The 55,684-nt window shown below is 66.8% G+C and carries 56 protein-coding genes and 1 tRNA gene (1 of these 57 cut by a window edge); 35 read left to right on the top strand and 22 right to left on the bottom strand.

Going from position 1 to position 55,684, the window contains the following annotated elements:
* Positions 1 to 182, bottom strand: partial view of a hypothetical protein gene (locus AC4FS2_RS17045; RefSeq protein WP_491154826.1) — the 5' end (the start) only. The gene continues 589 nt to the left of window position 1, outside the view; 182 of the gene's 771 nt are visible here — the first part of the coding sequence; it begins with the start codon at positions 180 to 182; its stop codon lies beyond the left edge, outside the window.
* Between the two features lie 5 nt (positions 183 to 187).
* The gene (locus AC4FS2_RS17040) at positions 188 to 1,141 is read right to left on the bottom strand and encodes an L-lactate dehydrogenase (protein WP_491154825.1); all 954 of its coding nucleotides are present in this window, start codon (positions 1,139 to 1,141) and stop codon (positions 188 to 190) included.
* A gap of 138 nt (positions 1,142 to 1,279) precedes the next feature.
* On the opposite strand from AC4FS2_RS17040, the gene AC4FS2_RS17035 reads away from it, so the two are divergent.
* From AC4FS2_RS17035 to AC4FS2_RS17020, 4 genes are all read left to right on the top strand, one after another.
* The gene (locus tag AC4FS2_RS17035; protein ID WP_491154823.1) at positions 1,280 to 2,119 is read left to right on the top strand and encodes a class II glutamine amidotransferase; all 840 of its coding nucleotides are present in this window, start codon (positions 1,280 to 1,282) and stop codon (positions 2,117 to 2,119) included.
* A 73-nt stretch (positions 2,120 to 2,192) separates the two neighbouring features.
* Positions 2,193 to 2,283 (top strand) — tRNA-Ser (locus AC4FS2_RS17030).
* Between the two features lie 263 nt (positions 2,284 to 2,546).
* A complete protein-coding gene (locus tag AC4FS2_RS17025; protein WP_491154713.1) occupies positions 2,547 to 4,010 on the top strand; it encodes a protein adenylyltransferase SelO in 1,464 nt (487 codons plus the stop codon).
* Between the two features lie 19 nt (positions 4,011 to 4,029).
* On the top strand, positions 4,030 to 4,347 hold the full coding sequence (locus AC4FS2_RS17020; protein ID WP_491154711.1) for a hypothetical protein: 318 nt from the start codon (positions 4,030 to 4,032) through the stop codon (positions 4,345 to 4,347).
* 222 nt (positions 4,348 to 4,569) lie between these two features.
* Here AC4FS2_RS17020 and AC4FS2_RS17015 read toward each other — a convergent pair whose 3' ends face one another.
* Positions 4,570 to 4,998, bottom strand: a complete 429-nt coding sequence (locus tag AC4FS2_RS17015; protein WP_491154709.1) for an ATP-binding protein — start codon at positions 4,996 to 4,998, stop codon at positions 4,570 to 4,572.
* A gap of 137 nt (positions 4,999 to 5,135) precedes the next feature.
* Here AC4FS2_RS17015 and AC4FS2_RS17010 point away from each other — a divergent pair, with 137 nt between their 5' ends.
* The 3 genes from AC4FS2_RS17010 to AC4FS2_RS17000 all read left to right on the top strand — a co-directional run bounded on the left by AC4FS2_RS17010 (position 5,136) and on the right by AC4FS2_RS17000 (position 8,225).
* Positions 5,136 to 6,278 (top strand): Gfo/Idh/MocA family protein, encoded by a 1,143-nt coding sequence (locus AC4FS2_RS17010; RefSeq protein WP_491154708.1) that lies wholly within the window; start codon positions 5,136 to 5,138, stop codon positions 6,276 to 6,278.
* Between the two features lie 67 nt (positions 6,279 to 6,345).
* Positions 6,346 to 7,545: an MFS transporter gene (locus AC4FS2_RS17005; RefSeq protein WP_491177886.1), complete on the top strand. Its 1,200-nt coding sequence runs from the start codon at positions 6,346 to 6,348 to the stop codon at positions 7,543 to 7,545.
* Positions 7,542 to 8,225, top strand: a complete 684-nt coding sequence (locus AC4FS2_RS17000) for a DsbA family oxidoreductase (RefSeq protein ID WP_491154705.1) — start codon at positions 7,542 to 7,544, stop codon at positions 8,223 to 8,225. The genes AC4FS2_RS17005 and AC4FS2_RS17000 overlap by 4 nt, the downstream gene beginning before the upstream one ends.
* Here AC4FS2_RS17000 and AC4FS2_RS16995 read toward each other — a convergent pair.
* Positions 8,209 to 8,814, bottom strand: a complete 606-nt coding sequence (locus AC4FS2_RS16995) for a TetR/AcrR family transcriptional regulator (protein ID WP_491154703.1) — start codon at positions 8,812 to 8,814, stop codon at positions 8,209 to 8,211. The two genes, AC4FS2_RS17000 and AC4FS2_RS16995, sit on opposite strands and share 17 nt — an antisense overlap.
* A gap of 456 nt (positions 8,815 to 9,270) precedes the next feature.
* Here AC4FS2_RS16995 and AC4FS2_RS16990 point away from each other — a divergent pair, with 456 nt between their 5' ends.
* The gene (locus AC4FS2_RS16990) at positions 9,271 to 10,044 is read left to right on the top strand and encodes an SDR family NAD(P)-dependent oxidoreductase (protein ID WP_491154701.1); all 774 of its coding nucleotides are present in this window, start codon (positions 9,271 to 9,273) and stop codon (positions 10,042 to 10,044) included.
* A 249-nt stretch (positions 10,045 to 10,293) separates the two neighbouring features.
* Here AC4FS2_RS16990 and AC4FS2_RS16985 read toward each other — a convergent pair whose 3' ends face one another.
* Positions 10,294 to 10,842: an aldolase/citrate lyase family protein gene (locus tag AC4FS2_RS16985; protein ID WP_491155699.1), complete on the bottom strand. Its 549-nt coding sequence runs from the start codon at positions 10,840 to 10,842 to the stop codon at positions 10,294 to 10,296.
* On the opposite strand from AC4FS2_RS16985, the gene AC4FS2_RS16980 reads away from it, so the two are divergent.
* Together AC4FS2_RS16980 and AC4FS2_RS16975 are read left to right on the top strand one after the other, a co-directional pair.
* A complete protein-coding gene (locus AC4FS2_RS16980; RefSeq protein WP_491155738.1) occupies positions 10,768 to 10,938 on the top strand; it encodes a hypothetical protein in 171 nt (56 codons plus the stop codon). The genes AC4FS2_RS16985 and AC4FS2_RS16980 overlap by 75 nt on opposite strands.
* Before the next feature lie 379 nt (positions 10,939 to 11,317).
* The gene (locus tag AC4FS2_RS16975) at positions 11,318 to 12,160 is read left to right on the top strand and encodes an alpha/beta fold hydrolase (RefSeq protein ID WP_491154700.1); all 843 of its coding nucleotides are present in this window, start codon (positions 11,318 to 11,320) and stop codon (positions 12,158 to 12,160) included.
* Between the two features lie 65 nt (positions 12,161 to 12,225).
* Here the strand turns inward: AC4FS2_RS16975 and AC4FS2_RS16970 are convergent, their stop codons facing one another.
* From AC4FS2_RS16970 to AC4FS2_RS16960, 3 genes are all read right to left on the bottom strand, one after another.
* On the bottom strand, positions 12,226 to 12,687 hold the full coding sequence (locus tag AC4FS2_RS16970) for a carboxymuconolactone decarboxylase family protein (protein WP_491177883.1): 462 nt from the start codon (positions 12,685 to 12,687) through the stop codon (positions 12,226 to 12,228).
* Between the two features lie 155 nt (positions 12,688 to 12,842).
* The gene (locus AC4FS2_RS16965; RefSeq protein ID WP_491154696.1) at positions 12,843 to 15,590 is read right to left on the bottom strand and encodes an ATP-binding protein; all 2,748 of its coding nucleotides are present in this window, start codon (positions 15,588 to 15,590) and stop codon (positions 12,843 to 12,845) included.
* A gap of 129 nt (positions 15,591 to 15,719) precedes the next feature.
* Complete coding sequence (locus AC4FS2_RS16960) at positions 15,720 to 16,547, bottom strand: MerR family transcriptional regulator (protein WP_491154695.1); 828 nt, start codon at positions 16,545 to 16,547, stop codon at positions 15,720 to 15,722.
* 436 nt (positions 16,548 to 16,983) lie between these two features.
* Between AC4FS2_RS16960 and AC4FS2_RS16955 the strand changes: the two genes are divergently transcribed.
* Entirely contained in the window at positions 16,984 to 17,757 is a 774-nt protein-coding gene (locus AC4FS2_RS16955; protein ID WP_491154693.1) for an SDR family NAD(P)-dependent oxidoreductase, read from the top strand.
* A gap of 24 nt (positions 17,758 to 17,781) precedes the next feature.
* Here the strand turns inward: AC4FS2_RS16955 and AC4FS2_RS16950 are convergent, their stop codons facing one another.
* A complete protein-coding gene (locus tag AC4FS2_RS16950) occupies positions 17,782 to 18,396 on the bottom strand; it encodes a hypothetical protein (protein ID WP_491154691.1) in 615 nt (204 codons plus the stop codon).
* Between the two features lie 235 nt (positions 18,397 to 18,631).
* On the opposite strand from AC4FS2_RS16950, the gene AC4FS2_RS16945 reads away from it, so the two are divergent.
* Positions 18,632 to 19,039: a RidA family protein gene (locus AC4FS2_RS16945; protein ID WP_491154689.1), complete on the top strand. Its 408-nt coding sequence runs from the start codon at positions 18,632 to 18,634 to the stop codon at positions 19,037 to 19,039.
* A gap of 348 nt (positions 19,040 to 19,387) precedes the next feature.
* On the opposite strand, the gene AC4FS2_RS16940 is transcribed toward AC4FS2_RS16945, so the two are convergent.
* The 3 genes from AC4FS2_RS16940 to AC4FS2_RS16930 form a co-directional block, all read right to left on the bottom strand.
* The gene (locus AC4FS2_RS16940; protein WP_491154688.1) at positions 19,388 to 20,938 is read right to left on the bottom strand and encodes an alpha/beta hydrolase; all 1,551 of its coding nucleotides are present in this window, start codon (positions 20,936 to 20,938) and stop codon (positions 19,388 to 19,390) included.
* Between the two features lie 184 nt (positions 20,939 to 21,122).
* A complete protein-coding gene (locus tag AC4FS2_RS16935; RefSeq protein WP_491154686.1) occupies positions 21,123 to 21,395 on the bottom strand; it encodes a hypothetical protein in 273 nt (90 codons plus the stop codon).
* A gap of 65 nt (positions 21,396 to 21,460) precedes the next feature.
* Positions 21,461 to 22,189 carry a CPBP family intramembrane glutamic endopeptidase gene (locus AC4FS2_RS16930; protein ID WP_491154684.1) on the bottom strand — a complete coding sequence of 243 codons (729 nt, stop codon included), beginning with the start codon at positions 22,187 to 22,189 and terminating at the stop codon, positions 21,461 to 21,463.
* Between the two features lie 405 nt (positions 22,190 to 22,594).
* Here AC4FS2_RS16930 and AC4FS2_RS16925 point away from each other — a divergent pair, with 405 nt between their 5' ends.
* Positions 22,595 to 23,173 (top strand): small multidrug efflux protein, encoded by a 579-nt coding sequence (locus tag AC4FS2_RS16925; protein WP_491154682.1) that lies wholly within the window; start codon positions 22,595 to 22,597, stop codon positions 23,171 to 23,173.
* A gap of 478 nt (positions 23,174 to 23,651) precedes the next feature.
* On the opposite strand, the gene AC4FS2_RS16920 is transcribed toward AC4FS2_RS16925, so the two are convergent.
* Positions 23,652 to 24,221: a TetR/AcrR family transcriptional regulator gene (locus tag AC4FS2_RS16920; protein WP_491154680.1), complete on the bottom strand. Its 570-nt coding sequence runs from the start codon at positions 24,219 to 24,221 to the stop codon at positions 23,652 to 23,654.
* A gap of 95 nt (positions 24,222 to 24,316) precedes the next feature.
* Here AC4FS2_RS16920 and AC4FS2_RS16915 point away from each other — a divergent pair, with 95 nt between their 5' ends.
* The 4 genes from AC4FS2_RS16915 (at position 24,317) to AC4FS2_RS16900 (ending at position 28,404) form a co-directional block, all read left to right on the top strand.
* Positions 24,317 to 25,159: an alpha/beta fold hydrolase gene (locus tag AC4FS2_RS16915; protein WP_491154678.1), complete on the top strand. Its 843-nt coding sequence runs from the start codon at positions 24,317 to 24,319 to the stop codon at positions 25,157 to 25,159.
* A 359-nt stretch (positions 25,160 to 25,518) separates the two neighbouring features.
* Positions 25,519 to 27,015 (top strand): M81 family metallopeptidase, encoded by a 1,497-nt coding sequence (locus tag AC4FS2_RS16910; protein ID WP_491154676.1) that lies wholly within the window; start codon positions 25,519 to 25,521, stop codon positions 27,013 to 27,015.
* Between the two features lie 10 nt (positions 27,016 to 27,025).
* Positions 27,026 to 27,235, top strand: a complete 210-nt coding sequence (locus tag AC4FS2_RS16905) for a hypothetical protein (protein ID WP_491154674.1) — start codon at positions 27,026 to 27,028, stop codon at positions 27,233 to 27,235.
* A complete protein-coding gene (locus tag AC4FS2_RS16900) occupies positions 27,232 to 28,404 on the top strand; it encodes an MFS transporter (protein ID WP_491154672.1) in 1,173 nt (390 codons plus the stop codon). Before AC4FS2_RS16905 ends, AC4FS2_RS16900 begins: the two co-directional genes overlap by 4 nt.
* Before the next feature lie 41 nt (positions 28,405 to 28,445).
* Here the strand turns inward: AC4FS2_RS16900 and AC4FS2_RS16895 are convergent, their stop codons facing one another.
* On the bottom strand, positions 28,446 to 28,598 hold the full coding sequence (locus tag AC4FS2_RS16895; protein WP_491154671.1) for a hypothetical protein: 153 nt from the start codon (positions 28,596 to 28,598) through the stop codon (positions 28,446 to 28,448).
* A gap of 283 nt (positions 28,599 to 28,881) precedes the next feature.
* Here AC4FS2_RS16895 and AC4FS2_RS16890 point away from each other — a divergent pair, with 283 nt between their 5' ends.
* The 4 genes from AC4FS2_RS16890 (at position 28,882) to AC4FS2_RS16875 (ending at position 32,307) form a co-directional block, all read left to right on the top strand.
* Positions 28,882 to 29,901 carry an alcohol dehydrogenase catalytic domain-containing protein gene (locus AC4FS2_RS16890; RefSeq protein WP_491154669.1) on the top strand — a complete coding sequence of 340 codons (1,020 nt, stop codon included), beginning with the start codon at positions 28,882 to 28,884 and terminating at the stop codon, positions 29,899 to 29,901.
* A 16-nt stretch (positions 29,902 to 29,917) separates the two neighbouring features.
* On the top strand, positions 29,918 to 30,115 hold the full coding sequence (locus AC4FS2_RS16885; protein ID WP_491154668.1) for a hypothetical protein: 198 nt from the start codon (positions 29,918 to 29,920) through the stop codon (positions 30,113 to 30,115).
* A 121-nt stretch (positions 30,116 to 30,236) separates the two neighbouring features.
* On the top strand, positions 30,237 to 31,073 hold the full coding sequence (locus AC4FS2_RS16880) for an alpha/beta fold hydrolase (RefSeq protein ID WP_491154666.1): 837 nt from the start codon (positions 30,237 to 30,239) through the stop codon (positions 31,071 to 31,073).
* 349 nt (positions 31,074 to 31,422) lie between these two features.
* The gene (locus tag AC4FS2_RS16875) at positions 31,423 to 32,307 is read left to right on the top strand and encodes a helix-turn-helix transcriptional regulator (RefSeq protein WP_491154664.1); all 885 of its coding nucleotides are present in this window, start codon (positions 31,423 to 31,425) and stop codon (positions 32,305 to 32,307) included.
* A 110-nt stretch (positions 32,308 to 32,417) separates the two neighbouring features.
* On the opposite strand, the gene AC4FS2_RS16870 is transcribed toward AC4FS2_RS16875, so the two are convergent.
* Positions 32,418 to 33,293: a helix-turn-helix transcriptional regulator gene (locus tag AC4FS2_RS16870; RefSeq protein ID WP_491154662.1), complete on the bottom strand. Its 876-nt coding sequence runs from the start codon at positions 33,291 to 33,293 to the stop codon at positions 32,418 to 32,420.
* 178 nt (positions 33,294 to 33,471) lie between these two features.
* Here AC4FS2_RS16870 and AC4FS2_RS16865 point away from each other — a divergent pair, with 178 nt between their 5' ends.
* A complete protein-coding gene (locus tag AC4FS2_RS16865) occupies positions 33,472 to 34,329 on the top strand; it encodes an SDR family NAD(P)-dependent oxidoreductase (protein ID WP_491154661.1) in 858 nt (285 codons plus the stop codon).
* Here AC4FS2_RS16865 and AC4FS2_RS16860 read toward each other — a convergent pair whose 3' ends face one another.
* Positions 34,330 to 34,983, bottom strand: coding sequence for a FadR/GntR family transcriptional regulator (locus AC4FS2_RS16860; RefSeq protein ID WP_491154659.1), 654 nt, complete (start codon positions 34,981 to 34,983; stop codon positions 34,330 to 34,332).
* A 189-nt stretch (positions 34,984 to 35,172) separates the two neighbouring features.
* On the opposite strand from AC4FS2_RS16860, the gene treS reads away from it, so the two are divergent.
* Positions 35,173 to 37,467: a maltose alpha-D-glucosyltransferase gene (gene treS / locus AC4FS2_RS16855; protein WP_491154657.1), complete on the top strand. Its 2,295-nt coding sequence runs from the start codon at positions 35,173 to 35,175 to the stop codon at positions 37,465 to 37,467.
* A gap of 1 nt (position 37,468) precedes the next feature.
* Here treS and AC4FS2_RS16850 read toward each other — a convergent pair whose 3' ends face one another.
* Both AC4FS2_RS16850 and AC4FS2_RS16845 read right to left on the bottom strand, forming a co-directional pair.
* Positions 37,469 to 38,725 (bottom strand): phosphotransferase, encoded by a 1,257-nt coding sequence (locus AC4FS2_RS16850; protein ID WP_491154655.1) that lies wholly within the window; start codon positions 38,723 to 38,725, stop codon positions 37,469 to 37,471.
* Positions 38,726 to 38,796: 71 nt separating this feature from the next.
* Positions 38,797 to 39,501 (bottom strand): spermidine synthase, encoded by a 705-nt coding sequence (locus tag AC4FS2_RS16845; RefSeq protein WP_491154653.1) that lies wholly within the window; start codon positions 39,499 to 39,501, stop codon positions 38,797 to 38,799.
* 154 nt (positions 39,502 to 39,655) lie between these two features.
* Between AC4FS2_RS16845 and AC4FS2_RS16840 the strand changes: the two genes are divergently transcribed.
* A complete protein-coding gene (locus AC4FS2_RS16840; RefSeq protein WP_491154651.1) occupies positions 39,656 to 40,276 on the top strand; it encodes a histidine phosphatase family protein in 621 nt (206 codons plus the stop codon).
* Positions 40,277 to 40,402: 126 nt separating this feature from the next.
* Positions 40,403 to 40,702, top strand: a complete 300-nt coding sequence (locus tag AC4FS2_RS16835; protein WP_491154649.1) for a Dabb family protein — start codon at positions 40,403 to 40,405, stop codon at positions 40,700 to 40,702.
* Positions 40,703 to 40,735: 33 nt separating this feature from the next.
* Here the strand turns inward: AC4FS2_RS16835 and AC4FS2_RS16830 are convergent, their stop codons facing one another.
* The gene (locus tag AC4FS2_RS16830) at positions 40,736 to 41,770 is read right to left on the bottom strand and encodes a DNA topoisomerase IB (RefSeq protein ID WP_491154647.1); all 1,035 of its coding nucleotides are present in this window, start codon (positions 41,768 to 41,770) and stop codon (positions 40,736 to 40,738) included.
* 176 nt (positions 41,771 to 41,946) lie between these two features.
* Here AC4FS2_RS16830 and AC4FS2_RS16825 point away from each other — a divergent pair, with 176 nt between their 5' ends.
* Positions 41,947 to 43,221, top strand: a complete 1,275-nt coding sequence (locus AC4FS2_RS16825) for a glycosyltransferase (RefSeq protein ID WP_491154645.1) — start codon at positions 41,947 to 41,949, stop codon at positions 43,219 to 43,221.
* A gap of 82 nt (positions 43,222 to 43,303) precedes the next feature.
* Here AC4FS2_RS16825 and AC4FS2_RS16820 read toward each other — a convergent pair whose 3' ends face one another.
* Both AC4FS2_RS16820 and AC4FS2_RS16815 read right to left on the bottom strand, forming a co-directional pair.
* Positions 43,304 to 43,837: a cupin domain-containing protein gene (locus tag AC4FS2_RS16820; RefSeq protein WP_491154644.1), complete on the bottom strand. Its 534-nt coding sequence runs from the start codon at positions 43,835 to 43,837 to the stop codon at positions 43,304 to 43,306.
* 11 nt (positions 43,838 to 43,848) lie between these two features.
* Positions 43,849 to 44,574 carry an alpha/beta fold hydrolase gene (locus AC4FS2_RS16815; protein ID WP_491154642.1) on the bottom strand — a complete coding sequence of 242 codons (726 nt, stop codon included), beginning with the start codon at positions 44,572 to 44,574 and terminating at the stop codon, positions 43,849 to 43,851.
* A 280-nt stretch (positions 44,575 to 44,854) separates the two neighbouring features.
* Between AC4FS2_RS16815 and AC4FS2_RS16810 the strand changes: the two genes are divergently transcribed.
* On the top strand, positions 44,855 to 45,163 hold the full coding sequence (locus AC4FS2_RS16810; RefSeq protein ID WP_491154640.1) for a LysR substrate-binding domain-containing protein: 309 nt from the start codon (positions 44,855 to 44,857) through the stop codon (positions 45,161 to 45,163).
* Between the two features lie 142 nt (positions 45,164 to 45,305).
* Positions 45,306 to 46,055 (top strand): SDR family oxidoreductase, encoded by a 750-nt coding sequence (locus AC4FS2_RS16805; protein WP_491154638.1) that lies wholly within the window; start codon positions 45,306 to 45,308, stop codon positions 46,053 to 46,055.
* A gap of 25 nt (positions 46,056 to 46,080) precedes the next feature.
* Here the strand turns inward: AC4FS2_RS16805 and AC4FS2_RS16800 are convergent, their stop codons facing one another.
* Entirely contained in the window at positions 46,081 to 46,992 is a 912-nt protein-coding gene (locus AC4FS2_RS16800; protein WP_491154636.1) for a helix-turn-helix domain-containing protein, read from the bottom strand.
* A 163-nt stretch (positions 46,993 to 47,155) separates the two neighbouring features.
* On the opposite strand from AC4FS2_RS16800, the gene AC4FS2_RS16795 reads away from it, so the two are divergent.
* The 7 genes from AC4FS2_RS16795 (at position 47,156) to AC4FS2_RS16765 (ending at position 55,419) form a co-directional block, all read left to right on the top strand.
* Positions 47,156 to 47,845 (top strand): TetR/AcrR family transcriptional regulator, encoded by a 690-nt coding sequence (locus AC4FS2_RS16795; protein WP_491154634.1) that lies wholly within the window; start codon positions 47,156 to 47,158, stop codon positions 47,843 to 47,845.
* A 405-nt stretch (positions 47,846 to 48,250) separates the two neighbouring features.
* Positions 48,251 to 48,958, top strand: coding sequence for a GntR family transcriptional regulator (locus AC4FS2_RS16790; RefSeq protein ID WP_491154632.1), 708 nt, complete (start codon positions 48,251 to 48,253; stop codon positions 48,956 to 48,958).
* A gap of 76 nt (positions 48,959 to 49,034) precedes the next feature.
* A complete protein-coding gene (locus tag AC4FS2_RS16785; protein ID WP_491177880.1) occupies positions 49,035 to 50,714 on the top strand; it encodes an amidohydrolase in 1,680 nt (559 codons plus the stop codon).
* 309 nt (positions 50,715 to 51,023) lie between these two features.
* Entirely contained in the window at positions 51,024 to 51,908 is an 885-nt protein-coding gene (locus AC4FS2_RS16780) for an ABC transporter substrate-binding protein (protein ID WP_491177878.1), read from the top strand.
* Positions 51,909 to 52,010: 102 nt separating this feature from the next.
* A complete protein-coding gene (locus AC4FS2_RS16775) occupies positions 52,011 to 52,763 on the top strand; it encodes an ABC transporter permease (RefSeq protein WP_491177876.1) in 753 nt (250 codons plus the stop codon).
* Positions 52,764 to 52,765: 2 nt separating this feature from the next.
* On the top strand, positions 52,766 to 53,500 hold the full coding sequence (locus AC4FS2_RS16770; RefSeq protein ID WP_491177894.1) for an ABC transporter ATP-binding protein: 735 nt from the start codon (positions 52,766 to 52,768) through the stop codon (positions 53,498 to 53,500).
* Positions 53,501 to 53,643: 143 nt separating this feature from the next.
* Entirely contained in the window at positions 53,644 to 55,419 is a 1,776-nt protein-coding gene (locus tag AC4FS2_RS16765; protein WP_491177873.1) for a gamma-glutamyltransferase family protein, read from the top strand.
* The last annotated feature ends 265 nt before the right edge of the window (positions 55,420 to 55,684 follow it).

Raw genomic sequence — 55,684 nt, 5'->3', positions numbered from 1 at the left:
AATCCGTTGCACTCGATCTCCCCGGCATAACTCGTCAGGGGAGCGAATCGCGTGATGCCCGACGAGCGCCAGTTCACGTACTCCAGGCCCAACCACTCGGGCGGGTCGGCGGCCTGGTCGTACGCATCGAGAACCGCGTAGCCGGTGTGTTCGAGGATCGGCAGGGTGACGTACGCGGACATCCGCGTTATCCCCTGAGCGACCGCGCCACGGTGGCCAGCGCATCCCCCGAACGACGGAGCAGGGTCAGTTCGTCTTCGGAGAACGACGTCTCCCGGATCGGGACAGCACCGGATGCGCTGACGATCGACGGCACCGACAGTGCGACACCGTCGAGTCCGTGGAAGTCATTCAGAACGGTGCTCACGGGCAGAACCGCGTGCTCGTCGCGCAGGATCGCCTCGATGATCCGGGCGCTCGAGAGGCCGATCGCGTAGTTCGTGGCGCCCTTGCCCTGGATGACCTTGTACGCCGCATCCCGCACGTCGACGGCGATGCTGTCGAGCTCCTCCACGCTCATCCTCGGGTGGCCAGGCGCCTCCCAGTCGAGGATCGGGACAGTGCCGATCGTCGCGCGCGACCACAGGGGGAACTCCGTGTCCCCGTGCTCACCCACGATGTAGGCGTGCACGTTCGACGTGGACACGCCGGCGCGTTGCGCGAGCTTCCAACGAAGCCGCGACGTGTCGAGCACGGTTCCCGAGGAGAAGATGCGCTCAGGCGGCAGGTTGGTGGCCTCCCGTGCGAGCACGGTGAGCACATCGCACGGGTTGGTCACGATGACGTAGATCGCGTCGGGAGCGACCTCGAGCAGCTGCGGCAGCATCGTCTGGATGATCCGGGCGTTCACCTCGGCGAGCTCGATACGGGTCTGCCCGGGGTTCTGCTTCGCGCCGGCGGTGATCACGACGACATGCGAGCCGGCGGCAACCGAGATGTCGCTTCCGCCGACGATGTCGCTCGATCCGGTGAACTGTGTGCCGTGGGCGAGGTCGAGCACCTCGGCCTCCACCTTCGCGGTCGCGATGTCGTAGAGGGCGACGTGGCGGGCTGATCCGCGGATGAGCGCGGCGTACGCCACGCTCGACCCGACGCTGCCCGCACCCACGACGGTCACCTTGGAGTTCTCAATCACGCTCATGGTGTTCAGTCTCGCAGGGGCGTCGTCGCCCGGCTATGGGGTCCCGGGCGGGCGGCATGGCGGTGGGCGGATGCCCGCCGTACGATGCACGCGAGTGCGCCACCATCGGCGCGCGCGAGACGCCGACGTACGGGAGCGATGATGTGTCGCTGGCTGGCCTACTCGGGGGAGCCGCTGGAGCCGTCGGCCCTCGTCCTGGATCCGCAGCATTCGGTGGTCGCGATGTCGCTGAACTCATCGATGGGCACCGAGACCGTCAACGGCGACGGCTTCGGGCTGGGGTGGTATCCCGCGGATGCTGCGCGCCCGCCGCATCCGTCGCTCTTCCGGGGTATCGAGCCGGCGTGGCACGACGAGAACCTCCGCGAGATCTGCCGCTCGGTCCGCAGCCCGCTGTTCTTCGCGCATGTGCGAGCGGCCGCCGGTCCGCCCATCCAACGGACCAATTGCCACCCCTTCCGGCACGACAACCTGCTGTTCATGCACAACGGCTCGATCGCCGGCTTCCCGCTGTTCAAACGCGAACTCGTCCTCGCCATCGATCCCGTGCTCTACCCGCTGATCCTCGGAACCACCGACACGGAGGTACTGTTCCACCTCGCCCTGACCTATGGATTGGCCCACGACCCGATCGGTGCGATGGCCGAGGCGATCCGCACGGTGGAAGAGGCGGGACGTGCCGCCGGGGTGCCGTTTCCCCTGCGCGGCACCGTCGCGATCGCCGATGGCGAGAAGGTGTGGGCGTTCCGGTATTCCTCGAAGGGGCGGTCACCCACCCTGTTCCACTCTGCGGACATGCCGACGCTCCGCCGCATGTTCCCGGATCTCGAACGCCTTTCCCGGTTCGGCGACGAAGCCCGGATCATCGTCTCGGAGCCGCTCAACGATCTCCCCGGCGCCTTCTTGGAGGTGCCGGAGTCGACCGTCATCGTCGTCGACCGTTCCGGATATCACCGCGAGGAGTTCCTCCCCGCGTGAGCAGGATCGGTCGCCGAACAGCGCGGCAGATGCCGATTGGCGGGGCGGCGGCGCGTGACATAAACTCGTCGGCGGTGACGTGTCCGAGCGGCCGAAGGTGCAACTCTCGAAAAGTTGTGTAGGGTAACCCCCTACCGTGGGTTCAAATCCCACCGTCACCGCCATTTTTCCCAGATCAGCGCCCGTTTTCTCGGGCGCTGATCTGCGTTTGAGCCGCAGCTCGAGCCGTCGCGCGGGTTAGGCGTGAACGCGTCGACCTGAATGTCGCCGCGACCGGGACCGGTGCTCCTAGTGCCCCAGCTCGGAGCGCCGTAACGGTCGCGGGACGCTCTCGCATCGAGGTCATTACCCGAAGCATTCCGCGGCCGCGCCCTTACTGTGGGCGGCGCACGGCCCCCGGGGCAGATAGCGGCAGTAGTCTCGGTGCATGGGCTTCGCGCTTCAGTCGACTATCCCTCTGGAGAGCCGATTCGCCCGCGACATGGCCGAGATGGCGCTCCCTTGGCAGGCTGAGGAGTTTCCCGACCCGCAACTACTGGTACTGAACGAGCCGCTGGCAACCGAACTCGGCCTGGACCCAGCTGCGCTGCTGGGGCTGGACGGCGTGAAGATGTTGAGCGGCAATCTTGTTCCCCGTGGAGCCGTTCCGGTGGCGCAGGTTTACGCCGGGCACCAGTTCGGCGCGTACTCCCCTCGTCTGGGCGACGGTCGCGCGCTTCTGCTTGGTGAGGTACTCGACGTCGACGGGCGCCTTCGCGACATCCATCTGAAAGGCTCAGGGCGAACACCGTTCGCCCGAGGCGGCGATGGCCTGGCGGCGGTGGGCCCGATGCTGCGCGAGTACATCATCAGTGAGGCGATGAATGCCCTAGGGGTCCCCACGACACGTTCGCTCGCGGTGATAGCGACGGGGCGCTGGGTGCGCCGCGAAACGCTGCTGCCGGGAGCCGTACTCACTCGAGTCGCAACTAGCCATCTGCGCGTGGGCAGTTTCCAGTACGCACAAGCGACGGGCGACGTACTCCTTCTGCGCCGCCTCGCTGATCACGCGATCAGCCGCCACTACCCCGCTCTGGCGGACGCCGACAATCCCTACCTCTCCCTATTGCAGAGAGTGATCGCGGCACAGGCGTCGCTCATCGCGCAGTGGATGCTCGTCGGTTTCGTGCACGGGGTGATGAACACCGACAACATGACGATCTCCGGGGAGACGATCGACTATGGTCCATGCGCGTTCATGGACGCCTTCGATCCCCGCGCCGTTTACAGCTCCATCGACGTGGGCGGACGCTACGCCTACAGCAGCCAGCCAGCCATCGCCGAATGGAATCTGGCACGGCTAGCAGAATCTCTTCTTCCCATCCTCCACGAGGACCCCGCGAAATCGGTCGCACTAGCGCAGGAGTCGCTCGGGGCGTTCCGCCAGCACTACAGCACCACATGGTCGGCTGGCCTTCTAGCCAAGCTGGGCTTGCGGGACGATTTGGAGGAGAAGGTCACCACCCCCCTGGTGAGCGACCTGCTTGCCCTGCTGCAAGCGACCCGCGTCGACTACACATCGTTTTTCCGAAACCTCACCGACGCCGCCCGAGGCGACTCCGATTCCGTGCGCGCACTGTTCCTCGACCAGTCGGCCTTCGACGCCTGGGCACAACGCTGGGTCGCTCTCCGACCGGACGCCGCGGCGATGGCCCAGGTGAATCCCGTCTACATTCCCCGCAACCACCTCGTTGAAGAAGCGCTTGCCGCCGCGACCGCAGGCGACCTGGCACCCTTTGAGCGGCTCCTGAGCGCGGTAACCACGCCATACACCAACGCCCCCGGCTTCGAACGCTACGCCGCCCCCGCACCAGATACTTTCGGCACTTACCGGACCTTCTGCGGCACCTGACCCTCGCGCCGGAAAAGACGTGGCGCGATTCGCCAACGGCGATGTCGACGTCGACGCGATCCTGGTCATCGGCTACCGGGAGGCGCTCGGCGACAGCAATGAGACCGACAGCCTCACACCGGTCGCCGACTCCCTTCTAAGCGTCACAAAGATCCAGGAAGTGCTCGATGCGCGCATCATCCCGCCTGTCGCCGGCCTGGTCGTCGAGACCTCCCGACCATGCCTGGTCAAAGCGTGCTCGCTATCAATATTGCCTCGTCAGCCTGCGGAGATGCAGCCCTACCTCGTCTACGGTGCGAGCAACATCGTGGGCAAGATCGCAGACAGTACGCGGTAGTCGCAGCCCGCTGCTGAAAAGTTGAGATCCGCTGGCGGGCAGGGAAGTACCAGCGAAGTGCACCCTCGAAACCAGATCCGATAAGAGTTTAAATCCCACCGTCACCGCCATTTATCCCAGATCAGCGCCCCTTTTTTCGGGCGCTTTTCTGCGTTGCGGGAAAGAATTGGGAAAGAACATGAGAGCACTTGGGGCGCTCGAGCCGCGTGATTTTGCGGTTTCTCAGGCGTTGGTGACTCGGGAGCGGCACCTACCCTCATAACGTCCCACGGTAAGTGCGGGCTGGCGAAGGCGACGGGCAGAACCACTATGCCGACGGGAGACTTCAATGCCACTCCAGGTTCTTTCCGCCGCAGCGCTCGCGGAGCACGAGTTACCGGCGAGGGAGGAACTCTGCGTGGTGGACGAGCCCGTCGAGCATGGCTGCGGCGATGATGTCGTCGCCGACGCACCCCAGCGCCCGAACGGCATGTTCGAGGTAAAGAGGATCGAGCCTTCCTCGTAGCGTGACGCCGTGAGCTGGAAGAACGGGCGTCGGCGTCCGCGTCGAGTTAGGTGGACGACCTCGTCCACGATGAGGAGCCGGTTGCGGCGGAGACCTTTCAGTTCGCGCTCAAGACGGGTACCCGGCGTGGGTGACCTTTCTGCCATGGCGATCCAACTAATTTTGGATCGATCGGAATAAAACTATCCCGGTGTGCAGTTCCCATCCACTGTGCCGATCTCAGTCGGCGATCACGGAAGTGCGGGGCCCCGGGGGTATGTGTCCGGTGACGGAGGGATGAGAGATGGCGAGAACAGATGCGTTCGGGAGACCTGTGGGTGGCGAGCGGTCGGAAGCGGGCGAGAGCCCCGCTATCGGTGTGGGCGTCGTTGGCTTGAGTGCGAGCGGAGGTTGGGGGGCAGGCGGACATCTGCCCGCTCTCACCGCAGCGGGGGGCTTCGAGCTGCGCGCCTTGGTAGCAGGGTCGGCTGACTCGTCCCGGGCAGCGAGCGAGCGGTACGGCGTGCCGGCATATGGGTCAGCCGGGGAGTTGGCACACGCGTCAGATGTGGACTTGATCGTGGTCGCAGTCAAGACACCCGCGCACCGGGACCTGCTGTTTCCGACGCTTTCGTCGGGCAAGGCGGTCTTCGTCGAGTGGCCATTCGCGACCAACTTCGCGCAAGCACAAGAGATGGAGTCCGCGGCACGCGGCGTCACGAGCTTCGTCGGTTTGCAGGGTCGCTCCGCTCCCGCTCTGCAGTTTGCCGCCGATCTCATCCGCGAGGGGTACGTCGGGGAGGTCCTGTCGGCGACCGTCTCTTCGTCGCTGGTGGAGTGGGGTTCTCCGGTCAGCGAGCGAATGTTGTACACGCTGGATGCTCGTCTCGGCGCGACCATGCTCGGCATCGGGTTCGGGCACATGATCGACGCCGTCGCAATGATCGTGGGCGAGTTGCGGGATCTTGTCGCGACAACCGCGGTCCGTCGCCCACGAGTTCCGCTGGGCCGCACCGGGCGGTTGGTCGATACGACCGCAGAAGACCAGATCGCCATTTCGGGCACGCTCGAAAGTGGCGCAGTGCTCTCCGTTCATCAGCGAAGCGGGACCGCCGCAGGCGCGTCCTTCTCTATGCGAATCGACGGATCAGCAGGAACGCTTGAGGTGACCGCTCCAAACCATCCCCACCTCTTTCCGGTGCGAATGCGCGGTTCAGAACGACCCGGCGGAGCCCTGTCCGAGCTGTCCGTGCCCGCGGACTATGACCGTGTTCCTCGACTAGCCGGTTCTCCCATCAATTCGCTGGCGAACGCTTACGTCGGAATGAGAGAAGGCATCCGCGGGCGCTCGACGTGGGTTCCTGCCTTCAGCGACGGCACGAAACGCCACGGGCTCCTCGACGCCATCTCGCGCTCTGCGAAGACGGGAACCCGCGTCACTCTTTGACCACTTGAAGACGGCCCCGATCGAGTCGTCCTCGTTCCGACCAAACCCACAAGATGAAAGAACACTGATGACAACTGTTAGTACCCCAACCCCCACGTTGCAGGGATCCAAGTCGAAAGCATGGGCGGGCGTGGTGTCGCTGAGCGCCGGCATTTTCGCCATCGTCATGGCGGAATTCTTGCCGGCGAGTCTCCTTCCACGCATCGCCGAGGGCATCGGCGTCTCGGAGGGCACGGCCGGTCAGACCGTCACAGTCACCGCGCTTGCTGCAGCGGTGGCGGCACTGCTGATCTCCGTCGCGCTCCCGCACGCGGACCGACGTCGGGTGATGATCGGTCTGACGGCTCTTGCCATCGCGTCCAACATCTTGGTCGCGGTCGCGCCGAACGTCTACGTCCTTCTCGGTGCCCGTCTGCTGCTCGGTATCGCGCTGGGCGGATTCTGGGCGATGGCGACTGCCATGGCTGCGCACCTTGTTCATGCCGATCACGTCGGGCGAGCCCTCACTGTGATCAACTCCGGTGTGGCGGTCGCGACGGTCGTCGCCGTTCCGCTCGGCTCGTGGCTGGGAGAGCTGTGGGGATGGCGGGGGGTCTTTGTCCTCGCTGCCGGCGTCGGGCTCGCGGCCCTGGGCATGCAGGCCGCGACTCTTCCGAAGGTGGCGCCAGGTGCAGGCAGTGGCCTGCGCGCCCTGGGCGCCGTGCTCGGCTCAGGAATCGTGCTGCTCGGCCTCCTGGCGATTCTGCTTCAGTTCGCCGGCCACTTCACCGGATTCACTTACATCCGACCGATCGTGGAGGGTATATCGGACATCGATGGTGGCGGTTTCTCCATCCTCCTGTTCGCCTTCGGGATCGCATCGGTCATCGGAACTGCCGTCAGTGGTCCCATGGCCGACCGTGCGACTCGCAGCGGCATCGCGCTGTTCCCCGGGCTTATCGCGCTCGGCACCCTCGTCATCCTTCTCGCCGGAACAACAACTCTCGGTCTGTTCGCCGGTGCCGTTCTCTGGGGATTCGGTTTTGGTGGGATGCCGACCACCGTGCTCAGCTGGGGAGCGCGCACCGAACCTGACCGTCTGGAGCAAATCGGTGGGGTTACGGTCACGGTGGTGAACCTCGCCATCGCGGCCGGTGCGGTGGTTGGCGGGTTCCTGATCGACTCTGTGTCTACCACCAGCGCCCTCACTGTCGCGATCGTCTCCGTTGCTGTCGGAGGACTGCTTCTGCTCCTCCTACGGCGTAGGAGCGGAGCACGCGCATCATGAACGAACCCGTTCAGATCGATACGTGGGGCGACATCGCCTGCCCCTGGTGCTATATCGCCACCCGCCGGATGGACGAGGCGATCGGTATCTTCGTCGGGGCAGGGAACGGTCGACGAACGCGGACACGTTTCCACAGCTTCGAGCTTGCCCCGCACCTTCCAGTGGGAACCACCCGATCGGTGATGGAGTACAACACGATCGAACTGGGCATGGCGGAAGCCGAAGCCGCGGCGGTGCTCGACAGGGTCACACGCCGAGCACGCGCGGTGGACCTTGAGTTGAACTTCGACACCACCCGTGTGACCAACACGATGCTCGCTCATCAGCTGATCCACCTCGCGCGCCGTCAGGGCGTAGAACGAGAAGCGAAGGACGCGTTGTTCGCCGCGTACTTCGAACATGGCCGTAACGTCGGTGATGCCGACGTTCTCGTCGACATCTCACGCGAGATCGGGCTGGCCGCCACCGAAACACGACGCGTCTTGCTCGCTAACGAATACGAGAGCGCCGTCCGGGCGGATGAACGCACCGCCCGCGAAAGGGGATTCACGAGCGTCCCCACGATTGTGATCGATCAGCAGATCTACCTCAGCGGTGCACAGCCCACCGGCACGATCGCTGCGGCGTTGGAATCGGCCTGGCAGCAAAGACAGAACGGGGCGCTCACAGCTTCCAGCTGAGCATCGCGACATCGACAATCTCGTCCAAGTCATCGCGGTCCAGGCCACTCGCCGCCTGGACCGCGATGCCGAACCCAAGCGTTATCACCAACCGAGCCAGCGCAACCGCGTCGGCATCGGCAGGAAGATCCCCCTCCGCAACGGCTCGCGCGAAGCGCACCTCGAGGTTCATCCGCGCCGCGGCCCGCCACTCCACAAGCACATCATGCACGGGGAGGGCGCTTTCACTCGTTGCAAGCGCGCCCTGCACCCCAAGACACCCACGCGGCCACTGAGGCAGAGTGGTCGCCCGTACTGCACCCCGCAAGAACGCCTCTGCCACCTCACGCGCAGTGGGCTTGAGAAGCGAGGCCGCACCGTACGACGCGGGACCCGCCGTGTACCGCTCGAGAACCCTCTCGAACAGCTCTTCCTTGCCCCCGAACGTCCCGTACAGACTTGACCGGCTGATGCCCATCGCGTTCGTCAGATCCCCGAGCGTCGTCCCCTCATAACCTCTCCGCCAGAAGACCTCCAGAGCTTTCTCGACCGCTTCGTCAGGGTCGAACTCACGTGGTCGGCCGACCGGAGCGATAGGCGAAGAGTCCACTCGAAAATCGTACGCCGCCAACGGCTTTCCTCGTCCCGCTTCGCGTGACAAAGGCGAGGTCCGTGAGCCCCGGGCCCCGATGAGCACACCTGACACGCACGTTGCAATCCGCGGCTTGGATCGACCCCACCGCCGGCGTACCCGGCGGCGGCGAACTCGGTGCGCACGCGGCCTCCAGGATTCGAGCACGCGTGGGGGGTGGGGGGGCATCGCGCGCCCGGGGCACGGATGAGGGACTCGTCACGGCAAGCCTCCGATCCTTTCGTCGTGGGGTTGACATGGGCTGCGATAAAGTAAATGATTACTTACCGGAGATGGTTGTGGACGATGCAGTGAGGCGGGCGATCGATCCGACGACCTGCGCTGGATGACCGCCGAACGCATCGAAGTCTCCGGCGGCGCCTTCATCTGACCATCTCCCCGCACCGCAACCCCTACATAGAAAGCAGAAACACCATGTCGCGATTCGCTGGCAAGACCGTCTTCATCACCGGTGCCGCGCGGGGCCAGGGCGCCTCCCACGCGCGCGCGTTCGCTGCCGAAGGAGCAAACGTCGTCCTCGCCGACTTCCGCACAGAGCAAGGCAACGCCATCGCCCAGCAGCTCGACAACGCGCTGTTTGTCGAGCTCGATGTCCGCGACCCCGATGCCTGGCAGGCCGCCGTCGACGCGGCGGAGGCGCGGTTCGGACCGATCTCGATCCTGATCAACAACGCAGGTATCGTCCACACCGCCCACACCATTGCCGACTCCGACCCCGACGAGTGGGACCGTGTCCTGGATACGAACTTGAAAGGCCTGTTCCTCGGCATCCGCGCCGTTGGGCCGTCGATCGTCCGCGCCGGTGGCGGCGCGATCGTGAACGTCGCCTCCAACCAAGGCCACGTCGGAACACCAATGTTCGCCCCCTACGTCAGCAGCAAGTGGGGTGTCCGTGGGCTGACCATGACAGCCGCGATGGAGCTCGCGCGCGACAACATCCGTGTGAACTCCATCAGCCCCGGAGTGGTGGACACCCCGTTGATCACCGAGCCCGTCGCGCCCGGCGAGCGGCCCGCCATCCAGAACGTGTCGCTGGACCAGTTCGCCACAACCCGCACCGCGCAGCCTGAGGAGATCAGCAAGCTCGTGCTGTTCCTGGCGTCCGACGACGCCGCATTCATCACCGGCGCGGACTACCTCGTCGACGGAGGCATGCTCCTCGGCCCGGTCCTTCAAGCCGACAACTGAACTGAGCGGTCTCTACACAGATAGAGCGCCCTGCCGAATCGGATCGGCCGGGCGCTCGTCGCTCATGCGACTAGCCCCAGCGCACTCTCTCGCGGTTGTGAGCCCCGCGAACTGCCGAGCTGCTGGTAGCGCAGGGCTTGTGTCTCAGATCGGAACCGCTCCTGAGCACGACCGTCACAGAAGCCGCAATCTAGCGGCGGCCGCGCCGCCCCCATGAAGTCTGCCCGGCGTCGCGCGAGCGTTGCCTCATCACCGCTCAGATCGGAGTGGCCGAAGCGGTCGCCCGGTTAGGACTCTCCCACTGAGGGTATGCGAGGAGGGCCCGCGCCTGCCGCAGCACCGGCTCGTCGACCATTGACCTCGGAACCGGAAGACTCCGGGGCCGCGTCGCGGCCGCGGCCAGCACCGCCTCCGCCCATGCCCTCTGCCCGGCGGTCGCCGAATGGCGTCGCGAATCGTCTCCACCTGGGAAGGGTGGATGCACGCAGTCGCCGCAAATCCCGAAGCGGCCGCATCCTCGGCCTCGTGCCGCGGCCCCTCCAGGGTCGACGATCTCGAGGTGTGCGGCGTCGATCGCGTTGATACCGTGCGCGCGTGCCGCGAGGATCTCCGATCGCGCCGCCGGGCGACATCCCGGTACGTGCGGTCGGCCAGACGGCTCGACCGTCCGCCCAGGCTCACCACGAGGTCCACAGCGCCCCAGACGAGGGCGAGCGTCGACGAATGAGCTGCGATCGCGCGGGCGTGGACGACTCCGCGCGCGGTCTCGCAGAGCGCGACGACGCGGTACTCCGCGATCGCATCGATCTGCTCCGCGGCCTCGGCCTTGGCCAGCATCACGGGGTCGTAACGCGTGCCGGCGAGCGCCTCCAGGTCGAGCGATATCTCCGGTGATCCGGACGGGTTGTCCGCACGATGGTGCGAGCAGGACCGAGCGGATGCGCTCGGACCGCGGAGCGCGCCGCAGCCTTGTCGGCCGGCGCGACCGCGTCCTCGAGTGCAGGCGGTGCGTGTAAGAGTTCAAATCCCACCGTCACCGCCATCTTTCCCAGATCAGCGCCTCTTTTCAGGGCGCTTTTCTGCGATCGTGAGCAAGAAGTGCGCCCTTCGGCGTTCGCGAGGCTCAGACGCGGGAAGCGATTCGGCGCATGCCGGCGGCCACGGTAAGCGACGCAACGTTTAGACAGAGCGCTGGACTGTGTGGTGGCCACACGGAGTCTCATTGCCATCAGCTTCCGGCATCGGGCTGGTTTGCGCAGGAAAGGGCAAGATCATGGGACGCATCACCGTCGGCTACGAGAACAGCACCCCCGTCGAGCTGTACTACGAGGACCAGGGGGCGGGGCAGCCGGTCGTCCTCATCCACGGCTACCCGCTGGACGGCCACAGCTGGGAGCGTCAGACGCGCGCGCTCCTTGCCGCCGGCTACCGGGTGATCACGTACGACCGACGCGGCTTCGGGCAGTCGTCGAAGGTCGGCGCCGGCTACGACTACGACACCTTCGCCGCCGACCTGAACACGGTGCTGGAGGCGCTGGGCCTGCGCAATGTCGTCCTGGTCGGCTTCTCGATGGGTACCGGAGAGCTCGCCCGGTACGTGGCACGGCATGGACACGAGCGGGTGGCGAAACTCGCCTTCCTCGCCTCGATCGAGCCGTTCCTCGTCGTCCGCGACGACAACCCGGACGGTGTGCCGCAGACGGTCTTCGACGGCATCGCCGCGGCTGCGGCGGGCGACCGGTACGCCTGGTTCACCCAGTTCTACAAAGACTTCTACAACCTGGACGAGAACCTCGGATCCCGGATCAGTCAGGAGGTCGTCACGGGCAGCTGGAACGTCGCGATCACCAGCGCCCCCGTCGCCGCCTACGCGGTGGTGCCGTCCTGGATCGAAGACTTCCGCGCTGACATCGAGGCTGTGCGCGCCAGCGGTACCCCGGCTCTGATCCTGCACGGAACCAAGGACAACATCCTCCCCATCGACGCCACCGGACGCCGCTTCCACGCGGCGTTCCCGGAGGCCGACTATGTCGAAATCGAGGGAGCACCGCACGGCCTGCTGTGGACGCACGCCGAGGAGGTCAACGCCGCGCTGCGCCACTTCCTCGAGAAATAGGACGGCCATCCGGGGCACGGTGCCGGCGCGGACACCGGCGCGCCCGGGTCGCACACCGGTGCGCGTCATCTGACGAGTTTTCCTTCGAGATCCCGAGGACGGACCGGATGCTCGCTGAGGATGGAGATCCGGTTGAACGCATTAATCGCGATCGCCACCCATTCGGTCGCCACGAATGTCGACTCGCCGAGAACAGCGATGGCACCCGACAGCTCGGCGGCCGACTGCTCGGACAGGGGAAGCTCCGTGGTTGCCTCGGCTACCGCGAGTACCGCTCTCTCCCGTTCGTCGAAGAGACCGCTGTCCCGCCAGGCCGGCAGTAGGTCCAGCTTCTGCTGAGATACCCCGGCCTGTCTCGCCTCACGCGAATGCAGGTCGAGGCAGAACGCACAGCCGTTGATCTGTGAGGCGCGCACCTTGATGAGCTCAGACTCCTGCGCGGAGACTCCTCGCCGCACCGCGTCCTCGCGGATCACCGACGAGAACGCGACAACCGCCTTCCAAGCGGCCGGCATCACCTTGTCCACGAACGGACGCATGTGACTCCTCCTATGCTCGTACTCCTCGATATCGGTTCCCGGTCGCTATCCCGTGTGGGAGAGAGAACCGACCCGTGGTCGCAAGCAGACACCGTGTTCTCAGAACGGAGTCAACCGATGACCGCACGGCGCATGCGTCCGCGTCAGGTCAGCTGCAGATCCTTGAGCTGCCTGCGGGACGTGATGTCGAGTTTCCGGAAGATGTTGCGCAGGTGGGATTCGATCGTGCGCGGGCTCAAATACAGCTGCGCGCCGACCTCCCGCGACGTCGCGCCGGTGGCCACCAACCGTGCGATCTGAAGTTCCTGAGCCGTGAGCCCGTCGGTCTGCCGGGCAGTCCGCTTTCGCGGATACTCGCCGGTGGCATGCAGCTCGCGCGCGGCTCGCGCGGCGAACGCCTCGATCCCCATATCTGACAGCAGATCATGGGCGGTGCGGAGTTGCTCGCGAGCCTCGTGGCGGCGCCCTTCGCGGCGCAACCATTCGCCGTAGACCAGGTAAGCACGGGCGGCCTCGCTGGCAATCCTCGACGCGCTGAGCTGGCTGATCGCTTCAAGATAGGACTCTTCGGCGGCGGCGCCGCTGATCGTCAGTGCGCGGGAACGTGCCTCCAGACCGGCAGCCCACGCCGTACCGCTGGCTCGGGTGCGGGCGCTGAGACGCTCGAGTGATTGCGCCGCGGTCTCCGTGTCGCCCGCCCTGACGGACGCCTCGATCAACTCGGGCAGGCCGACGGTGCTGAGGGAGAGTTCGGCAGACTCACACGTCGCGGCCGCCGCCTCCTGCGCGGTCGAGTACTCGCCGAGACCGTTGTGAAGCACCGCGCTCGCGTAGCTGGCGAACGCCGCCTGTGCGCTCCGGATGGGACTCTTGTCCGTCTGGAGAGTGAGGCTGTTCGAACGTTCGACAGCGGCCCGGTCGCCACGCCACGCCGACAGCATGGCCGCGGCATGGCGCAGTGGTGGCACGCCCATCGACTCGGTGATCGCCTCCGCTTCCATGGCGAGCTCTCCCGCTCGGGTGAGCTCGCCGCTGATGGCCAGGATGTTGGCGTGAAGGGTGAGCGCTCTGGGGAGCCCCGCCAGCGCCCCCGTGGAGCGAGACGAGGCGACATTCCGCTCGGCGATCTGGTGCGCGCGCTCATCATCGAGGATGCCGACGGCGACTCGGCCAGCCAGCCAGAGCCACGGCTCGCTCCCCGTCTCCCGTTCGGCGTCTGGGCGCGTCTCGACACTTAGCGCGTCGAGCGCCGAACGCACGACCGGGACGCCCGCCGAGTATCCGTCGACCATCGTCACCGCGAGTCCTTCGAGAAAGAGATCAACGGGCCGAGGGGTCTGGTCCGGTACCGCGGCCAGTGCGGTGCGGGCGATGCTCATCGCGTCGGGGGCGCCACTGACGATCGCCGCATCCAGCGCGTGCAGGTAGGTCTCACGAGACAGCGCAGGGTCGAACGGGGCAAGCGTCGCGGCAGCATGCACCAGCATCTGCGGCACTTCCACGCCGCGAGTGCGATGAAACGCGATCTGAGCGCGCAGCAGTGCGACGCGAGCGACGTGCAACGGGTCGGGCGACCCGTCCTCTGCGGTTGCGAGCAGGTCCAACGCCGCCTCGGATGCCCCGGCGTTGTGCATCGCGTGCGCCGCTTCCAGCGCGCGCCGTGTCCGGTCTGCGACGCCAGGGGTGAGTTCTGTCGACCGCCGCAGGAATGCGCCGGCCGCGGCGTGACCCCCGCGAGACCGCGCCCGCCCTGCCGAGCGTTCCAACTCTGCGGCGACCTCTTCGTCGACCCCCTGGACTGCGTGGGCCCGGTGCCACGCGCGTCGATCGGGATCGAGCGCTGCGTCGGTGGCGGCGGCCAACGCACCGTGGACGCGGCGGCGACTCGCTGCGTCTGCGGACCGGTACACCGCCGAGCGCACAAGAGGGTGGCGAAATCGCACCTTCGAATCGATCTCGATCAGCCCGGCTGCTTCGGCGGGTGCGGATGTATCCGCAGCCGCACCGAGTTCCGCGGACGCCCGGCCGAGCAAGGTGGGGTCGCCGGTGGGATCGGCCGCGGCAGCGAGCAGCAGCAGCTGCGTCGTTTCCGGCAGGTCGCGCGAGCGGCGCAGGAATCCGCGCTCGACACGCTCCGGGACATCCGACAGATCCGGTAGTTCGAAGCCGCCCGCAAGCCTCGCCGCCGGGACGTTCGCCGGCAGCTCCAGCAGGGCGAGGGGGTTTCCTCGCGCTTCCGCGATGATCCGTTCGCGCACCGTCTCGTCCACGGGCGCCCGGAATGCCGTGTCCAACAGCATCCGCGCCGCCGTTCGATCGAGTCCCGTCAACGGCAGCTCGAGCAGGCCGGAGAAGACGCTCATGCAGTCGATGTCGCCGTCGCGGACATCGCGCACGCCGAATGCCATCACCAGCCCCTCGGCATCGATGCGCCGGGCCACGAACGCGAGAACCTCGGCCGAAGCCTGGTCCAGCCACTGCGCGTCATCGATGACACACAGCAACGGCCCGTGCTCGGCGACTTCGGCGACGAGGTTGAGCGTCGCGAGTCCGATCAGGAACTTGTCCGGCGCGGGGCCGCTTCGAGTCCCCAGGGCGACGCCCAGGGCCAACTGCTGCGGCTCGGGCAGGGCGTCCAGGTGATCGAGGAACCGGGCACAGAACTGATGAAGTCCTGCGAAAGCAAACTGCGTCTCGGCCTCGACCCCCGTCGAGGACTCGACGCGGAATCGGGAGACGATCGCCGCATCGCGCAGATGCTCCAGCAGCGCCGTCTTGCCTATTCCCGCAACGCCGCGCACCACCAGCGCCCTGCTGTGCCCGGCTTGCGCCGCGACCAGCAGCTGCTCGACGGTGTGGCGCTCCCGGTCTCTACCCAGAAGCTGCGACACGGTCGCTCCCGATACGCGGCACTCGCCCCCTGCAACCGAAGCATGTGGTCACCACATCATTATGCGGAAGCAGACACACAGACGGCTACGAAGGGCAACGCCGCGTGCACGGGCGCGCTCGCGGGGCGATCATTTATCGGAGAGGGATGCCTCGCGGAAAAGCCCTGCCGGGGCTCGCTCGGCCCTGGGTGAACGGGCCCCTTCGAAGGTCTCGGGATTCCCCTGTCCCGTCCGCAACGCGTCGTGCGCCATCGCGCCCGCACGCGAGAAGACGTCGAGTTGGGCGGAGTTGTACAGCTCTGCCACCGCCTCGATGATCGTCCTCTGCGCGACGCGCTTATTCGTGCACAGGTGGCGGCCCGGGTCTCGCAGCCAGGGATAGGTGATGAGGTTCCTGGCGAGCGTCGGCGCGAGGCGTTCGGCCAGGGCCTGCCGGGTCTCCTCACCCGCATCCGGAGGGAGCGCGTTGATCAACTCCCCGACCGCGCCCTCGTCGGCGTCGACTTCCACCATGCGCCGCATATCCGCCATGGCATCCGCGTCGTAGAGCTGCGTGTAGATGTGGATGATCGACGTGTCCGATTCGGACATTCGCGACGCGACGGAGGCGAAGCCCGCCGGCGAATCGGCCGGCGCGTCCTCGCGAAGGATCGTGGCGATGTCCTCCCGCGCTCGCTGCAGGCGCTCGATCTTCGCCTCGAGCTCCGAGTCCACCTTCGATAGGTCGTCCGGAGTGCTTTCGTCCCCGGCGGTCAACCGCTTGATGTGAGACAGCGGCACGCTCAACTCCGCCAGACGTCGGATCCGCAAGAGCCGCACGAGGTCCTGCACCCCGTACTGCTTGTAACCGTTGTACCGGCGTCGGGGCTCGTCGAGCAGGCCGAGTCGATGGTAATGGCGAACGGTATTGACGGTCGTGCCCGCCAGTTCCGCCACTTCACGCGTACTCCAGGTCATCTCAACTTCTTCCGGACCGAGCTTTCTCGCGGCGCCATCAGACAGATCTCTGTGCGCAGTTCACGCCCAGGAGCGTGCCGCCCAGCACTGCAGCCAGGCTGACACCGGCAACGTACCGGGTGTCTTGCTCGCTTGACGTGGCCCGGGCGCGGGCCAGAGGCGACACACTCGGTGCGGGATGCGCCGGCGCTGTGCTGCCGGACTGGGCAGGGATTGATTGTCCGCTCATGGTGGTGTCCGTTCTTGTTGCTCTCCTGGTTGTTCAGTCAGCATCACGGCGGAGGCGAATCTCTCGCGTCGGTGGAAAGCACGTAAGTGTCCCTGGCGGACTAGGTTGCGCATACCGGGCGCCGAGGGGTGGGCGGATTGGTTGACCTGGTCCCCAGCACAGGGTCTGTGCTTGGCAGACCATCAACCACAAGAACGAGGTCCTACCGTGACACTGTCCCGTCAGCGTGTTGTCATCATTACCGGCGCCGGCAGCGAGCACGGCATCGGCTTCGCCGCGGCCCGTCTTCTCGGCGTCGCAGGGATGCGCGTGGTCCTGACGTCGACGACCGACCGCATCTTCAACCGAATCGACGAGCTGCGAGCCTCTGGCGTCGAGGCGCAGGGAGTGGTCGCCGATCTCCGGCAGCAGGGCGGCGTCGATGCCGTGGTCGCGTGCGCGGAGAGTGCCTACGGCAGCGTCGAGGTGCTCATCAACAACGCCGGCATGACGTCGGTGTCCGGCTCAGAGGCACCCGGAGGGATCGACCGACTGTCCGCGCTGCACTGGCACGCGTCGTTGGAGCGCAACCTGACCACCTCGTTCCTGATGATCCGGGCAGTCGTCAAGGGGATGCGGTCGGCCGGCTACGGCCGGATCGTCAACGTTTCGTCGGTGTCCGGACCGGTCGCGGCGTATCCGGGAGACATCGCGTACCACGCGGCGAAGGCGGGAATCGTCGGGCTGACTCGCGCGGTGGCGATCGAGACGGCCTCCATCGGCATCACGGTGAATGCCGTCGCACCGGGATGGATCGACACGGCGTTAGCGTCCGATCACGAGCGCGCCATGGGCGCGGCGACGCCCGTCGGCCGCTCCGGCACTCCGGAGGAAGTCGCGCACGTGATCGCCTTCCTCGCGGGGGATGGAGCGTCCTACGTCACCGGCCAGTTGATCACTGTCGACGGCGCCAATTCCATCAGTGAAGAGCACGGTCGTTGAGACCACGACACGAGTCGCCACCGGTCAAGAACCCGCCTGACCGAGCGGATGGTCGTTCGCGGCCTTGTCGCTCGGGACCCCACCGCGTGCCGCGGAGGCAGCCGTCGGGACGTTGAGCCCCTTCGTTGCGTCGAATTGAGCCATGACCAGCGCTGCCGTGCTCGCAAACCCGCACGCGAGAATGACGAGCAAGGACGGTGCGAACTCGGCGGGTTCCGGCATCCAGCCGCCGAGCGCCCAAGGCAGGATGATGGCGACGAGAACTGCTGCTGTGGTCATCCACTCATTGACGACGAGTGTCCGCGACCTCCCGGACCCGTCGCGGACCACGAGGCGACGTCCGGTGTCGATGGTCATGAGTGTCAGGACGGCGCTGAGAACAGCGAATGCCATCGCCCCCCAGAGCGGCTCCATCGCCACCAGTATCAGAGGGACCAGCAAGGGGATCGAGTACGCGGCGAAGACCCACCGCATAGCCGATCGTTGGTAGATGTCTGCTGCTTCCGAACCGGCCAGCCGTCGATGCATGTCGGAGTCGATGTAGAAGAACACTCCGACGATGAACGTCCCCAGGAGGGTGGCGGATACTCCGGCCAAGCCCAGGAGGAATCCCTCGCCCACTCTGTTCAGGTCAGTCATCGCCGCCTCCGTCGGTTTCATCGCCACACGACCGTGAGCTAACACGGTGTTGTCACCACACGGTCAAGAGTGGGCCGCGAAGGATCAGCTGCTGCCCCGAAGTTCGCCGTGAGCCGTGACGACCTTGACTCTGTGGCGACGACAGGGTCTTTACTCCGAGCGCGAGGTGCGCTTTCGGGCGGGTCCCCTCGTGCGCCTCACCTCGTGCCTCGTCCTACGACGAAAGGAATGTCCGATGACCGTCCGCCTCATTCACCCCGAAGGGTTGCTGCAGCAAGAGGATTACGCTCCTGTCGCTGTCGCGACCGGAACCCGCATCGTGCTTCTCGCCGGACAGGCATCGGTGACGGCGTCTGGGGAGGTCACCTTCGCAGACCTCGCCGGGCAGATCCACGTTGCCCTGCAGAACGTCGTCACCGGCGTGAAAGGTGCGGGAGGAGACGCCAGCGACATCGCGCGACTCACGATCTACGTCGTCGGCTGGTCGCAGGAGATGGCGACAGGCCTTCTAGAGGGCACCGCCCGAGCCCAGACCTCGGATGGGCTCAGCACTCCCCTGCCACCGATCACGGTGATCGGCGTGCAGGCGCTGTGGACTCCGGAGCTGCTGGTCGAGATCGAAGCCACGGCCGTCCTAGCCTGAGCCGACGCGGCCGTGCCGCTGGGCTCTCGCCGTTCGCCGTGGCTGCAGAGAGAAGCCGGCGAGCGCCGCGCGGTCGGGGGATCCGGATGGTGCGTCCACCGGCGCGGCGGGCACACATCCCGATGACAGAACCGCGGCGGCTGCGCCGGCTGCAACCATCGAGACGGCGCTCGCCCCACGTCCTGGCCGCCGCGGCTCCCTTACCGTCATCGTCTTGGCCCTCGGGTGGTCGTCGTCATCGTGCATGACGCTCCGTGCACACCGTGTGGCACCCACCGGGTCAAGGCCGCACTCACCGAAGCCGGCTCACTGAGACAGCGTCACTGAGACAGCGTCACTGAGACAGCGTCACTGAGACAGCGTCACTGAGACAGCCTCCAGTGCACAGCGCGCTCCCTCTTCCGGCAGCTCGAGGTCGATGAGGTAGCCGGCCACAACCCCGTCAACGCACTCGTTGCGCGAGGCGAACGATCCGTGCTGGTTTCCGTCGACCGTCAGTAACCGCGCGCCGAGGGTCTCGGCCAGGCTGATGCCGCCCTCGTGAGGCGTCACGGGATCGCCCGTCACCGAGGTCACGAGCACCTCAGGAAGCCCCTCGATGCCGGTGGCATAGGGGAAACCAAGTGTCGGCTCGGACGGCCAGAACTCGCACCCGTCCTGCGTAGGAGGCTCGGTGCCTGGATCGAGGAACGGCACCGCGTCGTTGAGATCATTGCCCAGAGCGGCCATCTCCTCCGCCGTGAGCCGTTCCTCGTCGATGCAATTGATGGCGAAGGTAGCTTCGTAATCGTTGGCGTACTCTCCGGTCTCGGACCGGCCGTAGTAGGCGTCACGAAGCGCAAGAATCGTGTCGGGTCGCCCCGCTTGCAGCTCCGACAGCCCGGCGATGATGGCGGGCCAGGTGGCTTCCGCGTACAGGCCGGAGATGATGCCTTCGCCCGCGGCGAGGAAGCCGACATTCCGGCCGTCAGCGGCCACCAGCGGCTCGTCCGCGAGCGGTTGGAGAAGCTCCTGCGCTGCGGAGGTCGCATGTGCGGGGTCGCTTCCCAGGGGGCACGACCCCTGCATCGCGCAGAAGTCGGCGAAGCGCTGGAACGAGGCCTGTAGTCCCTCACTGAGCTGGATCCGGCGATCCCGGGTGTTCTTGCGCGGGTCTACCGCGCCGTCGAGGACGAGGGCGCGAACGTTGTCGGGGAACATCTCGGCATACACCGATCCGAGCCGCGTGCCGTAGCTTGCACCCGCGTAGGTGAGCTTGTCGTCGCCGAGCGCTGAGCGGAGCACGTCCATATCGCGTGCGACATCACGGGTGCCAAGGTGCGCGAGCATCTCTTCTCCACCAGATCCCGCAGCACACTTCTCGACGATGGCGCGCGCCGACTGCTCGCTCCACGCACCGAGAGCCGCGAGAGGTTCGTCGGCGTCGCGTTCTTCGTCCGTATAACAGTCGACCGCGGGGTCGGTCAGCCCGACTCCGCGCGGGTCGAATCCGACGATGTCGAAACGTTCCGGGATGGGGCCACCCGTCCACAGGGCGGCGATAAGCGGTGCGAACGTCGTCGCCTGGACGCCCGGGCCGCCCGGATTCAGCACGACAGACCCGATACGGTCGTCGCCGGTGGCGGCGTTGCGGGTTACCGCGATGTCGATGGTTTCGCCGTCAGGCTTCTCATAATCGATCGGCACCTCAAGCGTGGCGCACTCGGTTTCCTCTGCCACCGCGATGATCTCGGGAACAGGCGGTTGCGAGCTCACGATGGTCGGGTCGCACGCCCCGAATTCGAGATCCTGATCCATGAATTGTTCCAGCCCGACGGTGCTCGCGCTCTCCCCGTCGTCTGGTGACGCACCACTGCAGCCCGCGACCAGCAGCAGGGACGCGGCGGCGACGGTCGCCACCCCCGCCCCTATCCATCGCGTTTTCCCGTGATCTTTCCATCGCGTAAGCATGTGGTTCTCCTCGCCGATCGTTCGCGCTCTGCTTCTGCGAGCGCATTGACCTCGATCACAACCCATGTGCCCGGAACAGGGTCAACCGGCGTCCGGCGGGACGTCGGCACGCTGTTGGAGTCGTTCGGTGTGGTCAGTCGGTACGAGAAGTCGATGATCTGCCGAGCCGCGACCAGGCCTGGACGCCCATCAGAACGATGCATCCGATGAGCGCGCCCAATACGACCGCCTGGGTGAGCCGGCTCGGTTCCAGAATTCGTGCGACCGTGAGAAGCGCGACAACGAACGCCCCGACGCTCAGCACGATGTAGAGGCGATTCTGCACCCGCACAGAGCGAGATGGATTCACCTTCGCGGTGCGCGAGTCTACGAACAAAGCGATCATGAGAACCGGAACGATCTGCACGGTTGCCTCGTATAAGCCCATGGTTCTTCTTCGTCCTGTCATCCCGAACGTCGACGGGGCTGAGGTCAGCCGGCCGACCCGAGCCCGAGGATCAGCACGAACAGGGGGAGGGCGAGGTTGTTCACAACGTGGACGACGACAGCCGGCCAGATCGATCCGGAACGTCGGGCGATCTCCGCCGCGATGATGCCGACCACCAGCGCGGTGGGGAGCGCCAGGTTGATCCCGTGGAACAGGGCGAAGATGACAGAGCTTCCCAGCACGGCCACCACCGCCCCATACCGCAGGAGACCTCGCATGACGACACCGCGGAACAGCAGTTCCTCTCCGAAGGGCACGAGGAACGCGAGGCACGCAAAGGTCACGATCAGTGCGAGGGTCCCTCCGTTGCCGGCCACCTGGAAGGGAGCCTGCGCGTCCTCATCGAAGCCGGTGAGCGCGATGATCGCCGCGTTGACGACACCTTTCAGGAGTAATGCCACGACTCCGGCGCCCAACCCGATGAGGAGCCATCGCCAGGTGGTGCGTCGTACTCCGAACGCAGACAGCGAACGGATGCGGATCGCGAGCGCTGCACCGAAGCCCACGAAGCCGACGCCCGCCGACCACGCAGCCAAGGTCAGCCCGTAGGCGACCGGTTCAGTGGGAAGGACCGGGGCCAATAGCACGAGCGCTGCTATCGCCGCGGCCGCGGCGCCGAGACCCGCGAGGATCTCCGGCCAGCCGGGCAGCCGGTCCACTTCGGCCTTCACGGTCGGTGGGGTCGGTGGCATCTGATGCGGAAGGTTCGTCACTATGGTCTCCTCGAATCTGAGTGCTGTCAGTGGAACCCTTGTGCCCGGGACAGGGTCAAATTGGCCCCGCGACCCGTTCAAGGCGTGGCAGGACCGTCGCCGCGATCACCGCGTTCATGACGACTGCGTTCATCGTGCGAGTCACCGCACTCGAGGCAGCGAAGGCCCCCCAGTCGCCGCGGGAGAGTGCCGAGCCATTGCGGTCGAATCCTCTCGTCGCTGCGCTGAATTCTCTGGGACTCGCCCATTCAAGACCGTGTCTTCGGAACAGGGTCAAGCGAGGAGGCGCTCGAATGCGATTCGCCGGCCCTCGCTTGACCCTGTCGCCGGAACACGGCCTTCACTGAGGTGATCACGCGGCGAATCCCTGCCGCACGCCGCCATCCAGATCAGAAGAGACGAGTTATGGACCATCCGTACCCCTGGCTGCAGGACTTCATCAACCAGGTTCCCGACGTCCTCCAGCCCCTGATGGTCGCGGCCGTTGCCGCCATCCCCTACATCGAGGGTGAGGGAGCGGCCGCGTTCGGAATCATCGCGGGCATCAACCCGATCGTCGCCGCCCTTGCTGCCATCGTGGGAAACGTCCTGTGCGTCGTCGCCGTGGTTCTCCTGGGTTCGCGCATCCGCGGCGGTGTCATTGCCCGTCGCTCCGTGAGAGCAGAGTCGCTTACGCCCGCCGCCGTAGGTGACGGATCGGGTCTAGCGACCTCCTCGACGGGGGGCGGGTCGAGCGGTGATGCGAACTCGGATCGCCCATCGAAAGGCCGAGCGAAGCTGGGGCGGTGGCTGGTCAGGTTCGGCGTACCGGGTGCCAGTCTTCTCGCACCTCTCGCGTTGCCGACCATGCTGACCGCCGCATTCTTCATCGCGTCAGGTGTCCGTAAGGAGTGGGTGATTCTCTGGCAGATCGTGGCGATCGTCCTATGGACGGGATCCGTCGCGGTCGTTGCCTCGGGGATCCTTGCCCTGCTCGGTTGGTGAGGGGCGGACAGGCATCGTGAGGTCGCCTGAAACCCGCATCCCCGTCCGGTCGCTTCCTGCAGCCACTCCTTGCGCCTCGACCGAGGAGGGCTTGCCCGGCGGGCGTGTCCCTGGCGCAGTTCTCGAATCCATGGGGGTGCCCGCTCGACAACCTCGGTCGTCACCGGGATGCCCCCAGCCGGAGGGCCTCGGCGTAGGTGCGGTCTTCCTGGGCGAACAGCTCGATGTCAACCCACGTGATGAATGCCGAAGAGCAGGCCACCGCCGTGGACCCACAGAGGGCTCGCGCCGCTGCGCTCGCCTTGCCTCGTTCGGCCGCGTGGGAAGCTGGGAAAAACCGCTCGAGCATATCCGCCTCGCCTTCCGAGAGATGCTCGGCGGAAGATCGCATCCGCCACGCCCGTCCTCGGTCGGGCTTCGAGCGGCCGGTAAGTTCCGCGCTTGAATCGGTGAGGGCTAGCGCTCCCGTGCCGGCGCATCACTCCTGGGAAGCGGGACCGAGAGCGGCGCGGATGAGGACCTCCGCGGCGGCTCGCGCCTCTCCTGCGGCGGCGGGATCGCCTGCAATGGCGGCCGTGGTCTGCGCCCCTTCGGCGAGGATCGCCAATTGCGCTCCGAGGGCAGGGGAGCCGCCGGCTTCCTTGACGAGTTCGGCGACGCGGCGCTGGAAGGAAGCCTTGTGTTCGCGGACGGCGGCGGCGACGTTCTCGTCCTGCCCGCCGAGTTCGCCGAACGCGTTGATGAAGCCACACCCGCGGAAGTCGCCGGTGTGAAACCACGTGAGGAGGTAGTCGTAGATCGCGAGAAGACGCGCGACGGCATCCGCCTCGCGCGCGAGGTGCTCATCGAGCTCTCGCTCCCAGCGCTCATGCTTGCGCGCGAGCACCGCGAGCACGATGTCACTCTTGGAGGGGAACAGGCTGTACAGCCGGCGCAGGGACACCCCCGCGTTCTGACGCAACTCGTCCATCCCGACCGCCGCGAAACCTTTGGCGTAATACAGGCGTTCGGCGGTGTCGATGATCTTCTCCGCGATGTCGTCCGTCATATCTGCCAGTGTACTTGACGCGAGAACGATCGTTCTCTACGGTGGATCCACGAGCTGAGAACGATCGTTCTCGCAGTCGAAGGAGAGAGAACACCATGGCAACCATCACTGTCGGCACCGAGAACAGTGCCCCCATCGAGATCGCCTACACCGACCGCGGTGCCGGCCAGCCCGTGGTCCTCATTCACGGCTACCCGCTGGACGGATCCAGCTGGGAGCGCCAGGAGCGCGAGATCCTCGCCGCGGGCTACCGGGTCATTACGTACGACCGTCGCGGTTTCGGTGACTCGAGCAAGGTCGGAAGCGGCTACGACTACGACACGTTCGCCAGTGACCTGAACGCCCTGCTGACCACTCTCGATCTTCACGACGTGATCCTGGTCGGATTCTCGATGGGTACCGGTGAGCTCGCGCGCTACGTCGGTCGGTACGGGCACGAGCGCGTGGCGAAGCTCGCGTTCCTCGCCTCGCTCGAGCCGTTCCTCGTGCAGACCGACGACAACCCCACGGGTGTGCCGCGGGAGGTGTTCGACGGCATCATTGCAACCGCCAAAGCTGACCGCTTCGCGTGGTACACGCAGTTCTACAGCGACTTCTACAACCTCGATGAGAACCTCGGCTCGCGGATCAGCTCTGAGGTCGTGACCGCCAGCTGGAACACTGCCACCCGCTCGGCCCCCGTCGCAGCCTATGCGGTCGTGCCCAGCTGGATCGAGGACTTCCGCGCCGACGTCGCCGCCGTGCGGGCCTCGGGAAAGCCGGTGCTGATCATGCACGGCACGGCAGATCGCACGCTTCCCATCGACGCCACCGCTCGCCCCTTCCACGAGCTTCTTCCCGACGCGGAGTATGTCGAGATCGACGGCGCGCCGCACGGGATGCTGTGGACCCACGCCGACGAGGTCAACGCCACGCTCCTGCCCTTCATTCGGACCTGAGGTCGCTGCGAGGCGGCAAATTCCCCCGTCGCCCGCCAGAGGAAACCCCCGTTGTTGCGGGGGTTTTCTGTATCTGTGGCGTCGCTCGGGTTCGTCATCGGGCAGGTGTGTGGGCGCCTTACTGCACAGGGACGAAATCTGCGATGGCACGGCCATGCGCTCCCCCGCCCGTTGCGGTCGTCGACGGCGAGTCGACGGAGCCGCCCGCGGTCGTCTGACACTCCTTCTGCTGCCGGAGACCGCGTCGCGTTCGTTGTGCAACCGAGCCCGTGACACGCGGACGAAACCTACGTATGGTGTAGTGGTGCGCAACGTAGCGCAATAAGAGCGCAATCCTCACCCTCACCCCAGGAGGTCGTATGCGCATCGCCATCGCGGGCTTCGGCACCGAGTCCAGCATGTTCTCCCAGCACGTGACGGATCTCGACTACTTCGAGATCCAGCGCGATGAGGAACTGCTAGCGCGCTACGACCTCGCCCGCATCCTGGGCGACGTAGATGACGAGATCGAGTGGATTCCGACGGTGCGCTCGCAAGGCGCCGCGGGCGGCCCCGTCGTCCCAGAAGCCTTCGACACGCTCGTCGAGGAGATCGTCGAGCGTCTGACAGAAGCCGGACCGATCGACGGCCTTTACATCGATCTGCATGGCGCCGCCTACGTGGACGGACGCCTGCGCGCCGAAGAGTATCTGCTGCGACGCATCCGTGCCGTCGTCGGCGACGACACCGTCATCTCGATGTCGATGGACCCCCACGGCAACTTCAGCGAAGAGCTCGCGTCCCTGGTCGATCTCGCGACGGCGCACCGTCACTCGCCGCACATCGACAACCAGATCACGCGGGAGCGCGCGATCATCAATCTCGTCCGTGTCCTCCAGGACGGCCGCAAGCCCCTCAAGGCGTGGGTGCGCGTGCCCCTGCTCCTTCCTGGTGAGCGCACGAGCACGACGGTGGAACCGGGGGCATCCGTTTACGGTGCGGCGCAGCCTGCTAGCGAACGCCCCGGAATCGTCGACACATCGATGTGGGTCGGTTTCGCGTGGGCGGATGAAGACCGCAACGCCGCCGCCGTCATGGTGACGGGATACGACGAAGATGCGGTTGTCGCCACGGCTCGCGAACTCGCCGATATCTACTGGGCCGCGCGCGACGATTTCCGCATCGTGATCGAGGACTCCGGCACGTGGGATCAGGCGCTGGACTTCGTACGCGGCGGCGCGCCGAGCCAGATCTGGATCTCGGATGCCGGCGACAACGTGACCGCTGGCGGTTCGGGCGACATCACCTACGCGCTGACGCAGACGCTCGCCGACGAGGACATTCTGGCGAGCGGCAAGAAGTTCCTCTTCGCCGGGATCGTCGACCCCGAGGCGGTCGCAGAGGCCGTCGAGGTCGGTGTCGGCGGCATCCTGAACCGCAGGATCGGCGCGCGCACCGACGACCGCTTCGCGCCTGCCGCGCCGGGTCCGTGGACCGTCGTCGAGCTCGTCGACGGCATCTTCGGCGAGGGCGTCGTCGCCGCGGTCGTCGACAACGGGAAGGTCCACGTCGCGCTGCACATCAGCCGCATCAAATTCACGTCGCTTGAGGACCCCACGAACATCCATCGCCGCGGACAGGTGTGGCACGACTTGAGCGCGTACGACGTGGTCGTCGTCAAGAACGGCTACATGTTCCCCGGCCAGGCGGCGCTCGCGGCGAGCACCTTCATGGCCTTCACCCCCGGCGGAACCGAGCTCGACTTCTCGCAGCTCGAGTTCACGCGGGTGTGGCGTCCGATCTATCCGCTCGACACGGGATTCCACCCCGACCTCGAGCCTGTGCTCGTGCCGGTCGTCGGCTCGATCGAGAACTGAGGAGCGCGCAGTGCGCATCGCCATCGCCGGATCGGGATACCTCTTCGCGGGGCAGATCGACGAGGCCGGTAGCGCCTTCATGGGGATGACACCGGGCGACACCGACGTCAACTTCGCACGCCTCGACGACACCAGGAGATGGCGTCCGATCTTCCGACTCGACGACGGTCTCACCCCACTCCCGTTGCCCCACCGCGACACCATGGCCATGGCCTGGTGATCCTTCGCGGCACGGGACGCGCGGCAGTTGTCCTCGGTGCGGGTACGACGATCGCGGGCGGACTCCCCGTCTTCCTCATCGGCGCGCTGTTCGTGCAGTTGCAGTCCGACATCCACGCGCCTGCATGGGCGTTGGGCGTCGCGGTCGCAGCGTTCTGGGCGGTCGCGGCTGCCGTCTCGATGGCGTCGGGTCGCATCATCTCGGCGATCGGAACGCGCGCAGCGACACTCGTGACACTCGGTGGCGCCACCGCGAGCCTCCTCGGCAGCGCGCTGCTCGTGGCCGACTGGCACTGGCTCGTCGCCTGGGCGATGCTCGGCGGCGCGGCGAACGGCTTGGGGCACCCCGCGAGCAACGCGCTCATCGGGTCGTACGTCGCGCCGGGCCGCATGGCCACAGCGCTCGGCGTCAAACAGGCCGCCGTGCCGTTCGCGGCGTTCCTCGCTGGCCTCACGGTTCCACTCATCGCGCTCGCCGCCGGCTGGCCCTGGGCGTACGTGGCGGCGGCGCTCGTCGTCGTCCTGCTCATAGTGGTCTTCCTCGCGTGGGCGCCGTCGCGACAGGCGCCCGGAATGCGTCGCCGCGCGCACGAGCGGCTCCCTGCATCCCTCCTGCGCACCCTCCTTTTCTTGGCGTCCGCGACGACTCTGGGCGCCGCGGCCGCCGGCGCCGTCTCTGCGTACTCGGTCACGGCCGCGATCGATCGCGGGATCACGGATGCCGCGGCTGGCGTCCTGCTGAGTGTCGGGTCGCTCCTCGGAGCGGCCTGCCGCATCGTCGTGGGAATCCTCGCGGATCGGGTCGGGGGGCGCATCGCTCTGCCGGTCGCGTCGGCGCTGCTCGGCGCCGGTGCTGTCGGCGCGATCCTGCTCGTCTTCCCGAACCCCGTCGTCTTCGCGATCGGCATCGTCCTCGCGCTGGGGCCCGGATGGGGCTGGACGGGACTCACACATTATGTCGTCGCCCGCATCGCGGGGCCGGCGACGCCGAGCGCGACCGGAATCGTCCAGACGGGATCGTATCTCGGCAGCGGCGGGGGTCCGCTCGTCTTCGGCATCGTCTACGCCAGTCTCGACGGCGCTCCTCTCGCGTGGCTCGCCATCGCGGTCATCGCGGTCATCGCGGCAGCGATCGCCTGGACACTCTCGCGTCGCCTTGCCGACGTGTGATCCCCGTCAGAGCGGTCGAGGAGTCCGCGCCCGAGTACCGTTCACGGGGGTCGTCGGGCTACCGGTGTCGGGACGACCCTCGTCATGTACTGGCGCGTGCCCGGGGAGACGACCGCGCGCAGGCCGGGGCCGCGGTACTTCTTCTTATATGCGGGGTCGACGGCATTCAGCGTGGCCTTGCCATCGATGAACACGGCCCGGTGAGTGCGCTGGGCACGCCGGTACAATTTCGACGCTTCGCCTAGTCCGTTGCGGGTGTATCCGATCCCGTCGACGACGACCGCCCACGACGGACGAGCATGGGTGGCCCGCTGAGTCCTATGCAGTCCGTCCGGCGAGGGGCCGGGTGGCTCACCTGGTCCGCGGCGTCCTCGGTTGGCGCGTGCTAGGTCGAACTGGGCTCGTTATGGCCCGTGCCGGCGCCCTTCCGGCTGTTGGACTTGCGCCGTGAGTTCAACACAACCGGAAGGATGAGCGATGGTTACTCAAATGCAGTCTGTGGTGGTCGCCGAGGTCGATGCGCCCTGGGAGCTACAGGATAGGGACCGGCCGGAGGCAGGTCCGAACCAGGTGCTCGTGCGCGTTCACGCCTGTGCGATCTGTGGCACCGACGTGTGGATGGCGAACGGCACTCTGTCGTTCCGTGAGTTCCCCCTGGTGCTCGGACACGAAGGCGTCGGTGAAGTCGTTGCCGTCGGTGCGGGCGTCACGCAGCGCAAGATCGGCGATCGTGTCGGCATGCCGATGATCCAGAAGCGGTGTGGCAAGTGCGAGTTCTGCAAGGAGCAGCACCCGAACAGCTTCGTCACGGCAGCGAACTGCGCCAACCCCATCCTCACGGGTGTCAACGTGGACGGCGCCCACGCCGAGTACATCGCGGCCGATGTCGACGGAACGGTCCTCCTTCCCGACGGCGTGTCCTACGAACTCGCCGCGCCGACGCTCTGCGCCGGATTCACGGTCTGGGCGGCTATCCGCCGCGCCGAAACGAAGCCTTCCGGCCGGATTGCGGTTGTCGGCATCGGTGGTCTCGGCCACCTCGCGATCCAGTACGCCAAGGCCGCGGGCTATCACGTGACGGCCGTGACGCACAGCCCGGACAAGGCCGATCTCGCCCGCGAGCTCGGTGCCGACGAGGTCGTCTCCGACGGCGCTGGGCTGAAGGCGGCCGGTGGCGCCGACCTGATCATGCACACCAGCAGCAACCACGCCTCCGTCGCGAGCGCGATCGAGGGACTGCGCCCCTGGGGCAAGGTCGTCATGATGGGGATCGCCACCGACGAGTTCAGCCTCCCGGCATTGCCGCTGGTCTCCAACAGCTACCAGATCATCGGCTCAGCCCACAACGGCTACGAGTACCTCGTCGAGGCGCTCGACTTCGTCGCCCGCGGCGAAGTGACCCCGATGATCGAGCTGTTCCCCAAGGAGCGCGTCGCGGAAGCGTACGACAAGGTCGTCAGCGGCGACATCCGGTTCAAGGCCGTGGTCACCTACTAGATCGCCATTCGTCAGGATGGATGGCCCGCCCTTCCTGGCCCCGCACTCCGCCATTTCAAAGGCTCGAACGGCTGCATCCCTGGAATCGGCGATCGGAGCGTTGCCGCCGCAGCTCGGCCTCGACCTCGCTCTCGCCACGGGCGCTCGGTCCATCAATCTGGACGGCGGACTGCCCATCATCGTCCGGGAAACCTCATCGGCGCCGTCGGTGTGAGCTCCGGTACTCCCGATCAGGACGTCGTGGTCGCCGATGCTGCCCGCGATGTCCTGCTCGACGTATTGCACTAGCCCGGGATGCACCCTGCGTCTCGGCACCCGAGAAAGGAAACCCCATCATGTCAAAGCTCCAGGTCGGTCGTCAGAACTCCACTGACATCGAGATCCACTACGAAGACCAAGGCGACGGTCAGCCGGTCGTCCTCATCCACGGGTACCCGCTGGACGGCACGAGCTGGGAGAAGCAGACTGCCGTCCTCCTCGACCGCGGCTACCGCGTGATCACGTACGATCGCCGCGGCTTCGGCGACTCCTCCAAGCCTGCCGGCGGCTACAACTACGACACGTTCGCGGCGGACTTGGATGTGCTGCTCACCCACCTCGACCTGCAGGACGTCATCCTGGTGGGGTTCTCCATGGGTACCGGCGAGCTCGCACGATACGTCTCGAAATACGGGGCCGGGCGCGTGTCCAAGCTGGCGTTCCTCGCATCACTGCAACCGTTCCTGGTTCAGGCCGACGGCAACCCGACCGGCGTTCCCCAGGAGGTGTTCGACGGCATCATTGCGACGGCGCGTGCAGATCGCTACGCATGGTTCACCCAGTTCTTGGCCAACTTCTACAACCTCGATGAGACGCCCCCGATCTCCGAGGAAGTCGTGCGCGCCAACTGGAACACCGCCACCCGGAGCGCGCCCGTCGCGGCCCACGCGGTCGTTCCCGCCTGGATCGAGGACTTCCGTGGCGACATCCGGGCAGTTCGGGAGACCGGCAAGCCCATCCTCATCCTCCACGGAACCGGGGACCGGATTCTGCCGATCGACGCGACCGGGCGTCCGTTCGCGGCTCTGGTCCCCGAGGCGCGATACGTGGAGCTGGATGGTGCTCCGCACGGCCTGCTCTGGACGCACGCCGACCAGGTGAACGCCGCCCTGCTGGAGTTCGTGTCCGCATGACCACCGGTGGCGCTCCGCGGACCGCGGGGCGCCACCGGTTCTGCTTTCCCGCGCTCGATGGAGGCGGATGGCTCCCGCCCCGCAAGAAGTGCGCGACGACCTCGGAGATCAACTCCCGTACGTGTGGCCGCCACGCCCACTCACCCAGTACCGACCCGACGCGATGACGATGCCAGAGGCCGGGACTGGCTCCGCGGCGCCTCTCGTACGACCAATCGACACCAATGCCGGGCAACGGATGCTTTGACAACCTCCGTTCTGGCGCTACCATGTAGCCAATCCGGACCATGTAAATTATTGGGTGCAATTGGTGTAGTGGAGGATTCCTCGGCGTGTGGGGACGGCGCAGATGTCGGAGCTGAACACAGAACTCGCGGATTTCCTGCGGCGCGCGCGGAACAGTGCGGATCGCGGACGTGCCGGCCTCCCCACGGACGGCCGGATCAGGCGCGTACCGGGGTTGCGCCGCGAGGAAGTCGCCATGCTGGCCGGCCTGTCGACGGACTACTACACCCGGCTGGAACAGGGACGCCGCATTAGTCCGTCCGGGGCTGTGCTCGATGCGATTGCTCGTGCTCTGGACTTCAGCGAAGCCCAGAGAGCCCATCTCGGGCATCTCGTGAGTGCGTCAACACGGGTCCGTCCTTCCGCCCCTCCCACCCGTGCGCAGCGGGTCAGGCCGGGGCTTCATCAGTTGCTCGAGGCGCTGACGGGCGAGCCGGCGCTCATCCTCGGCCGCCACACCGACATCCTGGCGACCAACCGCCTCGCGCGACTGCTGTTCGCCGACTTCGACCGGCTGCGGCCGCGAGACAGGAACTTCGCCCGGTGGGTCTTCCTCGCCGACCAAGCGCGAGACCTTTTCCTCGACTGGGAGGTGCAGGCCCGAGTCACTGCGGAGACGCTGCGGCTCGACTTCGGCCGGTACCCCGACGACCCCAGGGCGCACGAGCTGATACGAGAACTGAAAGACCACAGCGTGGACTTCCCCCGATGGTGGACCGAGCATCGAGTGACCCGGCCGACCTTCGGGTCGCTGCGCCTCCAGCATCCGATGGTCGGTGAACTCTCCATCAACTACGAAACGCTCTTGCCACCGGGCGATGCCGAGCAGATGCTCTTCATCTTCACCGCCGAGGCCGGTACGCCGTCGCGCGACGCCCTATCCGCTCTCGCGAGATCGGCCTACTACCCGGCCTCCGAGCGGTCGGCAGCGTCCGTGCATCGCGAGTAACCCTCTGCCGAGGCCCCGGCCCACGGAGAGGAAGCCTCCACCTCCGGGAAACCGCCCCGTGGCCTCGACACGCACGAGCGTGCGGCGGTGTCGGGCGTGCGGCCTGTCGGTCAGAGGTCCGAGGGTGACGTGATGGCCTTGTCAGCCGTCAGCGACCAGCTGTCGAGCATCCTCAATGCGCGCTCGGACGGCGAATTCGGTTCGGGGGAGTACATGTACAGCGTGGTGCGCGGGTCGCCCGGGAGAGTCAGGGTCTCGTAGTCGACGGTGAGGTCGCCGACGACCGGGTGACGCAGGCGCTTGCTGCCGTACGTGCGCTGGTAGACGCGATGCTCGTCCCACCATCGAAGGAACTCCGGGCTGTGTTCGCGTAGCTCAGCGATCAGCTCGGCCGTGGCGCGGTCGTCGGGATCGGTGCCGGCCTCGAAGCGAAGGCTCTCCACGGCCGGACGCGCCTGCTCCTCCCAGTCCACGAACAAGCGTCGCGCTTCCTCATCGAGGAGCATCCATCGCGCGTAGTTGCGTTGGCGCGCGGGAAAGCGCTCGAAGTCGGCGAAAAGGGCCTTCCCCATTCGGTTCTGAGCGAGAACGTCGGCGCGGCGTCCGAGCACGAGGATCGGAACATCCTCGACCGTTTCGATCAGCTGATGAACACCCGGGCGAACGCGTTGTACAGGGTGCGCACGTGGCTGCGGGGGTACCACTCCCAGGTCGACGAGATCGGCGAGATGCGCCCGTCCTGCCGCGTCGAGTTCCAATGCCCTGCCGATGGCGTCCAGGACGGATTCCGACGGGACGATGGGCCTGCCTTGCTCGAGCCGTGCGTAATAATCCGTCGACACCCCCGCAAGGAAGGCGACTTCTTCCCGGCGTAGCCCCGGCACCCGGCGCACTCGACCGTCTGCCGGTAGTCCCGCTCGCGAGGCATCACAAACGCTCCGGGCACGGCGAAGGAAGTCGGCCAGCTCGGTGTTCTTCTCGGACATCCTTCATTCTCACTCTCCGCCCGCCCTAGAGGCGGCCGAAGGGTGGACCTCCGAGTCCTAGGCGGCCGCCGGCCAGGATCATCCGGACGTCTTATGGACCGTTTCGGCGTGGGCCGAGTAGCCAAGCTGGACACGTCGGCGATCGAGCCGACACGTCGACTTCGAAGGAGACAACGTCATGGCTTACCCCACCGATCGTCCGGCCACGTGGTTCGTCACCGGCACGTCCCGAGGCCTGGGCCTCGAGCTCGTCAAGCAGCTTCTGCAGCGCGGCGACAACGTGGCGGCCGCCAGTCGCTCGGCCGGCGACGTGCTCAAGGCTCTCGACGGAACGGACACGTCCCGCCTGCTCGCCCTCACTGTGAACCTGGCCGACCAGGCGCAGGTCCAGCACGCCGTGGACCGGACCAAGGAGCGTTTCGGCGGTCTGGACGTCGTCGTGAACAACGCCGGCTACGGCTACCTCGCGGCCGTCGAAGAGGTCACCGACGCCGACGCGCGCACCATGTTCGACGTGCAGATCTTCGGTGTCTGGAACGTGCTGCGCTCCGTGCTGCCCGACTTCCGCGCTAACCGCAGCGGACACGTCATCAATGTGTCCTCCATCCTCGGCCTGCTGTCGTTCCCGGGCTGGAGCCTTTACACCGCGGGCAAGTTCGCGCTGACCGCGATCACGGAGTCGCTGGCAGCCGAGGTCGCCGATTTCGACATCAAGGTCAACCTGGTCGAGCCCGGCTACATGCGCACCGACTTCCTGAACCCGGTGTCCCTGGCCCAGCCGCTGGACACGACCGACGCCTACCCCGCCATTCGGAGCATGGTGGACCAGCACCTCAACGAGGTCGCCGGCTCGCAGCCCGGTGACCCCGCGAAGGTCGCTGCCGCCATCATCGCCGTGGCGACCGCCGGCACGGCGCCGCTGCACCAGATGCTCGGCAGCGACTCTATCGGTCTCGCCGAGGGACGCCTGGAGGCTTTGACGGCGGACCTCGAAGCATCGCGCGAGCTCGGAGTCACCACCGACTTCGCCCCCTGATCAACGCGGCGGATTCAGGAGGTTGGTCCTCACCGACTCCAGATGTGTGAGCATCGCCTGCCGCGCAGCCGCCGGGTCCCGATCCACGAGAGCCGTGAGCAGCTCGTCGTGCTGGGCTTCATAGGCTTTGCGTCGATCGGCAGTCGCGGCGCGGCGCTTGCTGGTCCCCCACAGCGGAAGGTCGCGTGCGGTGTTCATGGCATCGAAGCTGTGCAGGAGCAGCCCGTTATGCACGGAGGCGGCGATCGCGCGGTGGAAGGCCGAGTCCCAGTTCTCGAACTCGTCGTAGGACTCAGCGGCGTTCCCACGTTTCATGAACGTCTCGATCCGTTCCAGATCACCCGGGGTCGCATTCTGGGCGGCGTGGAAGGCGATCTCCGGCTCCAGGATGATCCGGGTATCCATGATCTCGGCGGGGCTGGTCATGAGCGGCTGACCCGAGGACGGCAGTGAGTGGCCCGCGAGGAAGGTGCCGCGCCCGACGTGGCGGATGACGCGACCTTCCCGCTCGAGCTCGCCGAGTGAGCGTCGCACGGCGCTGCGCGGTAGGACGAGCGACTCCGCCAGTGCCCGCTCGGTGGGGAGTCGGTCGCCGGGGGAGAGCTGCCCGCCCGCTACCGCTCGCTCGATGTAGGCGATCACCGCGTCACTCATAGTTGCGCCCTCGCTTGACGACCAATTCGAACCAATCGTAGCAAATGGTCGACGCGCTCGTCCTTGGAGACGCGACGCGATGGTCGGCACCCGAGGCCGCGCGTCTCCGGTCGCGGAATTTCATAGTGCTTCGCGGAGAGACACGCCAGCCCTCGAGGCAGTGTTGTCGGATTCGAATAGCGTTGAGGGATGGCGCCCGACGAACACCGGCCGGAGGATCTCTACACCGGCCCCATCGACCTGCCCGGAACAGGCACGGTCGACGACGAAACCGATCCCGAGACGATCGAGATCACCTACGACGAGCAACGCTATCCGGCGCGGCCGCGGAGGCTGCGCCCGCGCGACCAGTTCCGCGGCGGAAGCGTACGTCGCATCAAGACCGACCCGCGCACGGCGAACGGTACGAACCCGTCGTACGTGGAATGGCTCGTGCGACAGTCGATGCTCAAGGATGCGGATGTCCTCGCCCGCCAACTCGCGGGACAGCCGGCGATGTGGCGCAATCCGTATGCGCGCCCCGACGCGCGGCGCGCCATCGCCACGAGCGACGTATGGTTCACGGCGTACCCGATCTCGTTCATCACCCGTCCGGGGCAGTCCTTCCTGGCGGCGCTCGGCGATGACGAGCTGTGGTCGACGTTCGAGCGTGTCGGGATCACCGCCATCCACACCGGCCCGGTGAAACGTGCGGGCGGCATCGCCGGATGGCGCGAGACCCCCAGCGTCGATGGGCACTTCGACCGCATCAGCACCGAGATCGACCCCGCGTTCGGCATGGAGGAGGAGTTCCGTGCCCTGTGCGACGTGGCGGAAAGCCACGGCGGCAGTGTCATCGACGACATCGTTCCGGGGCACACCGGCAAGGGCGCCGACTTCCGGCTCGCCGAGATGGGGTTCAAGGACTATCCGGGCATCTACCACATGGTCGAGATCCTGCCGGAGGATTGGGGCCTGCTCCCTGAGGTGCCCGATGGAGTCGACAGCGTCAATCTCGACCTCGCGACCGAGCAGGAGCTCCAAGGGCGCGGGTACATCATCGGCGCCCTCCAGCGCGTCATCTTCTACACCCCCGGCGTGAAAGAGACCAACTGGAGCGCGACGGCGCCCGTGATCGGCCCCGACGGCATCACGCGCCGATGGGTGTACCTCCACTATTTCAAGCAGGGTCAGCCCTCGATCAACTGGCTCGACCCGACCTTCGCGGGTATGCGTCTCGTCATCGGGGATGCTCTGCACTCACTCGGCGAGCTGGGCACGAGCGCTCTGCGCCTGGATGCCAACGGCTTCCTCGGCGTGGAGAAGAGCGCCGAGGGCCTTCCTGGGTGGTCGGAGGGACACCCGCTCTCCCACGCGGCGAACCACATCATCGCCGGAATGGTGCGGAAGGTCGGCGGCTTCACCTTCCAGGAGCTCAATCTCACGATCGAGGACATCCGCGACACGGGGGCCGTCGGAGCCGACCTCTCCTATGACTTCATCGGCCGTCCGGGCTACCACCACGCCCTCGCAACGGGTCAGACGGAGTTCCTCCGGCTCGCGCTGACGACGTCGCTCGAGCTCGGCGTCCAGCCGGTCCAGCTCGTGCACGGGATGCAGAACCACGACGAGCTCACCTACGAGCTCGTGCACTGGGCGACGCGGCGCGAGGATGAGCGTTTCCGCTTCCGAGGGGGCGAGATCTCCGGCAGTCAGCTCGCCGAGGTGGTGCGCGCCGAGCTCACCGAGAGCCTGACCGGCACAGCGGACTACAACCGCGTCTTCACCCAGAACGGCATCGCCTGCACGACGACCTCGCTCATCGCGGCGACGCGGGGGATCGCCCGGCTGGACGAGATCACCGATGCCGACGTCCCCGCCATCCGCGATGCGCACCTCCTCCTCTGTGCGTACAACGCCTGGCAGCCCGGCGTCTTCGCGCTTTCCGGTTGGGACCTGGTCGGCATGCTCACCGTGCCGTCCGACGAGGTCGCCGACCTGGTCGCGGCGGGCGACACCCGGTGGATCGAGCGCGGGGCGCACGACCTGCTCGACGTCGACCCGCAGGCGACGCGCTCCGCGGCAGGCATGCCCCGTGGGCGCGCGCTCTACGGCCCGTTGCCCGCACAGCTCGACGACCCGGACTCCTTCGCCTCACGTCTCGCCGGGATCCTCGACCTCCGGCGGGAGCACGGCATCGCAACGGCGACGCAGGTCGACATTCCCGAGGTCGCGCACCCCGGGATGCTCGTGCTCGTGCACCGCCTCGACAACGGAAACGCGGAGTCGAACGCCCCCATGCAGGTGACCGTGCTCAACTTCTCCGCCGAGGCGACCGAGGGCACCGTTCGGTCGGAGCAGCTCATTCCGCAGAGCGAAGTGGTGGACGCAGCCTCAGGCGACACGGTCGGACGCGTCGACGATCTCCAGAGCTTCCCCATCTCGTTGCCGGCGTACGGAGCGCTCTTCCTCGTGCTGAAGCCGGTGGAGCCCACCGCCGAGTGACTCAGCGGTGGGGCTCGGGGGTGAGAGCAGCGTCGATGCCGGCGAGCGGCACGGGCAGCCAGTCCGGGCGGTTGCGCGCCTCGTAGATCGACTCGTAGACCGCCTTGTCGAGCACGAGCGCCCGGAGCAGCATCGGGTCGAGAGCGACCGATCCGGCAGCACCGGCGTAGGCGTCGACGAACGCCGCGCGGCAGTCGGCGGCCCAGTCGCCCGCATCGGGACCGCCGGCCACCGCGCTGGCGTAGTCGAAGGATCGGAGCATCCCGGCGACGTCGCGGGGAGGAAGGTCGGGGATCGCGCGCTCCTCCATCGGGCGGAGGGGCTCTCCCTCGAAGTCGACGATCCGCCATCCGCCACCCGGCACCGCGAGCACCTGGCCGAGATGCAGGTCGCCGTGGATGCGCTGCAGCGGCGGCCACGGGCGGTCGAGCGCGGCCTGGTAGACGGCTTCGATTGCAGCCCGCCGGTCGGCGACGGCGGGCACCTCGGTCGCAGCGTCCGCGAGCCGCCGCCCCCACGCGGCCGCGGTGGCCGTCACGTCGTCCGGTTGGGCATCCACCGTCTCCAGCGCCGCGCCGAGAGCTCCGTGCACCCCGGCGACGGCGATACCCAGATCGCGCGCGGCCTCGGTGAAGTCCCGCCCCTCCCGCGCGGCCTCGAGCGCGACCGCCCAGCCGTCACGCACGTCACGGATGAAATCCTGCGCGAAACCCAGGGTGCCGCGCGCGATGCCGGACTCGCGCCCGACATCTGGCCACTCGGCCTCGAGGCTCCCCAGGAAGCGCGGCACGAACGGCGACCCCGCGTCGCTCAGCACGCGCTGGACGGTGACGTCAGGATTCTCGCCGTGGTGAAGGGTGCGGAAGAGCTTGAGGATGATCGTCGGCTGCCCGTCCTCTTCGAACACGATCGACGTGTTGGACTGCTCGCCCGTGAGCACCCGCGAGCCCGTCACTCGGGTGACATCGACCCCCATCTCTGCGAGCATCCCGGTGGCGAAGGCCGGATGCCGGGTCGCATCGACGAGATAGCCGTCGGCGTCGTGCCCGATGACGTCATCCGCTGCCGTGGGAGATGCCACGGCCGACAGGGGGACGTGGTAGAGCGCTGGCAGTGACCCGGCGTCATCCATGATCAGGTAGCGCGTGGCCGCAGGGGCAGGCTGGGCGTCGAGGATCCGGAACCGGGGTTCGTGGCTCTTGCCTGAGTACCATCGCTGCCGCGCCACCCAGGCGCCGAGGTCATCCGTGTATTGCACACTCCAGCATGATCCAGGACGCACCCAGGAGAAAGGGGTGGACGGGCGCGGCAGGCGCGTAGTACGTCGGCCTACGCCCGGGTCCCCACGTAGATCGTGTTCGACGACGTTCCGCCGGTGAGACGGTTGTCGAAGGCCACGACGTGGGCCTCGCAGTCATGGAGAACCGACGAGAGCGTCGCCATGAAGTCGGCGTCTGGGGGGTCGTCCGACCACAGGGCGAAGACGCCCCGGTCGGTGAGGTGCCGCGCGAGGGATTCGAGTCCTCCCGCGGTGTAGAGGTCGGCGTGACTCGGATCGAGGGTGTGCCGCGGAGAGTGATCGATATCGAGCAGGATGACGTCGTACCGGGCGTCTTCGGGCCCAGGCGTGCCGCGCACCACGGCGAAGAAATCGTCGTGGATCAGGGTCGCCCGGGGGTCTCTGACAAGCTGCGCAGACATCGGGAGCAGTTCGCGCTCGTGCCACCCGATCACCGCGGGGAGGGCCTCGATCACATCCAGCTTTCGTACGCGGCTGTCGTGCAGCGCGGTCACGGCCGTGTATCCGAGCCCCAGACCCCCCACGAGCACGTCGAGGTCAGTGCCTTCTGCGGCGGCGAGGCCCAGGGTCGCCAGCTCTTCCTCGGCGCGAGTGAACAGGCTCGACATGAGGTATTCGTCCTTCAACTTCACCTCGTAGATCAGTTCCCCGGTGGCCGGGTCTGCGCGGCGGCGGAGGCTGAGCTCGCCCATCCGCGTCTCCTGCCAGTCGAGTTCCTCAAATCGAGCGATCATGTGGGGCTCTCGTTCTGTAGCTGCGGGGCGAGGGGGGCGGACGAATGTCGTGTCGCCGCTTCATCCTCCCCGATCGGGCCGAATCTGCGAAGTGCGTCCCGGCACGAGCGGTCGTGTGGGCCGTTATCGGGTCGTCGCCCGGCAAGATGAGGGGATGATCGATACAGCGGGCGCCGAACCCGAGGGACGCATCGTGCTCGTGCGGCATGGCGAAACCGAGTGGAGCCGAAACGGGCGCCACACCGGGCTGACGGACATCCCCCTCACGGACACCGGCGCGTACAAGGCAGAGCTGGCGGGGACGCTTCTCGCTACGCGGCGCTTCGATCTGGTGCTCTCCAGCCCACTGCACAGAGCGGTCGAGACCGCCCGCCGCGCGGGGTACCCCGACGCGCACCAGGACGCGCGGCTCGTGGAGTGGGACTACGGGGCATACGAGGGCCTGACCACGCCCGAGATCGTGGAACAGCTCGGACGCCCCTGGACGGTCTGGGAGGCGGGGACACCGGCGGGCGACAGCCCGGGTGAGAACGTCGCACAGGTCACTGCTCGCGCCGAGTCGCTGCTGGAGTCCATCCGCCCTCGCCTTCTCCGTGGCGAGCAGGTGCTGCTGTTCTCGCATTCGCACTTCCTGCGCGCCCTGGCGGGCGTGTGGCTCGGCTTGACCGCGGCGGGTGGCCGCTACTTCGTCCTCGGCACGTCGGCGATCAGCGAGATCGGGTACGAACACGGCTCGGAGGTCATCGTGCAGTGGAACCACGTGCGCGGGCGGTGAGGGGCGCCTCCCATCGGGTCACCGCCGATGTGGGGCTGGCGCGACCGAGCCGTCGCGCCTTGTCGCGCAACACACGCACGACGCACAAACCGTTGCGTTACCCTGGGCCCACCTAGGGGGAGAGTGATGTTCAGGCACGTGGTGATGTGGCGGCTCGATTCGGACGACGTGGCGGAGCGAACGCGGATGCAGCAGCAGATCATCGACGCGATGGCGCCGCTGCCCGACGCCATCGCGGCCATCCGGAGCATGCGGCTGGACGCGAACGCGGTGCTGCACGACGAGAACGCCGATCTGGTGCTGACGATGGATTTCGACAGCCTCGAGGACTTCGAGGAGTACCGTCACCATGAGGCGCACGTGGCCGTCTCGCCCGTGATCGCCCGTCTGTACCGCACCCGGCTCGCGGTCGACTTCGAGGTCTAGCGGAATCCCCTTCCGCCCCCACGCTGATGCACGTCAGCCGACCCTGAACAGGCCGGCGAGGACCGCATGGTGGAGGTCCTCATCGTGGAGCAGATGCCGCACGTCGGTGGACTGCGAGCGGTCGGCTGCGGTGCGGACGGCGCGGCGCACCGCGGCGCTGCGACCGACACCCACCGCGGCGGGGTGTACGTACGAGGCGCGGGCGACGGCGGGGGTGTTGCCCAGCAGATAGGCCGCGCCGTGGAAGGGGCGCAGGTCGTCGCGGATGCGGAGGACGTCCAACGGGGGGAGCGCGGCTCCGGCCGTGAGCGCCGTCGCGGCCACGGTGGCCCCCCACGTGCGGAATGTCTTGGCCGAGGATCCGACCCCGGCATGCGTATGGATGTATGCGTTCACGGTCGCGCTGTCGACCCGGTGCACATGGGGCGGGTCGAATGTGGAGAAGATCCATTTCTGGGGGTCCGCATGGTCATCGAGGCGAGCCCGCAGCACCCTGGCCACCTGCGGATCACGGATGACCACGTGATGGCCGATGTGTTCCTTTCCGACGAAGTCGAACACCACCTCATCCCCCGTCACAGTCACGTGCGCGGTCGTCAGGGTGGTCAATCCGAAGGTGTGATTGTCCCGCGCGTACCGATCGTTCCCGACGCGGAACAGCCCGCGGTCCAGGAGGCGGACCGCAGCGGCGGTCACTGCCGTGACGCGGGGTGTGTCCGCGTCACGCAGGTCGGCGTCGACCCGCTGCCGCAGCGTCGGCAGAGCGCGAGCGAACTGCTGGAGGTGCGCGTACTTGTCCTCGCTCGCGCGGGCGATCGCGTCGGGGGAGTAGCGATACTGCGTTCTCCCGCGGGCGTCGATCCCCGTGGCCTGCAGCGGTGCCGACGCATCCGTTGTCACCCAGACGTGCGTCCAGGCGGGCGGGAGGTGCAGCCCCGTCAGTCGGGCGAGCGATTCGGGATCGGTGACCGGAACACCGTCATCGTCGACCCACCGCGACTCGCGGCCGCCGAGTCTGTGCAGGCCGGGCGGCCGAGGCACATGGCGCAGCGGAACCGTGTCGCTCATGCTCACACTCTGCCGCGTTCTTCCCGCGTTCACCCGACTGATTCGCGCGGACGGGATGACGCCTGCGCGGCGGCCCTGCGGGTACGCTCCGACGGGGTCGGCGCCGCACACGTCGCCGGCCGTCGCCCACCACCCCTGTGATCCAGCGGCCAAAGCGAGCACACTGTGGTCGGGGGGTGGCTGTGTCCCGATTCATGCTGACCGCCGTACCGTTCACCGGTCATGTCGCGCCGCTGTGCGCGGTGGCGACCGCGCTCGTCGCGCGCGGGCACGAGGTCCGCTTCTACAGCGGGTCGGCCTTTCGCGGACGGATCCAGGAGACCGGAGCGACATTCGTCCCGTGGAATACCCCGCCGGACTTCGACGAGAACGATCTGGCGTCGACCTTTCCTCGTCTCGTCGGCAAGAAGGGGGCGCGGCAGCTTCTCATCAACGTCGTCGATGTCTTCATCCGGACCGCCCCCGCCCAGGTCTCCGACTTGATGGCCGAGTGGGAACGTGCGCCCTGGGACGCGATCGTCGGCGACGAGGTGTCCGTCGGTGCCGTGTTCTTCGCGGAGAAGACGGGGTGCCCGTGGGGGACCTTCGCGGTGCTTCCCCTGAACATGGTGGGCCCGGGTGGCCCTCCCAGCGGTCTGGGCATCGCACCGGGCCGCAATGCCCTCACGAAGGCGCGGGATGCGGCGCTCCGTGCCGCTGTCCCTCTCCTCTCGCGACCCCTACGCAGGCCGCTCGCCGAGGCGCGGGCGGCGAGCGGACTTCCCCCGTCGCCCCTGACCTTCGACAGGGCGGTCTTCTCGCCGCGGCTCGTCGTCGCCAGCGGTTCGCCCCTGCTCGACTACGCGCGAGACGACCGGCCGGGCTCCGTCCACTTCGTGGGCGCCGCCCAGCAGCCGCCGGCCAGGCCGCCGTCGCTTCCCGACTGGTGGGGCGAGCTCGATGATCGCACGGTGGTGCATGTCACGCAGGGAACGCAGAACATCAACCCCGACGACCTCATCCGCCCCGCCCTCGAGGCGCTGAGCGGCAGGGACGTGCTCGTCGTGGTCGCTACGGGCATCCCCGACCGCGACGCGCTGCCGTTCACGGTCCCCTCGAACGCCCGCATCGCGGGGTTTCTCCCCTATGCCGAGCTTCTTCCCCACGTTGACGTCGTCGTGACCAACGGCGGGTGGGGAGGCGTGCTCGCGGCGCTGAGCCGCGGCATTCCTCTCGTGATCGGGGGTGGTGACCTGGACAAGCCCGAGATCGCAGCGCGCGTGGCGTGGTCGGGCGCCGGCGTCAACCTGCGGACCGGCACGCCCTCTGCAGCAGCCATCGGCCACGCCTTCGACCTGGTCATGGAGGACCCCACGTACCGGTACGCGGCGTCCCAGGTCGGTGCCGACCTGCGCAGCCGCGGCGGTGCGCCCCGCGCCGCCGAGCTGTTCGAGACGCTGCTCCCCGGCTGACGCGCTCGGAGGGAGCCGCTCGTCGAGGCCGCTCGCCGGCTCCTGGGTCAGCCCACGTCGTCGAACAGAGGACATTTCTCCTTCAGTCGCCTGTGCCGTCCGAGAGAATCTGCGTCCGAAAGCTGGCAGCCAGTTCGGCAGCTCGACGCCGGCCCTCGGAGATTTCGGCGTCAGACAGGTGCGGAGGTTGAGCGTCCGGACCGTCCAGCGCCACCCCGACTCGACGGAAGTACTCGTCTTGTCCAGCTGGCGCGCACACGCACAGCATCACGGCACCGGCGTCGGAGGTGTTCCGAAAGAAATGCGGGGCGTTCGCCGGGATGTTGACGCTCTGCCCGGCGCGTGCGGAGACCTCTTCGCCACGGAAGGTGAACGTGATCGTGCCTTCGAGGATCGTGAACAGCTCCTCGAAGTCGTGCCGGTGCGGCGGCGGGCCGCCCCCAGGGGGAACGCGCATTTCGATCAGGCAATACCCTCCGGCGGTCTGTTCACCCGTGATGATCAGACCGTAGACGTCGCCAGCGAGGAAGATCCAGTCCGTCTGCTCTTCGTTGGAGATGGTGAGCGCGCGACCTGGATCGTCGGGCGGGAGGGTCGGCGACGGCGGGTTCGGCATGGGACTCCTCGTCAGGCGGCGGCCTCGGAGCTGACTGCTCCCGCCGCGGTCTCGATGAGCTCTACGACTTCCGTCGGGTGGGTCAGCATCGCGAGATGCGGAGCCTCGACCTCGACGACCTGCGTCCCCGCGCGCTCGTACCCGAAACGCTCGACATCCGGGTTGATGGTCTTGTCGGCTGTCGCCAGGAGGCCCCAGCTCGGCTTCGTCTTCCACGCGGCGGCCGTGGCTTTCCCGGTGAGGGCGGCGTCGGCGAACGAGCGCTGGGATACGGCGAGCACCTCCGCCGTACGGGGGTCGAGTCCGGCGGCGAAAACCGGCAGGAACCATTCGGGATCGACGGAGAGGTCGACCCCGTCCTCTCGCCCGGGAACCGGGTTGGGGAGGGTGACGATGTGCTCCAGAAGCTCGGAATCGGGGTAGCGGGCACCCATGTCGGCGGCGCTCTCGCCCTCGTCCGGAGCGTAGCCGGCGATGTAGACGAGGCCGACGACGTTCTCGGCGGCTCCCGCAACCGTGATCACTGCGCCACCGTAGGAATGACCCACGAGGAGGACGGGGCCGTCAACGGCCTCCACGACCAGGCGGACGCTCGCGGCATCGCCGGCGAGCGTCCGCAGGTGGTTCGGGGGAACGACCACTCGGTAGCCGCGATCGAGGAGTTCCCGAGTGACGGGGGTCCAGCTCCCCGCGTCGGCGAAGGCTCCGTGGACCAGGACGATGGTGGGTCTGCTCATACGTTGTCTCCATATCGGTTGCGCGTTGCGGAGGATCGTCCGCGAATCCTCCGACTGTAGGAGTAGGTCTGCCGCGCACAAAGAGGCGGGTTCGCACAGCCGCTGTGCAGATCCGCACGGGGAATCGGGGGGTTCGCTGTGTTGCACAAGGTCGACGTCACGAGCGTTCGCGCGGATGATCTGCGCTACCTCGCGGCGGTGGCGCGCACCGGCCGGCTCGTTGCTGCAGGTCGGAGCCTCGCGGAGGAATGAAGAGGCGGTCGAGAGAGCCGCGCAATCTGTGGCCGGGGTCGCGGAGCGAGCCGTTACGGGCACTATTCGCATCACGGCTGCCGACGGCTTGGGGACGCGTTTCGTCACACCGGCTCTGACGAAGCTCCGGGCGAGGCATCCCGGTCTGAATGTCGAACTGGTCACAGGCGCTCAGCATCTGAATGTGCGTCAGGCGTACTTCGACCTCGCGGTCATCATCGGTGAACGGCCCAAGAGTCGGCTCTACGTAGAGACCTGTGCGCTTACGACTCGGCCTTCTATGCAACGGCCTCCTACCTGGAGGAGCAGGGCGACCCCGTCTCCGCCGAGGAGTTGAAGTGTCACCCGCTCATCTACTTGGTCGATTCCCTCGAGCGCGTGGGGCAGATCTAGCCCCAGGGCGACGGGAGCAATATTCCGACGGAATCCCCGCAAGAGCCGGGCGGTGTCGTGCGCGTCGTCTTTCGTATCGTTCCCCCATGAGCACACTTTCGGGCAAGACCGTCATCATCACCGGGGGCGCCAACAATCTGGGTGGCGCGATAGCCCGCCGGATCGGAGAGGAGGGAGCGAACGTCGTCGTCCACTACAACAGTGAGGCGACAGCCGGGGCCGCGGAAGAGACCGTGGCAGCCGTCGAAGCCTCGGGTGGTGCGGGGGTGGTCGCGCAAGCCGATCTAACGGATTCTGCGCAAGTCGATCGCGTCTTCGCCACCGCCCTTGATGCGTATGGAAGCCTCTACGGGGTGGTCAACACCGCCGGCCGTGCGGTGGGCACGAACATGACGTCGTTCGAGGAGAAGGACGCCGACGAGATGATCGCGGTCAACACCAAGGCCGCGTTTCTCGTGCTCCGAGCCGCGGCGCGGCAGGTCGAAGACGGCGGCAGGATCCTGAACACCGTGACTTCTCTCGTCGCCGGCTTCACGCCGCTCTACTCGGTGTACGCCGGAACCAAGGCATCCAACGAGCACTACGTCCGAGCGCTCGCGAAGGAATTGGCCGGCCGGAGGATCTCGGTCAACAACGTCGCGCCGGGGCCGATGGACACCTCCTTCTTCTGGAACGCCGCGCACGAGGGCGAAGCGGAACTGGTCAGCAGCATGGTGATGGAGGGCCGGCTCACACGCATCGAGGACATCGTTCCGTGGTTCTATTTCCTGTTGACCGATGGCCGGTGGGCCAGCGGCCAGACGTTCTTCGTGAACGGTGGTTTCACAACGCGGTGAGGGGCCCCACCGTCATCCTCGCCTCCTACCCGAGCGCGACGGGAAGCGGTGCGTCCGGATCGGCCGCAGGGGTTCTCCGGAACTCCCGTCGGAACGCGCTCGGCGTCACACCGTAGCGCCGGCGGAACGCGGCCGTGAAATGCGAGGGCGTGGCGAATCCTGCATCCACCGCGACGGCGGCGATGCTCTCGTCCGTCTGGTGCAACGCCGTGCGGGCAGCGGACAGGCGGCTGTCCAGCACGTACTGCCATGGCGTCTGCCCGACGGCACGACGGAACGCGCGGGAGAAGTGATAGACGCTGAGCCCGGCGATCTTCGCGAGGTCGCTGAGCGAGATCGGGGCGCCCGGTTCGGTCCTGATGTACTCGATCACAGCGCCGAAGTCGGAGGCGAGTGGTCCGGGCTCTTGCAGGCGCCGCGTGCTGTGGCGAGCGAGAATGTGGACAGCCATGAACCGGGCGGCCGACTCGGCGTACAAAGCGTCGGCCCCCTCTCGAGCGGCGCGTTCCAGTGCGCGGACACACGCCTCCAGGAGTGGGTCGTTCGTCGCGAGAAGATCGGGCAGCTCGTCAGCGGAGAACGCCGTGTCGCCTCCCAGCGGGTCCGCGAAAACGTCTTCCGGAAATTCGACGTGGATCGTACGGAGTCCGACGGGAACCGCCGACGTCCACCGCAGGTGGGGGGATCGGCCCGCGGGGGTCATGCCCAATCGTCCCGGGACGTAGAACGCGCGGCGAGGAAGTGGGGTCAGCGACTGGATGGACGCCTCTCCCTGGGTGACGAGGACGACCTTGAAGCGATCGGAAGCTTCGAGGTGCGCCTCCTCCACGTTCGGGGGATGAGCGAACTCCGCGACACGCACGTCGGGCCAAGAGGCGTGGCCGTCGCTCGTGAACAGCCGCGTCTCCCAATCGGCAGGGGTCTCGGGAGAGCGCAATGGGTGCCCTTCGCGTCGTCGCTGGGAGTGGACCTCGCGGACGTGTCGATGTCCGCATCTGATTCGTGACGTAACGCCGGTAGGATGGGGTAACGCCGATAACGATAAAGCGATACCGCCGGTACTGCAATCGTCGATAACAGTGAATCGTTAGCATTGGGTCATGCCGAAAGCCTCCGAGCACCGTCAGAACGTCATTGCGGCCGCTGCTCGCCTCCTCGCGGAGGGCGGTCTGGACGCGGTCACGACTCGGTCGGTGAGCGCGGCGGCGAACGTCCAGCCCCCGACCATCTATCGCCTCTTCGGCGACATGCGAGGCCTGCTGGATGACGTGGTCCGGGACGGGTTCGAGCGCTACTTCACTCAGAAGCGGGGCCTCGAGCGTACGGACGACCCCCTCGCCGACCTCGCCCACGGGTGGCAACTCCACGTCGGCTTCGGGCTCACGTACCCGGCTCACTACCGGCTGATGTACGGCATGGCGCCCTCCGCCAGGCTGGGCGATGTGCGAGCGGAGGCGGATGAGATCCTCCGAGGCCTCGTCGGTGCGGCGGCCAGGGCGGGACTGCTGATGATGGAGCCGGAGGAGGCAGCGCGGATGATCCACGCAGCGGGGGTCGGGGTGACCCTTCAGCTGATCGAGGATGGGGTGATCGACCCGTTGGCGCCGTTGTCCGTCCGCACCCGTGACGCGGCGTTCTCGGCGATCACAGCGCCGGAGCCGATCGCCGACTGCGACACCGCCCAGCTGGCGATCACCCTCCGTGCAACCCTGGGCGGCGACGGATCCGGGCTGTCGGCGGGGGAGGCGCTGCTACTCGACGAACTCCTCCTCCGGCTCTCGGGCGCCTGACGCCGCGGTCGCCGGTGCGTGCCGTCGCCCAGGTCTGGCGATGGCTTGCCTCAACCCCTTGGCAGCAGCTCCGGTCAGCTCGTGGCGGAGAACGCCCACGCCGGAGCTGTGAGCGACGACCCCGCCGTGTCGTCCTGACATTCGGCAATGACCCCTGACGACGAGGTGACATGCGATGTCCTGGATGCGCGCCGGCGCGCTGACGTGCGAGCGACCTTTGGCGCTCTTGTGCGGAGCGCGACTGTAACAAATTCGTATACACGCCACATCACTTGCGACGTGGATTGTTCCGCTGCGCTGGACACGAGCCTATTTCCGCCTGTGCGGCCAACCCGCTTCACCGGTCTCACAGGCAGGCCTACGGTGTCGTATACGATCGGGTCATCGCCAAGTGGAGGAAACATCGTGTCGGACACCCAGAAGTCAGAGTTGCGGGGTAGCGCGCTCGTCGATGCCATCCGCGATCAGATCATCACCGGTCGCCTGACGCCCGGGTCCCGGGTCACGGAGCCCGCCCTCGCTACGCAGTTCGGCGTTTCCCGCGTGCCAGTCCGTGAGGCGATACGTGCGCTTGCGGCGGAGGGCCTCATTGACCTGCGTCCCTACGGGTCCCCTACTGTGAAGGCGCTCACGGACCAGGTGGCGCGCGAGGTGCGTACCGCGCGCGCGATCCTCGAACCGCACACGGCCCGCTTCGCGGCGCTCCACCGCACCGATGCAGACTTGGCTCTCATCGAGGCCATCCTCGTTGCTGGAGAGGAAGCCATCGCGCGCGGCCAGATGGACAAGCTCCACCGCCTGAATACGCGCTTTCACGATGGTGTGGCCAGCGCTTGCGGCAATGAAGTCCTCGGCGGGTTTGTACATCAGCTCTCCTACCGCTCGGAATGGATCAATACCGCCACCATCCCCGCTGCCAACCGGTACTTCTGGCGAGATCACCGTGAGATCCACGACGCGATCGCTGCTGGGGACGCCGATCTGGCGGAGACGCTCATGGCGGCGCACGTTCACCGCGCCGCGGCGCAGCCGACGGCGATGGATGCCGTGGCCCGTGCGCGGAGCGAGGGGGGCTACGTTTCCCCGGTGCCTCCCAGCAACCTCTCGGCATGAGACGAGGCCGTACGTCAGCACGATCACGCTTCTCCCTGAGCGTGATTCGCAACCACTCCGTGAGAGGGTCCGCATCGTGATTCAGGACAGGTCAGCGCCCACGCCCGGCGCACCATCGACCCGCGCGCTCGTCGGGGGCCGTGTTCTCTCGTTCGACGACCGGTCTTCGGAGGCGACGGCGGTGGCGTGGCGGGGGGACACCATCATCGCGGTGGGCAGCGATCGAGCGGTCCTCGCGGAGGCCGGCCTCGATCAGGCAAGTGCCACGGAACTCGGCGGACGGGTAGTGATGCCTGGCCTCACCGATGGGCACGCACACCTCGATCGGTACAGCCTCGGTTCCGACCTGCCTGGCTTCGAAGACTGCAGGTCACGCGCCGACGTGCTTGCGGTTATTGCCGAAGCGGCTGCGTCCCGAGCCCCCGGTGAATGGATCGTTACCCGGCCGGTGGGAAGTCCGCCGTACTATGACGAGGCAACCCCCGGTGGTGACCGGCTCGTCCCTACCCGTACCGAACTCGATGCGGTAGCGCCGGACAACCCTGTGTATATCCGGCCGATCTGGGGCTACTGGAATCCCGACGCCCCGCTCGTCTCTGTTGCGAACACTGCCGCTCTCCGGGCAGCCGACCTCGATCCGGAGCGCATCGTGTCGCCTAGTTCGGCTGTGCAGCTCATGCGGGATGAGTCCGGCCGGTTCTCCGGGGTTTTCGTCGAGCACACGCGGAACCCGATCGTGGAGCACACCCTGCTCTCGCGAGCGCCCACATTCACCATCGAGCAGCGCGCCGCCGCAATTAGAGCAGGATGGTCGGCATACGCGTCATTCGGAACGACGGCCTATTTCGAGGGTCATGGACTGGCCGACGAGGTGCTGGATGCGTACGGGGAAAACGGGTCGGGCGAGCTGAGAGCAAGCCTGATCTGGAGCCCAGATTGGAACTGCCACGACCTGCGCGGTGTGGGGCGGCTCGTGGCGGAACGCCGAACGAAGCTCGGTGCTCTGCAGACAAGGCTCGAGCTGCAGGGCGTCTTCATCGAACTGGATGATGGCACTGGTGACGCCGCGCTGCGCGCCGGCCATCGGCCACATACGGGGTGGGCAGGCTTCAGCGCGGGAGCGGCGCTCTCACCCGACGCGGCGCGGAATCTGCTTCGATCCGCGGCGGAAGCAGGGATCCGCGTGGCGGGCATTGACGCTCGCCTCCTACCGCTCATCGACGAGATCGACCGCGACATCCCCGTGGCGCCACTCCGCTGGGTTCTCGGGCACGTCCCGATTCTGTCCGCCCCTCAGATCGAATTGATCGCGAAACTGGGACTGGTCGTCACCACCATCGCGCCCTACTTCCTTCACCGCACCGGCGACGCCCTCCCTCGGACCGCCGGAGCTCCGGGACAGATCCTGCCGCTGCCGCAACTCCGCGCGGCCGGTGTCACCGTTGCTTTCGGCAGCGACAACGTGCCGATTTCCCTGTGGGAGTCCGTATGGGCGGTCACAGAGCGTATGACCGCCGGCGGTGCAGCCATCGACCCTGACAACGCGCTCAGTCGGGAAGAGGCACTCCATGCCGCAGTGCGCGGTGGGGCCTTTCTGACTCGCGAGGAATCATGGCGGGGGGTGCTGCGGGCGGGGATGGCTGCCGATTTAGTGGTGCTCGGCGCCAATCCCCTCACATGCAGTGTGTCGGCTCTGCGATCCATGCAAGCCGAGGCCACCGTCGTTGCGGGCAAGGTCCTACACGGCCGCATCTAGCGGCCGATCCTTCTGTTGGTTGAGGAATCTCGCAACAACTGTATATAGTGGCCATAATCCCGGTTCGTATACGAACCACATCGCGAGACTTTCGGGTCGCCGTGGGTCCAGGGGAGGTGCAATGCCGAGAAGTCTGTTCGCCCTCGTTCGCCAGCGCTGGTCTGCGCACCTTCGACCAGCCGACCTATTGGAGGCCCCGTGCCCATCGATCGCCGACTCCGCCTCACCGCTCTCGCTGCCGTGGCTGCGGGCGCACTCGTTCTAACCGCGTGCGCTGGTCAGCCAGCATCCTCTGAGGGTGGGGACGCGGTGACTGCCCGGATCATCACCGTCGGGACGCCCGGGTCGAACGTTGGTTTCCTCTTCGATGACATTCCAACAGCGGTGGAGGCCGTCGGCGGAACCGCCGACGACGCCGGGTACTTCCCCTCGACAGAGCCTGCGCTGGAAGCCCTGAATAGCGGAGCAGCCGACTTCGCTACCGTTGTCACCTCTGGCGCTCTCACCGGACTGACGGGATCAGGCGACTACCTCTTCCTCGGTGTGAGCAAGCGTTCCGCGGGCTCGAGCTCATCGATCGTGGTCCCCGCCGACAGTGACATCGAGTCCATCGAGGACCTCGTGGGCCGCTCAGTCGCTGTCACTAAGGGCGCTGCGGGCGAGTACATCGTTGACCAAGCGATGCTCAATCGGGGCTTGCCGAGTGATTCGATTGAAAAGATCTACCTCGGTCCGGGCGACGCCGCTGGAGCATTCACTCAAGGATCCATCGACGCCTGGGCGGCCTTCGCGACCTTCATCCCGGCTGCGGTCAACAATATGAATGGCCGGATCCTGGTGATGGGCGACGACGAACTCACGGGCAAGCTCGACTACCCGGTGCTGGTCGTTCGCCGCGACTTCGCCGAGGCAAACCCTGAGGTGACGGCAGCGGTGCTGGAGGGGTACGCCGCAGGTGGCGCCCATGTTCTGGAGGATCCGGACGAGTATCTCGCGATCCAGAAGGCCGCGAACGACTTCAGCCCGGAACAGCTCGATTACCTGCTTGAAACGCTCTTCGTATACGAGGCGTACGACGAGGACACGCGCGCGGAGCTCCAGGAGAGCATCGACTCCTGGCACGAGACGGGTACTCTCACAAAGACATTCGAGGTCGAGGACATCATCTTCGACGGGTCGGCTGCGACGGACTAGTCGGTCGTCATGTCCTCTCCCAAACTGATTCCCGGAGCTGGCGCGGCTCCGACCGTCACTGCAACGCTCTCGGTACCGCGGCGCGCGACGTGGTGGTCGCGCATGCGGCCTCTCCGAACCGTCGGGCCGCTTGCGCTGCTCGTCATCTGGCAGATCGCGGCCATGACCGGGTTCATCCCCGTCACAGTCCTGCCCCCGCCCCTGGAGGTGGTGAGGACCGGATGGGAGTTGTGGTCGACCGGCGAGCTTCAAGTGCACTTGCTCGTCTCATTGCAGCGCATCGGTCTCGCGCTCATCCTTGGCGTCGGGGTAGGTCTTGTACTCGCGGTGCTGGCTGGCCTGTGGAAGGTCGGTGACGCGCTCATCGATCCGATCATGCAGATGATGCGTACGGTACCGGTGCTGGCTCTCGTGCCGTTGTTCATCCTCTGGTTCGGTATAGGCGAACCCTCGAAGGTGCTGATGATCGCCCTCGCGGTGGTATTCCCGGTCTATCTGAATACGTATGCCGGCATTCGCGGTGTCGACCGGAAACTGTTCGAAGTCGGGGTCATCGTTCGCTTGTCGCCCATGGCGCGCATCCGCCACATCGTCCTCCCTGGTGCGCTCCCCGGTTTCCTCACGGGACTCCGCATGTCGCTTGGTGTGGCGTGGCTCGTGCTGGTCATCAGCGAGCAGGTCAATGCCTCTGAGGGCGTCGGCTATCTCATGAACAACGCGCGGCTCTATCTGCGCACAGACGTGATCGTCTTGGGCATCCTCATCTATGCACTTGCGGGCTATCTCTCCGACCTGCTCGTCCGCGTAATCGAGAAGCGCGCCCTCGCCTGGCGCCAGGGATTGGAGTCGTCGTGACCATGCACGATGATCTGGCCGCACCGTCGGCAAAGGGGTCCCGTGTCGTGTCCTTGCGCTCGGTGTCGCGCTCTTTCGGGGAGACCCAGGTGCTTTCCGACATCGACCTGGACATCGAGCGTGGCGAATTCGTTGCTCTCCTCGGGCGGTCCGGGACGGGTAAGAGCACCCTGCTGCGCATCGTCACCGGGCTTGATCAGGGCGCGACGGGCCAGGTCACCGTCACGGACCGCCTCGCCGTGGGGTTCCAAGAGCCGCGTCTACTGCCTTGGAAGAAGGTGTGGCGGAACGTCGCCCTCGGTCTGAAGGGGTCTCGTCTGCGCGATAGGGCAGAAGCGACGCTGCGCGAGGTGGGGCTCGACCACCGGAGCGATGCGTGGCCGCTGACTCTTTCCGGCGGTGAGGCCCAGCGCGCGTCTCTGGCGCGCGCACTTATCCGGGAGCCGCAACTGATGGTGCTCGACGAGCCCTTCGGGGCTCTCGATGCTCTGACGAAAATCCGAATGCACGCGCTGCTGTTAGAGCTCTATCGCGCCCATCGACCGGGTGTCCTGCTCGTCACCCACGACGTGGAAGAGGCGATCCTCCTCGCCGACCGCGTCCTCATCATGGACGCGGGGCAGTTCATATCCGATACCGCGATCGATCTGCCGCATCCGCGTCAGAAGGCGGGGGATGAGTTCTTGCGTCTGCGCGCAGCGCTCCTCGCCGACCTTGGGGTTTGGGAAGTCGCTTGACTCGCGCCGGCGGGCCGCCGTTGGGCGCTCCGCCGGTCGGCCGCTCTATCTCGCCGTCAGCGGGCACACGCGCTGTGCACCTCTGAAGGCTCACCGCCGTCTAGGCGCCGGCCGCACATCCTCTCGTGAAAGGACACTCACCCATGCGTTTCACCACTCGTCCGGAACTTGCGGGAACCTTCGGCATGGTCGCCTCAACCCACTGGCTCGCATCGGCCGCAGGTATGGCCGTGCTGGAAGAAGGTGGCAACGCCTTCGATGCTGCCGCAGCCGCGGGTCTCGTGATGCACGTCGTAGAGCCGCACCTCAACGGCCTCGGAGGTGACGCCCCCATTCTGGGCTTCGATGTGGCGAGCGGAGAGCCGTGGGTCTTGTGCGGCCAAGGATCGGCGCCAGCCGCAGCTACCAGCTCGGTGTTCGAAGAACTCGGACTCGACGTCATCCCGGGCACCGGACACCTGGCCGCGGTCGTTCCAGGCGCCTTTGGCGCGTGGCTCAGCATGCTGGAGCGGCACGGCACTCTCCCGCTCGAACGAATCGCACGCTTCGCCATTGGTTACGCGCGGGACGGGTATCCGCTCCTGCCCGACGCGTCTATGGCGATCGGTTCTGTTGCCCAACTCTTCGCGTCGCACTGGGTGTCCTCCGCGGAGATATACCTGCCAGGCGGCAAGGTTCCCGCGGGTCGATCGCGCTTCAGCAACCCCGCACTAGCCGACACTCTCGAGCGAATCGTGCAGTCGGCACACGCGGGCGGCGGTACACGCGAGACGGTCATGGCCCGTGCACGGGACATCTTCTATCGGGGCTTCGTCGCTGATGCTGTCGACTCGTGGATGAGGCAGCCCGTCCGCGACACCACGGGTCAAGATCATGCCGGTCTGCTGACCGGCGCCGATCTGGCGGAATGGGAGCCCTCTTGGGAACGGCCCGCAACGGTCGAGTTCGCCGGCGTCACGGTCGCTAAGACCGACACTTGGGGACAGGGCCCCGTCCTCCTGCAACAACTCGCCATGCTGGCCCATCAGGACACCGGAGCGCCCGCCTCGGCGCAGATGGTGCACGCCGTTGCAGAGACTGCCAAGCTCGCTTTTGCAGACCGCGAGGCGTACTACGGCGATCCACGGTTCAGTGATGTGCCCCTCGAAATTCTCCTATCCGATGCCTACGCGCGCGAACGGGCCGCGCTCGTCGGGCCCGAGGCCTCGATGCAGCTGCGCCCGGGGTCACCGGGCGGGCGTACTCCCCGACTCTCTGAGGCGATCTTCACCCAGCGCGTCATCGACGGAGCAGCAGGAACAGGGGAGCCGACGCTCAGCGGCATGGGCGTGGTGCGCGGCGATACATGTCACCTCGATGTCGTTGACCGGTGGGGGAACATGGTCGCCGTCACCCCGAGTGGAGGGTGGCTACAGAGTTCTCCGGCGATCCCGGGCCTCGGGTTCTCGCTCCCGACGCGGGCGCAGATGTTCTGGCTTGAGCAGGGTCTACCCAATTCGATCGCGCCTCGGAAGCGACCGCGGACGACACTGAGCCCCGGCATGCTGCTGCGCGACGGCGCGCCTTACCTTGCTTTCGGTACGCCGGGTGGAGACCAGCAGGATCAATGGACCGTCCCGTTCCTCCTTAACCTGCTCGTGCACGGAATGAATCTTCAGGAAGCCATCGATGCGGCGTCCTGGCACTCCACGCATCTGCCGTCTTCCTTCTTCCCACGAACCTTCGTCCCCGGAGGTCTGATTGTTGAAGATCGGGTGGGTGATGGGGTGATCGCCGAACTTCGTGCTCGTGGCCATGACGTTCAGGTCGCCGGGCCTTGGAGCCTCGGCCGGGTCAGCGCGGCCGGATTCAGGGACGACGGAATGCTTGTCGCTGCGGCCAACCCGCGCGGCATGCAGGGGTACGCGGCCGGTCGATGATGACCGCAACGAACCCGAGCGGTGAGGCCCGCCACCCCACATCAGTCGACAGCGGGTCGTGACCAGATCCGTCGTGGCGGACCCGCATCCATCATCCATTCACAAAACACCGATCATCCACATCAAGGAGTTCCCCATGGCAGCCACCCCTCTTCGTCCTGAGATCGTTTCGATCGTGGAGCAGCTCGATGAGTTGCGTCCGACTTTGATCGCGAGTGGGCGGGAGGCGGATGCGGAGCGTCGTATCTCGCCGGAGGTGTTCGAC

The organism is Microbacterium sp. Z10_103 (assembly GCF_058310455.1).
The sequence above is the reverse complement of the archived record's forward strand: the minus strand, read 5'-3'. Positions and strand labels throughout refer to the sequence as shown.

Coding starts and splice junctions, on each gene's coding strand:
- AC4FS2_RS17040 (WP_491154825.1), bottom strand. CDS start 1,141: ATGAGCGTGATTGAGAACTCCAAGGTGACCGTCGTGGGTGCGGGCAGC.
- AC4FS2_RS17035 (WP_491154823.1), top strand. CDS start 1,280: ATGATGTGTCGCTGGCTGGCCTACTCGGGGGAGCCGCTGGAGCCGTCG.
- AC4FS2_RS17025 (WP_491154713.1), top strand. CDS start 2,547: ATGGGCTTCGCGCTTCAGTCGACTATCCCTCTGGAGAGCCGATTCGCC.
- AC4FS2_RS17015 (WP_491154709.1), bottom strand. CDS start 4,998: ATGGCAGAAAGGTCACCCACGCCGGGTACCCGTCTTGAGCGCGAACTG.
- AC4FS2_RS17010 (WP_491154708.1), top strand. CDS start 5,136: ATGGCGAGAACAGATGCGTTCGGGAGACCTGTGGGTGGCGAGCGGTCG.
- AC4FS2_RS17005 (WP_491177886.1), top strand. CDS start 6,346: ATGACAACTGTTAGTACCCCAACCCCCACGTTGCAGGGATCCAAGTCG.
- AC4FS2_RS17000 (WP_491154705.1), top strand. CDS start 7,542: ATGAACGAACCCGTTCAGATCGATACGTGGGGCGACATCGCCTGCCCC.
- AC4FS2_RS16990 (WP_491154701.1), top strand. CDS start 9,271: ATGTCGCGATTCGCTGGCAAGACCGTCTTCATCACCGGTGCCGCGCGG.
- AC4FS2_RS16980 (WP_491155738.1), top strand. CDS start 10,768: ATGAGCTGCGATCGCGCGGGCGTGGACGACTCCGCGCGCGGTCTCGCA.
- AC4FS2_RS16975 (WP_491154700.1), top strand. CDS start 11,318: ATGGGACGCATCACCGTCGGCTACGAGAACAGCACCCCCGTCGAGCTG.
- AC4FS2_RS16960 (WP_491154695.1), bottom strand. CDS start 16,547: ATGACCTGGAGTACGCGTGAAGTGGCGGAACTGGCGGGCACGACCGTC.
- AC4FS2_RS16950 (WP_491154691.1), bottom strand. CDS start 18,396: ATGACTGACCTGAACAGAGTGGGCGAGGGATTCCTCCTGGGCTTGGCC.
- AC4FS2_RS16945 (WP_491154689.1), top strand. CDS start 18,632: ATGACCGTCCGCCTCATTCACCCCGAAGGGTTGCTGCAGCAAGAGGAT.
- AC4FS2_RS16925 (WP_491154682.1), top strand. CDS start 22,595: ATGGACCATCCGTACCCCTGGCTGCAGGACTTCATCAACCAGGTTCCC.
- AC4FS2_RS16920 (WP_491154680.1), bottom strand. CDS start 24,221: ATGACGGACGACATCGCGGAGAAGATCATCGACACCGCCGAACGCCTG.
- AC4FS2_RS16915 (WP_491154678.1), top strand. CDS start 24,317: ATGGCAACCATCACTGTCGGCACCGAGAACAGTGCCCCCATCGAGATC.
- AC4FS2_RS16910 (WP_491154676.1), top strand. CDS start 25,519: ATGCGCATCGCCATCGCGGGCTTCGGCACCGAGTCCAGCATGTTCTCC.
- AC4FS2_RS16890 (WP_491154669.1), top strand. CDS start 28,882: ATGGTTACTCAAATGCAGTCTGTGGTGGTCGCCGAGGTCGATGCGCCC.
- AC4FS2_RS16885 (WP_491154668.1), top strand. CDS start 29,918: ATGGATGGCCCGCCCTTCCTGGCCCCGCACTCCGCCATTTCAAAGGCT.
- AC4FS2_RS16880 (WP_491154666.1), top strand. CDS start 30,237: ATGTCAAAGCTCCAGGTCGGTCGTCAGAACTCCACTGACATCGAGATC.
- AC4FS2_RS16875 (WP_491154664.1), top strand. CDS start 31,423: ATGTCGGAGCTGAACACAGAACTCGCGGATTTCCTGCGGCGCGCGCGG.
- AC4FS2_RS16870 (WP_491154662.1), bottom strand. CDS start 33,293: ATGTCCGAGAAGAACACCGAGCTGGCCGACTTCCTTCGCCGTGCCCGG.
- AC4FS2_RS16865 (WP_491154661.1), top strand. CDS start 33,472: ATGGCTTACCCCACCGATCGTCCGGCCACGTGGTTCGTCACCGGCACG.
- AC4FS2_RS16860 (WP_491154659.1), bottom strand. CDS start 34,983: ATGAGTGACGCGGTGATCGCCTACATCGAGCGAGCGGTAGCGGGCGGG.
- treS (WP_491154657.1), top strand. CDS start 35,173: ATGGCGCCCGACGAACACCGGCCGGAGGATCTCTACACCGGCCCCATC.
- AC4FS2_RS16845 (WP_491154653.1), bottom strand. CDS start 39,501: ATGATCGCTCGATTTGAGGAACTCGACTGGCAGGAGACGCGGATGGGC.
- AC4FS2_RS16840 (WP_491154651.1), top strand. CDS start 39,656: ATGATCGATACAGCGGGCGCCGAACCCGAGGGACGCATCGTGCTCGTG.
- AC4FS2_RS16835 (WP_491154649.1), top strand. CDS start 40,403: ATGTTCAGGCACGTGGTGATGTGGCGGCTCGATTCGGACGACGTGGCG.
- AC4FS2_RS16830 (WP_491154647.1), bottom strand. CDS start 41,770: ATGAGCGACACGGTTCCGCTGCGCCATGTGCCTCGGCCGCCCGGCCTG.
- AC4FS2_RS16820 (WP_491154644.1), bottom strand. CDS start 43,837: ATGCCGAACCCGCCGTCGCCGACCCTCCCGCCCGACGATCCAGGTCGC.
- AC4FS2_RS16815 (WP_491154642.1), bottom strand. CDS start 44,574: ATGAGCAGACCCACCATCGTCCTGGTCCACGGAGCCTTCGCCGACGCG.
- AC4FS2_RS16805 (WP_491154638.1), top strand. CDS start 45,306: ATGAGCACACTTTCGGGCAAGACCGTCATCATCACCGGGGGCGCCAAC.
- AC4FS2_RS16795 (WP_491154634.1), top strand. CDS start 47,156: ATGCCGAAAGCCTCCGAGCACCGTCAGAACGTCATTGCGGCCGCTGCT.
- AC4FS2_RS16775 (WP_491177876.1), top strand. CDS start 52,011: ATGCGGCCTCTCCGAACCGTCGGGCCGCTTGCGCTGCTCGTCATCTGG.
- AC4FS2_RS16770 (WP_491177894.1), top strand. CDS start 52,766: ATGCACGATGATCTGGCCGCACCGTCGGCAAAGGGGTCCCGTGTCGTG.
- AC4FS2_RS16765 (WP_491177873.1), top strand. CDS start 53,644: ATGCGTTTCACCACTCGTCCGGAACTTGCGGGAACCTTCGGCATGGTC.